Origin of the sequence: Actinophytocola sp. (genome assembly GCF_036002505.1) — a bacterium.
Taxonomy (GTDB): domain Bacteria; phylum Actinomycetota; class Actinomycetes; order Mycobacteriales; family Pseudonocardiaceae; genus DASYTH01.
Genome location: NZ_DASYTH010000362.1, coordinates 1 through 56,570, shown reverse-complemented (window position 1 = coordinate 56,570; position 56,570 = coordinate 1). Strand labels below are relative to the sequence as shown.

The window sequence follows — 56,570 nt, the reverse complement described above, 5'->3', positions numbered from 1 at the left end:
GGCCGGCGGCTCGTCGTCGAGCAGCTCGGCACCCGCGGCCCAGGGCTCGGTCGTCAGCAGCGCCGAACTGGCCGACACCGGCTTCTCGGCGACCGCCCCGCTCACCGGCGCCGGAGCCCTGATCCTGCTCGGCGGCGGCCTCCTGCTGGCCCTGCGCCGCACCCGCCGGCGCGGTTGAGGACTTGCGCCGGTAGGCCCCATGGACTGGGGTGGCGGGCATGTCCCCGGTCGTCCGCCACCCCGCTTTACCTTTCGCCCTGTCCTGGTCCGGTTCACCCGCCGAGGCCCACCCCGACGGTGCGGCGCTGACCATCACGGCCCCCGCCCGCACCGACCTGTTCGTCGACCCCGGCGGCGCCGAGCCCCTGCTCAATGCGCCGTGCCTGCTGGGCATCGCGCCGCACGGCGACTTCCAGCTCTCCGCCCGGGTCACCGTCGAGTTCGGACAGACCTACGACGCCGGTGTCCTGCTCGCCTGGTACGACGAGCGGCACTGGGCCAAGCTCTGCTTCGAACGGTCGCCCCAGGATAAGCCGATGGCGGTCTCCGTGGTCACCCGTGGCATGTCCGACGACGCCAATGCGTTCACTGTGGACGGTCGGACACTCTGGCTCCGGATCTCGCGCCTCGGCTCCGCCCTCGCCTTCCACGCCTCCACCGACGGCACCCGCTGGGAGCTCGTCCGCTACTTCGCGCTGGACGCCACCGCGGAGCTCAGCCTGGGCTTCCTGGCGCAGTCACCGCTGGGCGAGGGCTGCACGGCCACCTTCGCGGAGATCGGCTACTTGCCGAAAAGCCTGTCCGACCTCCGCGACGGCAGCTGAGGCTACGGGCCGATCTGGTCGAGCCAGCCCGGAACGCGCTGCCCGGCCAGCGTGGCCGTGCCCGTTTCCCTGCGGCAGAACAGATCCCGGGCCGGCAGCCGCCCGTCCGCGAAGAACGCCGTCACCGCCGTGTCGGCGCAGACGTTGGCGGTCAACCGGTACACGCCGTGCCCGCCCTGGTCCACCGTGACCATCCGGGCGCGGTGCCCGAGCGCGGCCCGCATCTCCAGCGCACCGGGCAGCGGCGTCGCCGGGTCGCGGGTGTTCTCCACGATCATGATGTTGGTCGGGCCGCGGTCGCTGATCCGCACCGCCGGCTCGACCGGCTCCACCGGCCAGAACGCACAGGTCCAGATGTTGGCCGCGGCCGCCCCGAGCATCGGGAACCGGACCCGGTCGACGGCCACGTTGCGCTGGTAGGTCCGCACCGACTCGGGCCAGTCGTTGTCGTTGCACGCCACATACAACTGCGCGGCCAGGGCGTTCTCGATGTCCTGCCCGGCCAGCACGGAGGCGGCGGGCGGCTGCGCGGCATCGAGCGCCTGCCAGATCCCGGCCAGCTCGGGGAACCGCACGTCGAAGTAGAGCCGGTCGAACGTGACCAGCCGGAACAGCGATCCGTCGACGCCCGACACCGGCGTCTGGTCCAGCCGCGCGGCGAGCTCGAAGAACTTCGCGGTGATCTGCTCCGGTGTGCCGCCGAGCCCGTAGGTGTCGTTGCGCGCCGCGAGCCAGGCGGCGAAGTCCGGGAACCTGATCTGCATCCCGAGCCCGAACAACCGGGACGCGTTCACATCGAGGCCGTGCGTGCCGGTCGCACTGTCCAGCACGATCCGGTCGGTCCGCTCCGGGAACAGCGTCGAGTACACCGCCCCCAGGTACGTGCCATAGGACACGCCCCAGTACGAGATCCGCCGCTCACCCAGCGCCGCCCGGATCCGGTCCATGTCCCGCGCGGTGTTCGCGGTGTTGACGAACGGCAGGATGTCCGCGGTCGCCGAGCTCCCGCACCGCGCCGCCACGTCCCGCGCCACGCCAGCCTGCCGCGCCACATCCGCCGCGTCCCGCGCATACGGCGGAACGTTCGTCACCTGCAGCTCCGGCGGCAGCCCACACGTCACCGGCGTGCTCAACTCCACGCCCCGCGGGTCGAACCCGATCAGGTCGTACTCCTCCAGCACGCTCGCCGGGAAGATCTGCGCCACCTGGCTGGCTATCGCGAGCCCGGCCCCACCCGGCCCACCCGGGTTGATCAGCAGCACCCCGCGCCGCCGCGCCGGATTCGCGGTCAACACCCGGGAAACCGCAACCTGAATCGTTTTCCCATGCGGATTCCGGTAGTCCAGCGGCACCTCGATGTTCGCACACTGCAAACCCGGCGCCGGCACCCCCAGATCCGGACATTGGCCCCACACAAGCGAATCCGCCCGCTCCGCACCAGCCGGCCCGGCTGCGAGCACACCACCAGCAATAACAGAAATGGCAAGAATTGCTACCCCTCGCATATCCCCAACCTACGATCATCGCCGCACCCGAACATCCGCCAGAAGTCGGATCAGCGGCAGTTTTCGACGGTGCGGATGTGCCGGATGGCGGCTTTGCGGTCGGTGACGCCGAGCTTGGCGATCAGGGCGGAGATGAGGTTGCTGACGGTCTTCGGCGCCAGCTGCAGCCGGGCGGCGATGGCGGCGTTGCCGTGGCCGGCGGCGAGGAGGTCGAGAAGCTGGCGTTCCCGCGTGGTCAGCGTCGCCGGGGGCGCGTCTGCGGCGGTGCGCGGGTTGGCGAGCAGGTCGAGGACCCGGGCGGCGATGTTCTGGCCGAAGATGGCCTCACCGGCGGCGACCCCGCGGACCGCGCGGACGATGTCGGTGTCCGAGGCGCACTTGAGGATGTAGCCGCGGACGCCGGCCCGCATCGCGGTGAGCACGGACTCGTCGTCCTCGCAGGCGGTGAACACCAGCACGGCCATGTTCGGCGCCGACCGGAGCACCTCGCGGATCGCCTGGATCCCGCTGACCTCGGAGAGCCGCAGGTCCAGCACCAGCACGTCCGGGTTGTGCCGCAGGGCGAACTCGACGGCCTCGCGCCCGTTCGCGGCCTCGGCGACCACGGTGATGCCCGGGACCCCGGAGAGCAGGCCGCGAAGGTGGCCGACGACCCCGGGGTGGTCGTCGGCCACCACCACGGTCAGCTCAGCCAGACCCGGCCGGGGAGCCGGTGGCCGGTTGCTGAGCTTGACTCGGTGATCGAGCACGGAATGAATCTTCGCCTCGCCCGCTCACCGGACACATCCGTGGCAGCTACGTAAGTCCTACGGAGCCGCTACGTACCCCCAGGGGTCACGCCCTCACCAGCCCGAACGCCGGCCCGTGCGTCTTGTCGAGCACCCACCCCTCGGGCAGCGCGACCTCGTGCTCGAGCGAGACCTTCATGCCGTACGTGTTCGCGACCGCCCCGCCGGACACCCGCAGGTCGACCTTGTTCTGGAAGCGGACGTTGCTGAAGTCGACCGGGTGCACGAACGCAGCGTCCTGGAACGACACCGGGCCGCCGAAGTCGGACCTGGCGAACTTCGTCTCGCCGTGGAACTGAACGCGCTCGAAGCTGACCTCACCCCGGGCCTGGCACCGGCTGAACCAGGCCTGCTGGTGGAAGTCGGCGCCGGGTAGCCGCAGCCGCCCCCAGCAGCGTGTGGCGGTGAACCAGGCCGGGCCGTGCACCTGGGTGCCGCGAAGGGTGTTCGCCTCGTAGAGGTTCGTCTGCCGCGCGCGCAGCTCCCCGATCACCTTGCCGGCGATGTCGAAGTACTCCAGCGTCGCCGCGTGCAGGTCGAGGTTGTAATGCGGAGCGTCCGGGGTCGACGCCGACGGAAGCAGATCGGTGATCAGCTGCTGGGCGGTCCGGCGCACCTGCTGCTCGCGGTCGGCCTCGTTCTCGTCGCCGGCCCATTCGTCACCCCGGACCTCGGCATACCGGGGGTGGTCGAACGGCCTGCGTAAGTAGGAGCACAGCACGTCGAGCACGGTCTGCGTGAAGGCGGGGTGGCTGGCGAGCCCGGCCAGCGCGTGCATGGCGCCGACCCGGACCTGGTCGGCCTCGTTGCCGAGCAGCTCGACCGCACGGGCGAACCGCTCGTCCAGGGCCCGTGCCCGGTCGATCTCGGTCCGGTCCACCTGCACCGCGTACAGGTTGCGCTCGATCTCCCGGCGCTCCTCCTCGGTGCGCCGGCGCCGGTCGTTGAGCCACAACGCGTACAGCGCCACGAACGCACCGGCTGCCAGGCCACCGGTCTTCAGCGCCTCGTCCCGGCTGATCCCGCCGGCCAGCAGCCACCACGTCACCAGCGCGAGGGCGCCGGCCGCGAGCAGGACGACGAGCCAGAACCCGGACAGGACTCGGCGGAGGCGCACGGCGGACATCATCGCGGATGGCCGCCGTGCGCTCCCACTGTGTCTTATTTTGGCTCGATGGCGTAGCGCCAGTGAAAAATCAGTCGTGGTTGGTGGCGATCGCCTGCAGCTGGGTGTAGGCGCCGTTGAAGGTGTTCTGGTCGATCGGTGAGGAGCTGTACTGCCACACCGTGTAGAAGCCCCAGCAGCACGGCAGGGTGCCGACCGTGGAGGCGTACCGGGCCACCCACAGCGGGTTGGTGCTGCTGAAGTCACCGCTGACGCACTGGCTCCACCAGCTGGTCGAGGTGTAGATCGCCGGGAACTTGTTCCAGCGCGCCTTGTAGCGGTTGCTGAAATCCAGGATCCACTGCGTCATGGATGCCTTGGACAGCCCGTAACACGTTGCGCCGTAAGGGTTGTACTCCATGTCGAGGGCGCCGGGCAGGGTCCTGCCGTCGGCCGACCAGCCGCCGCCGTGGTTGCTGAACCAGTCGGCCTGCGCGGCGCCGCTGGAGGTGTTGGGGGTGGCGAAGTGGTACGCGCCGCGGATGAAGCCCTGGTTGTACGAACCGTTGTACTGCTGGGCGAAGTACGGGTTCGTGTAGTTGGTGTTCTCCGTGGCCTTGACCCAGACGAACCGCTTGCCGGCGTTCCACTGGGCGGGCCAGTCCACATTGCCCTGCCAGCCGCTGACGTCGATGCCGGCCACCGAAGCCTGGATGACCACGTCGTCGAGGCCGGCCTTGGGCTCGTCCGCGGTACCTTCGTGCAGCCGGATCTGCGAACCCATGGGGTGGTCGTACATCCGCACGTACTGATCGACGTCGCCGCTCACCGCGGTCTGGTCGCCACCGGCGACGTCGGTGCCGCCGGCGTCCGGGCGCGCTTGTGCGGGGGAGACGAATGCGAACGTCAGGGCCGCCATGATCAGCATTGGCAGCCCGATGGCGGCGATGTGCAGGGTTCGCCGCCTTCTCCGTGTCATGGACCTCATCAATCGCCCTTTCCGAATTGCCCTCACGTTATCGGCGACCCACGGGCCGGAGTCGCCCGGAAGGGATTGTGGGCGGTAAACAACTCACTTGTCACGCTTTTCTGTTAATTGATCACGAAGTTTGACCGAACAAGTCAGATGGTCTAGACCACACGAGTGATCCTTGGCGACGGGGAACTGGCCGTGGACGGAGGGTGAGAGCGGCCGTATCCTGCGCTTACCCCGCAAAGCGGGGACAGGCGTGCCGGAGGGTGTGACGGTGGCGAGCCCCACGTGGCGATCGGTCAAGGTCATCGCTGGCCGCGACTCCTTCGCATCCGCCTGGTCGGCGGCCCTCGCCGGTACCGGTTACGTGGCCATGGACCGGGCCCGCCTGGTGACCGCCGTGCAGGGTCTGGTGGACGTGCTCACCGCGGCGCTGCGGGCCGAGGAGTTCGAGCCGGAGCCGGTGGAGCAGGTGGGGGTCGCGCTCGTCGAGTTACACCTGACCGCCCCGGAGGCGCTCGCCTGCTCGACCCGGCTGATCGGCGAGGAGCTGCTGCGCACCGCCGGGGCGACCGCGGATCCACGGGCCCGGGACCGGATTCCGGCGATCCAGGCCGCGCTCGCCGCCGGGTTCACCCGGGCCGCCCGGGAATGGGTCTACCGCGAGCAGGAGGTGCTGCGCCGGGCCGCGCTGGACGCGCGGGACCGCGCCGAGGCCGCCGGCCGCGCCTCGGAGGCCCGGTTCCGCGCGATGTTCGCCGACGCCGCCATCGGCATCGGCATCTCCGGCACCAACGGCGTGCTGCTCGAGGTGAACGCCCGGCTCGCCGCGATGTTCGGCTACCGGCCCGACCAGCTCCGCGGCGCCACCATCACCACGCTGCTGCACGCCGACGACCCGCACGAGATGCGCCAGTTCGACGAAACCGCGGCCGGGCAACGTGATCACTACCAGATCGAGCGGCTGTTCCGGCGGCGCGACGGTAGTCCACTGTGGACGAACGTGACCGTCTCGCTGGTCCGCGACGACGACGGCGCCCCGCAGTACCTGGTCGGCATGGTCGAGGACATCACCGAGCGGCACCAGCTTCAGGAGCAGCTGCGCTACCAGGCCAACCACGACCCGCTGACCGGACTGGGCAACCGGGCGCTGTTCACCGAGCGGCTGCACGCCGCGTTCACCGCCGGCGGCACCGGCCGGATCGCCTTGTGCTACCTGGATCTCGACGGTTTCAAGGCGATCAACGACAGCCTCGGGCACGTGATCGGCGACCAGCTCCTGGTGGCCGTGGCGAGCCGGCTGGACGGGCTGGTCTCGGCGGACGACCGGCTGGTGGCCCGGATGGGCGGCGACGAGTTCCTGGTGCTGGTGGAGAACAGCACGACCGTCGACGAGGCGGTGGCCCTCGCCGAGGACATCCTGCGCTGCCTGTCCGAACCCGTGCGCATCGGCGGGCACCGGCTCGCGGTCTCGGCCAGCATCGGGATCGTGGAGCGCGCGGTGGCCGACTCGACGCCCGCGGAGGTCATGCGCGACGCCGACGTCACGCTGCACTGGGCCAAGCTGGCCGGCAAGAGCCGCTGGGCCTGCTACGACAAGGAGCGCAACGCCAAGGAGATCGCCCGGTTCACGCTGTCCGCGACCATGCCGGCGGCGCTGGCGCACGGCGAGTTCTACGTGGACTACCAACCCCTGCTGAGCCTGCACGACGGCAACCTGTTCGGGGTGGAGGCGCTGGTTCGCTGGGCGCACCCGGAGTTCGGCCGGCTCGGGCCGGACCGGTTCATCGGCCTGGCCGAGGAGACCGGGCTGATCGTGCCGCTGGGCCGCTGGGTGCTGGCCGAGGCCTGCGACCAGGCCCGCGAGTGGCTCGACCGCTACGGCCCGGCCGCGCCCCTGGTGAGCGTGAACCTGGCGGCCCGGCAGGTCGCCGAGCCGACCCTGGTCGCCGACGTGGGCGCGATCCTGGAGGGCGCCGGGGTCCCGCCCAGCCACCTGCAACTGGAGCTGACCGAGAGCGCGATCATGGGCACCGCCGGCGAGCCGCTGGCCGCCCTGCACGAGCTGGCCGCCCTCGGTGTCCGCATCGCCATCGACGACTTCGGCACCGGCTACTCCAACCTGGCCTACCTGCGCCACCTCCCGGTGCACTCGCTCAAGATCGCCGGCTCCTTCGTGGAAGGCCTCCGCGACGGCGCTCCCTCCTCGGTGGACACCCGCATCGTCACCGCACTCGTCCAGCTCGCCCACACCCTCGAGCTCGAGGTGACCGCCGAGGGCGTGGAGACCCAGTCCCAGGTCGACCTGCTCCGCCAGATCGGCTGCGACTCCGCCCAGGGCTGGCTGTTCGCCAAACCCGGCCGCCCCGAAGAGATCGAGCGCTGGTTGGGTCAACCCTTGACGGGACTCGCCAACGACGAGTAAAGCCTGTGTGTAATTTTCTCCCTGCCCGAGGGCTCGCCGGTGAGGAGGGTAGGCCGGAGGTCTGCCCGACGAACCGGTTGGCCAACCGCCGGCCGAACGACCAGCGGAACGCCGACATTCCTTTCGAGCCCTCAGTTTCTAGCTAGCACTGGAGGCCCACACATGGCACGCACCCGTAGGTTCGCCGTCCCGTTGCTCCGGATCCTGACCGCGCTCGCCCTGGCCGCGGGCGGCCTGCTGGTCTCGTCGGCGACCAACCAGGCCGCCGCGGACGGCTGCTTCACCTGGGGCCGCACCCTCAGTCAGGGCGCGAACGGCGAGGACGTCCGGCAACTGCAGATCCGGGTGGCCGGCTGGCCGGGCACCGGCGCGCACCTGGGCATCGACGGCGACTTCGGCCCGGCGACCCGGTCCGCGGTGATCCGCTTCCAGCAGGCCTACGGGCTCGGTGCCGACGGCGTCGCCGGCCCGCAGACGTTCACCAAGCTCTACGAACTGCAGGACGACGACTGCACGCCCATCCACTTCAACTACTCCGAGCTGGACGACGGCTGCGGCGGCAGCGGGTTCGACGGCGGCCCGCTGTCCGAGTCGGCCACCCGGGCCAACGCGCTGCGCACCATGTGGCAGCTCGAAGCGCTCCGGCACGCCCTCGGCGACGCCCCGCTGACCATCAGCAGCGGGTTCCGCAACATCCAGTGCAACGCCTCGGTCGGCGGCGCCAGCAACAGCCAGCACCTCTACGGCACCGCGGCCGACCTGGTCGGCTCACCCTCCCTGTGCCGGATGGCCCAGGAGGCCCGCAACCACGGCTTCGGCGGCATCTTCGGCCCCGGCTACCCCGACCACAACGACCACACCCACGTCGACATCCGCACGTCCAACTCCTGGTCAGCCCCCAACTGCGGCATCGGCCTCGCCGCCGACGCGGCCAACGCGACCGACGAGGTGGACGTCTAACCGGGGCGTGTCCGATGGATCATCGCGGGTTGACAAGAGCCTCGCCCCACCCAACCGCACCTCAGGGGACCGTGACGGCACCCAGCCACAATCAACCCGACAACCGCAGCGTTCGCTGGAACGCGACGACAGCAGTTAATTCCGGAGAGGCGGGACTGCTAATTCCGGAGAGGCGGGACTGCGATCAGCGCGGTCACCGGGCCGCTCGGGTTGATCACCAGCGGGTGCCCGTGCAGCAGCGGGACAAGATCCCGCCCGGTGATCTCCCGCCAGCCCGGCCAGGCCGGCGGCACGTGCGCGGGCGCGGTGCACACCGGCACCACGATCGTGCCGTGCCGCCGGTTCGGAAAACCGGTCACCGAGGTGTCGGCCGGCCCGGCGGCGTAGAGCAGCAACCGGGCGGCCAGCACCATGGGCAGCAGCTCGGCCTGGTCCCGCTCGCCGTCGCGGACCAGCTCGAGCAGCCGCTCGAGGTCCGGCACCACCGGCGACGGCCGGAAGCCGGCGTTGGGCTGGAAGGCGTCCTCGATCTCGCCCCGCTCGTTGACCGGGTACATCCCGATCACGCCCGAGGGCGGGACCTCGCCGTCCGGGTCCAGCGCGGGATCGATCACGTAGAGCCACGAGTTCGGGTTCTCCCGAGCCGCGGCCCGCATCTCGGCCGTGATCTCGGGTGGGAGGTCCTCCACCGCTGCCATGCGCGAGATCGTAGGTTCCCCACCATCGGCCCTGCCTGTTCGGTACCGTCATCACGCACCCGATGCGACGTCTCACCGGAGACTCACGGACAGGTGGAAGCTGTGGGAACCGTTCCACAGGGCCTTGCCGTCAGAGCTACAGTCGTCGCGAATGCACAGCACTGAGGGAGACGCACCGTGTTCCTGGCAGACGGTGGTGGGGGAAGCACCTCCTCCTCGCAGAATCTCACCGGCAACGAGACCCTGTTCATCGAATGGTCGGCCATCCCGGCGGCGCTGACCGCCTTCCGGAGCGCCCGGGACCGGGTCCAGCACAAGGTCGACGAGCTCAACGGGCTCGACTTCCCGGCGTGGGCACACGATCCGGTCAGCGGCGAGACGGCGACCCAGTTCGCCGAGCGGTCCGCCAGCGGCGCCGACTCGGCGGCCCAGGTCCTCTTCCAGTACCACCACATGCTGAACCAGGTGACCGAGGCGCTGGAGCAGACGCAGCGCGGCTACGGGCTCATGGACGGCGACAACACCGCGCGGATGAGCGGCCACGAGTAGGCCTACGGACACCGGAGGGACGAGCGACATGACTGTTCGGTGGCGAGGCCTCTCGCACCCCGACATGTACAAGATGATCAACGGCGGTCCCGGGGCCGGGGCGTCCAACGCGCAGACCGCGTACTGGAGCGGTCTCACCGAGGAGCTCGGGCACATCGACAAGGACCTCAACGACGCGCTGGGCAAGCTGCAGACGAGCTGGCAGGGCCTCGCGTCGGCCGACGCGACCACCGCGATCAACCCGCTGCAGCAGTGGGCCGGCGACACCCAGACGGCCACCTCCGTCATGCGGATCTCGAGCGAGGACCAGGCCAGCTTCGTCTCCACCGCCCGGGCCGAGATGCCCAAGCCGGTGGAGGTGACCACGCCGGCGCCGGCCGGGTGGCAGCAGATCGGGGCCGGTGCGATGGCCGCGCTTGGCAACCCCGGTCCGGCGCTCGCCGTGGCCCAGCAGTCGGCCGACCACGAAGCGCAGGAGGCGGCGCAGTCGGCGGCCGAACAGAAGGCCGTCGACACGATGGAGACCTACGAGTCCAACAGCACCTGGAACCGCAACACGCTGGGCACCTTCGTGCCTCCGCCGGACTTCCAGATCTCGACCAGCCCGCCGTCGGGCAGCTCCAGCTCGGGTGGTCAGATCGGCAGCTGGATGTCCAGCGGCACTTACTCCGGCCCCAGCGGCGGCACCCAGACCAGCAGCATCACCACCCCGCCCAGCACCGGGACCGGCAGCACCGGTACCGGCGGCCGCACGCTGCCGCCGACCACCTCCGGCAGCTCCGCTCCCGTCGTGTCCGGTGGCACGACCACCCCCTCGACGTTCACGCCGACCCCGCCGCCCACCGGTGGGGCGTTCCCGGACCCCACGACGCTTCCGCCCGGTGGCGGTGGCGGCAACAACCCGACGTACGGGGGTCCGCCGCGTCCCGGGGGCAACTACCCGCTCCCGACCACGTCGCTGCCCACCGGGTCGCAGCCCGGTGAACTGGGCGGCCGGAACACCCAACCGGGTCTGCGCGGCACGCCCGGCCTGGGCGGCGCGGGCGGCCCGGAGAGCGGCAGCGGCGCCCGGCCCGGCACCGGTGGCCTCGGTGCCGGCAGCCCGGGCGCGGAGGGCTCGCGTCCCGGCGCGCAGGTGGGCCGCAGCCTCGGCGCTCCCGCAGGTGAGGGCGGGTTCGGCGGCCGCGGCGGCGCGGCCGGCCCTGGCGGTGCCGGCGCTCGCGGCGGCGGTGGGCTCGGCTCCTCCCCGATGGGCGGCGGGGCCGGTACTCCCGGCGAGGAGGACGAGGAGCGCTTCTCGCCCGACTACCTGCTGGAGACCACCGGTGTGTTCGACGACGACCGGATGGTGTCGCCCGCGGTGATCGGCGAGGAACCGAAGACCGAAGAGTCGTGACCATTTTGGGACTAGGGACGGAGCCGGAGATCGACCACGAACCGATCTCGCTCTCGGCCCTCGAGTTCGACGTGCTGTGGGAGCACCTGCAACTCGGCTCGATGCCGCTGGTGGTGAAGGTGCCCTCGCCCGGTAAGACCTTCGAGGAGCGGGCCGCGCTGGAAGAGAAGGCGTGGGCCGACCTCGAGGGTCGCGGACTCGGACGGCCGGTGGCGGTACACCCCGAGATCGAGTACCTGCTCGGGTTGCTGGCCCGGCCCGACCGCGAGGTCGACGGCCGGGCGTACGTGGACGGCAGCGTGCGGCTGCTCGCGGCGGCCACGGGTAACGCGGCGGTGCTGGCCGTGCTCGCCGGCGAGGCGCTGACCCTGCGGCGGGTCTCGGCGGAGAGCCTGGCCTCGTCCGCCGTCGGGCTGCTGACGGACCGCCCGGCGGGGCCCGGGCAGTCGGTCAGCCTGCGCAGCGAGGACTTCGAGGCGGCGGCGAACGAGGCCGGCGGGACCCAGCAGGGCTTCCACGGCGCGCTGCTCAGCCACGGGGTCCGCGAGGACGACGCCAACGCGCTGGCCACGATGATCAGCGACGTGCTCGGCACCGGCAACTTCGGCGCGGCCGCCCGCGACCGCCTCGGCCGCCGCCAGCGCGCCGAGCGGGTGGTGTCGTTCTTCGACACCGAGGACGGCCGCTACGTCCAGATCCGCCGCCGCTCCCAGGACGGCCACCTCTGGACCACGATCTCGCCCGCCGACTCCCGCCGGATCATCCAGCACGTCGACCAGATGCTCGGCGAGGTCAGCAGATCGGCCGGGGACTAGGACCGAGGGTGCCCGGCCGCCGGCCCGTCGACCCGCACGAGTTGCGGACCCGGCTGGCGGCCGTCGCCCGCTGGCTCTCCGGCGACGGCCCCGACCCGGACCGCGTCACGCTGGCTGCCGCCGTGCGGCTGAGCGTGCGGTTGCTGGCCGACCTGGCCCCCGGCAACACCGTCGAGGTGCGGGTCCCGCCGTTCGCCGCCGTCCAGTGCATCGAGGGCCCCCGGCACACCCGTGGCACCCCGCCCAACATCGTCGAGACCGACGCCCGCACCTGGCTCGAGCTCGCCACCGGCCACCTCACCTGGGCCGACGCCCTCACCGCTGGTCGGGTCACCGCCTCCGGCACCCGGGCCGACCTGAGCAACCTTCTGCCGCTCGTTCGGCTGTGAATGTGCCGAGACCCACCCATCGGGTTAAGCCGGCGGTTGGCGACCTGCGCCTAGACTGAAAATGCACGTGCAGATCACACCTCCCGCCTGGAGACGCTTCGGTGGCAGACGACCAGTTCAGCGCTGGATCCGAGACCGAGCCCCGCGAGGAGTGTGGGGTGTTCGGGGTCTGGGCACCCGGCGAAGAGGTTTCCAAACTCACCTACTACGGCCTGTACGCACTGCAGCACCGCGGCCAGGAGGCGGCCGGGATCTCCGTCTCGGACGGCCAGCAGATCGTCGTGTTCAAGGATCTCGGCCTGGTCAGCCAGGTGTTCGACGAGCAGGTGCTCTCGTCGCTGCGTGGTTACGTGGCGGTCGGGCACTGCAGATACTCCACGACCGGCTCCACCACCTGGGAGAACGCCCAGCCGACCTTCCGCACCACCGCCATCGGCAGCGGATTGTCCTTGGGACACAACGGAAATCTGGTGAACACGGCGGAGCTCCAGGAGCGTGCGCGGGCCACCGGCATCGTCACGAAGAACGGTGCGACCACGGACTCCGACCTGCTCTGCGGGCTGCTCGCCGCGGCCGCCGCGGACCGGGGTCTCGAGCAGGCCGCGCTGGAGCTGCTGCCGACCGTGCGCGGCGCGTTCTGCCTGGTGTTCGCTGACGAGTCCACGCTGTACGCGGCGCGTGACCCGCACGGCGTCCGCCCGCTGGTGCTCGGCCGGCTCTCCCGCGGCTGGGTGGTGGCCAGCGAGACGGCGGCGCTGGACATCGTCGGCGCCTCGTTCGTCCGTGAGGTGGAGCCCGGCGAACTGCTGGCCATCGACGACGACGGGCTGCGCTCGTCCCGGTTCGCCAACCCGGAGCCGAAGGGCTGCGTGTTCGAGTTCGTCTACCTGGCCCGGCCGGACACCACGATCAGCGGGCGGTCCGTGCACGCCACCCGGGTGGACATCGGCCGCCGCCTCGCCGAGGAGTCGCCGGCCGAGGCCGACCTGGTGATCCCGGTGCCGGAGTCCGGCACGCCGGCCGCGATCGGCTACGCCCAGGCCTCCGGCATTCCGTACGGCTCGGGCCTGGTGAAGAACGCCTACGTGGGGCGCACGTTCATCCAGCCGTCGCAGACCATCCGCCAGCTCGGCATCCGGCTCAAACTCAACCCGCTGCGCGACGTGATCCGTGGCAAGCGCCTGGTCGTGGTGGACGACTCGATCGTGCGCGGCAACACCCAGCGCGCCCTGGTGCGGATGCTGCGCGAGTCCGGCGCGGTCGAGGTGCACGTCCGGATCGCCTCGCCGCCGGTGCGCTGGCCGTGCTTCTACGGCATCGACTTCGCCTCCCGCGCCGAGCTGATCGCCAACGGCCTGGACATCGACGGGGTGCGTCGCTCGATCGGCGCGGACTCACTGGGCTACGTGTCGCTGGAGGGCCTGGTCGCGGCCAGCGAGCAGCCCCGGTCCCGGCTCTGCACGGCCTGCTTCGACGGCCACTACCCGATCGCCCTGCCCGAGTCGGCCAAAATCGGCAAGTATCTCCTGGAGGGATTGGAGAAGGGCGTCAACGGTTCCGCCGCGCCCGTTCTGCCCGCCGGGTACGGTGCCGAGGAGGCACTCCAGCGACCCTGAACCGACATGAGCGAGCCTGCGAGCGAATCGTTGAACACCGTATGACCGAGATCTCCGAACCCCCGCCCGCTACCTACGCCGCCGCGGGGGTGAGCATCGAGGCCGGTGAGCAGGCCGTCGAGCAGCTCAAGCCGTGGGCGGAGAAGGCGACCCGACCGGAGGTGGTCAGCGGCATCGGCGGGTTCGCCGGGCTCTTCCGGCTCCGGCTGGACCGCTGGAAGGACCCGCTGCTGGCGTCCTCCACCGACGGCGTCGGCACCAAGATCGCAGTGGCGCAGGCCCTGGGCATCCACGACACGGTCGGCATCGACCTGGTCGCCATGGTGGTCGACGACCTCGTGGTGTGCGGCGCCGAGCCGCTGTTCCTGCAGGACTACATCGCGGTCGGCCGGGTGCTGCCGGACCTGATCGCCGCGCTGGTCAAGGGCATCGCCACCGGCTGCCTGCAGGCCGGCTGCGCGCTGCTCGGCGGGGAGACCGCCGAGCACCCCGGGCTGATGGCCGACGGCGCCTACGACCTGTCCGCCACCGGGGTGGGCGTGGTCGAGGCCGACCAGGTGCTCGGGCCGGAGCGGGTCCGGCCCAGCGACGTGGTGATCGCGATGGGCTCCTCCGGGCTGCACTCCAACGGTTACTCGCTGGCCCGGCACGTGCTGCTGGACATCGCCCGGATGCCGCTGGGCGGCATCGTCGAGGAGTTCGGCCGCTCGCTCGGCGAGGAGCTGCTCGAGCCGACCCGGATCTATGCCAAGGACTGCCTGGCGCTGGCCGCCGAGACCGAGGTGCGCACGTTCGCGCACGTCACCGGTGGCGGCCTGGTGGCGAACCTGCTCCGGGTGCTGCCCCGCGGGGTGCGGGCGGTACTCGACCGCGGCACCTGGACGCCGGCCCCGGTGTTCTCGGTGATCGCCCAGCGCGGCCGGGTCGAGCGCGCCGAGATGGAGCAGACCTTCAACCTGGGCGTCGGCATGGTGGCCGTGGTGGCTGCCGAGGACGTGGACCGCGCGCTGGCCGTGCTCACCGCCCGGCACGTGCCCGCTTGGGTGCTCGGTGAGATCACCCCGACCGGCGACGACCCGGACGCGCCGCGGGCCGAGCTCCGCGGCGATCACCCGCGATTCTGAAGTTCCTCTGTGCATCCCGTGAGCGGGTGAGGCAACCGAGCTGCCGGCCGTCCCGTACCACCGGGTGACCGAGAGGACCATGGACTGGCGCTGCGCCATCGAGCCAAGTAAGAGAACACGGTGCTGAACCGCGACGCGGAGTTCGGGGAGTTCCTGGACAGCCGGGCCGTTGTCATGCGCCGGACCGCCTACCTGCTCTGCGGTGGCGACTGGCACCGCGCGGAGGATCTTGTGCAGACCACGCTGACGAAGGTCTACATGGCGTGGCCGCGGCTGCGCCGGGACGGCAGCGTCGACGCCTACTCGCGCAAGGTCATGGTGCGTTCCGCGATCGACGAGTCCCGGCGGGCGTTCCGCCGCCGGGAGAGCGTCGTCGAGGAGCTGCCCGAGGTTGCCGGCCCGCCGAACGGCGTGGACGAGGCTGTGGACGTGCGCCGTGCGCTGGCGCAGTTGCCCGCCGGGCAGCGCGCGGTCGTGGTGCTGCGCTACTGGGAGGACCTGTCGGTCACCGAGACCGCGGCGCTGCTCGGCAGGAGCGAGGGGACGGTGAAGAGCCAGGCGGCCAAGGGCTTGGCGGCACTGCGCCGGTTGCTGGCCGAAGATCCGGTGGCGGAGCAGAAATGAGCGGGGACGGCGAGATCAGGGAGCTGCTCGGCCGGGCGTTCGGGCCGGAGCCGCCGCTCGCCCTGGACCGGGAGGCGGTGCTGCGGCGCGGGCGGCGGGCGGTGCGGCTGCGCCGGGTCGCCACGTCTGGCGGGGTGGCGGCGAGCGTGCTGGTCGTGCTGATCGGCGCGGCCATGATCACCGGCCTGCCCGGGCACGATCCAGAGGAGGTGGCCGCACCACCATCGTTGACCCCTGCTTCGGTGCCGGCGCCGACTACGTCCGAGGTCGCGCCGCCTGGCCCGGAACTGCCCCTCACCACCGCCACGTCCGTGCCGGAACCCGTCATCGAGGCACGTGCCGCGGCGCTGACCAAGGTCCTGTCAACCAGGATCATCCCGGCCGAGTTCACCCCGGTGGCCGTGGTGGACGACGGGCGGGCGCCGCTGGAGTTCCGGTACGCCAACGGCGGTTACCACCTGACCGCGGACCTGTGGGACGCCGAGGGGATCGGCAGCCTCGACCTGACGATCAACTACTCCGGCCCGGACCGAAAGGTGCCCACCTGCGCCGATGCCTCGCCGGCCGAGACCGCCTGCAGCGTGCTTCAGGAGTCGAACATCCGGATGCGGATCAGCGCCGAGCGGCACAGCTCCGGCTACCTGTCGAACGCGGTGTACGCCCTGCGGCCGGACGGCACGATCGTGTACGTCACCTCCACGAACCTCACCGTCCGCGGCTTCGTGGACAAACCGACCAGCCGCCCGGCCCCGCCGCTGGACGCCAAGCTGCTCCAGATCATCGCCACCCTGCCCGGCCTCACGTACTACTGAGGCCCGGGCATGCTGGTGGGGTGGCCGACGACCTGACCGTGACCCACTCGCTGGTGATTCCCGCCGGCGAGCTGCGGGAGCGTTTCTCCCGGTCCTCCGGCCCCGGCGGTCAGGGCGTGAACACCGCCGACAGCCGCGTCGAGCTGTCCTTCGACGTGGCCACCTCGCCGTCCATCCCCGAATGGCTCCGGCCGCGGCTCCTGGAGCGGTTGGCCACGCGCCTGGTCGACGGCGTGCTCACCGTCGCCGCCAGCGAGCACCGCGCCCAGCTCGCCAACCGCGCGGCCGCCCGCGACCGCCTCGCCGCGCTGCTCCGGGCCGCCGCGGCGCCACCCCCGCCGGCCCGCCGGCCGACCAAGCCGACCCGGGCCGCCCGGGAGCGCCGGCTCGCCGACAAGCGCCGCCGGGCCCGGGTGAAGCGCCACCGGCGGGACGGTCAGGACGACTGAGCGGCGGGCTCGAACAGCTCGACCACGTTGCCCGCGGGGTCCTCGATCAGGATCTGCTTGCCGCCGGGCCCGCTGATGATCTCGTTGCGGAACGGCACGCCCTCGGCGCCCAACCGGGCGACCTCGGCGGCGATGTCGGGCACGATCAGATGAATGCGGTTCCAGCCGCCGGGCTCGGGCTTGCGGCCGTCCGGCATGGCCCGGCCGGCCGAGCTGCGCGGCCCGGCCAGCAGCAGCCGCAGCTTGCCGCGGGTCACGTCGGCGAACGCGGGCACCGCGCTGGTGCGCAGCGTGAAGCCGAGGTGACCGGTGTAGAAGTCGACGGCTTTCTGCACGTCGTCGACCATGTAGCGAACGTTGACCATGTCTTCCGGGCTGGTCATCACACCTCCTGGGCGGAGAGCCAGAACCCGGTGCGGGTCTCCAGCTCGGCCGCCATCTGTTCGAATTCCGGATAGGTGGCGCCGCCGGCGGCGGGGTCGGGAATGCTCCAGTGGAGATAGCCGGGATCACCCGGGAACTGCGGGCACACCTCCCGCACCCGGTCGCACAACGTGATCACGTAGTCGAACCGCCGCTCGGCGAACACGCTGAGATGCTTGGGCCGCAGGCCGTCCGGCTCGATGCCGCGGGCGGCCAGCACCCGCGCCGCATGCGGGTGCAGCGGCTTGGGGTGGCTGCCCGCGCTGAACGCGTGCACCCGGCCGCCGGAGCGCGCCGTGGTGAGCGCCTCGGCCGCCTGGGACCGGGCGCTGTTGCCCGTGCACAAGAACAGCACCGTGCACGGAGCCGGGTCACGCGGTCCGGTCGCGGGTTCGAGCCGCAACCCGGGATGCAGCGTTGTCCCGGCCGCCACCAGAGACTGGGCGCACCGCGCCAGATCCAGGTGGTAGTAGACGTCCCGCCCGTCGAAGCTGCTGCGCCGGGCCCCGACCAGACCGCTGGTCCGGAGCCGACCCAGGTGGTAGGAGACCAGGTTCTGCGGCTGACCGCTCAGCGTCACCAGCTCCCGCACCCGGCGGTCGCTGCGGGCCAGCTCCCACAGCAGCCGCCAGCGCAGCGGGTCCGCCGCCATCCGCACGAACGGTGGTGGCTCGGGTGGCGTCATGCCCTCGACAATACATCAATTGAATTTGATGGGTTGGGTTGGACGGTCGTGCCTGCCAACGGAAGCTCAGGGGACCGTGACGGTACCCAGCCATGGCTCACCCGCCACCCGCACCATCAGCTGGAACGCAACCGCGTCAAAAATTCCGGAGAGGCGGACCAGTGGTGGCGCGGACGACCAGCGAGGGGCGGAGCAGGTGGCGGACCGGGTCGGTGCGCTCGCCGCGGACACGCTGGATCAGGGCCTCGGCGGCGAGCCGGCCCATCTCCGTGCGGGGCTGGTCGACGGTGGTGAGCGAGACGTGGCGCAGGGCCGCCAGCGAGGTGTTGTCGTAGCCGACCACCGAGACGTCGGCGGGGACGCGCAGGCCGGCCTCCTCGAGGGCGGAGATCGCACCGATGGCGTTGAAGTCGTTGGCGGCGACGATGGCGGTGGGCAGGTGGTGGCCGCGCGCGTCGAGCAGCTCGCGGACCGCCTTGGCGCCGGCCGTGTCGGTGTACTCGCTGCCCACCACGGACGGGGCGAGGCCGTGCCGGCGCATGGCGGCCAGGTAGCCGGTCCGGCGGGGTGCGGCCTGCGAGCCGCCGCCGCCGTCGATGTGCACGATGTCCTTGTGGCCCAAGGAAACCAGGTGGTCCACGGCGAGGCCGGAGCCGGTCTGGCCGTTGTCGTTCACGGTGTCTACCGAGGACAGTCGAGAGGAGCGGGAGACCAGCACCAGGGGGGCCTGCATCGCCGCGCCGGCGATCGCGGTGGCCGGCACGACCGGGCCGAGCAGGGCGATCCCGGCCGGGCGGAAGGAGAGCAGGCTCGCCAGCGCCTGACGCTCGCGCGCCGGCCGCCGGCCGCCGGTGTTGATGACGAGCTCGAAGCCGAGATCGCGCGCGCAGGCGTCCAGCCCGTCGACGATCTCCGCCCAGAACGCGTTGTGCAGGTCGGAGACCATCACCCCGAGGAAGTGCGAGGTGCGGCTGGCCAGCGACCGGGCCATGGCGTGCGGGGCGTAGCCGAGCTCGTCGGCGGCCCGCAACACGGCGGCGCGGCGGTGCTCGCTCACCTTCGGCGAGCCCCGCATGACCAGCGAAACCAGCGCGCGGGACACGCCGGCGCGGGCGGCGACATCCTCCATCGTCGGCCGATCCATCAGACCTCCGGCCTTGACAGTCCCGTTGTGACCTGACCAGGATTGGAGCGCTCCAACAAAGTAGAGCGCTCTAACGCTTGGTAAGTCAAGAAGGAAGAGGACCCATGCGGATCGGGGTCGCCGGGGTGGGGCGGATCGGCACGATGCACGCCACCAACCTGGCCGCGCTCGCCGCCGTGGACGAGGTGCTGCTGTTCGATCCGGTGCCCGGGCGCGCGGCGCAGGTGGCCACCCTGACCGGCGGCGGAATGGTGCCCGTCGGCACGCTCGACGAGCTGCTCGCGGCCAGCGACGGCGTGCTGGTGGCCACCCCCACCGACACCCACCCGGAGGTGCTGCGCCGCTGCCTCGCGGCCCGGGTGCCGGCGCTCTGCGAGAAGCCGGTCGCCGGCGACCTCGATGAGCTGCACGCCCTGGCCGGCGCGGTGGAGGCCGCCGGAGTCCCGGTCCTGGTGGGCTTCCAGCGCCGTTTCGACCCGGCGGTGGCCGAGCTGTACCGCCGGATCCGGGCCGGCGCGCTCGGCACGATCTACCAGGTGCGCGCCGTCGGCAGCGACGCCGTGCCACCGGACTTCGGCTACCTGCCGGCCTCCGGCGGGATCTTCCGGGACCTGCTCATCCACGACCTGGACGCGGTCCCGTGGCTGGTCGGCGAGCCGGTCGTGGAGGTGTACGCGTCCGGCTCCGTGCTGGTGGACCAGGCTTTCGCGGCCGCGGACGACGTGGACAACGTGGTCGCCGTGCTGCGCTTCGCCGGCGGCGCGCACGCCGTGCTCACCGGCGGGCGGCACGACCCGCTCGGCTACGACCACCGGATCGAGGTGCTCGGCAGCCGCGACGCGCTGGCCGTCGGGCTCGACCCGCGCACCCCGCTGAACTCGCTCGAACCGGACGGGCCGCGGGTGGCGGCGGACGCCTATCCCGGCTTCCCCGAACGGTTCCACCGCGCCTACGTCAGCGAGATGGCGGTGTTCGTGGACGTCGTCGCCGGCCGGGCGGAGAACCCCTCGCCGGTGCGGGACAGCGTCGTGTCGCTGCGGCTGGCGGACGCCTGCGAGGCCTCCCGGCGCAGCGGCGCCCCGGTACGGCTCGACGAGACGGTGGAGGCGCGGGCATGACCGAGCTCAAGATCGCCGCGGCGCCGATCTCCTGGGGCGTCTGCGAAGTTCCCGGCTGGGGGCGGATGCTGGACTCGGAGACCGTGCTCGGCGAGATGTCCGCGCTGGGCCTGGTGGCCACCGAGCTCGGCCCGCCCGGGTACCTGCCGGAGGAGCCGGCGGAGCTGCGCGGCCTGCTGAACCGGCACGGAATGCGCCTGGTGGGCGGGTTTCTCGCGGTCGTGCTGCACGACCCCAACCAGGTCTGGTCCACAATGGACGATGCGGCCGAGGTGGTCGAGCTGCTCGCTACGGCCGGCGCCGAGGTGCTGGTGCTCGCCGCCGCGACCGGCCTGACCGGGTACGACGCGCGCCCGCCGCTCACCGGCGAGAAGTGGCGGACCCTGATCGACACCGCCGGGAAGATCCGGGACGTCGCGGCCGGGCGCGGGCTGCGTACCGTGCTGCACCCGCACATCGGCACGTACGTCGAGTCCACAGTGGAGGTTGAGCGGTTCCTCGCCGACTCGGACCTGCCGCTCTGCCTGGACACCGGGCACCTGCTGATCGGCGGCATCGACCCGGTGGAGCTGGCCCGCCGGCACCCGGACCGCGTCGGGCACGTGCACCTCAAGGACGTCCGGGCGGCCATCGCCGAGGTGGTCCGCGCCGGTCAGATCAGCTACACGCACGCGGTCGGCGCGGGCCTCTACGTGCCGTTGGGGGACGGCGACGTCGACGTGCCCGCGCTGGTCCGGGTGCTCACCGGCGCCGGCTACACCGGCTGGTACGTCCTCGAACAGGACACCGTGCTGTCAGGCGATTCCACGTCCGGGGACGACCGTCCCCGGCGCGACGCCGCGCGAAGCCTCGCGCACCTCACCTCCACCCTCAGCTAACGCCCACATCCTTGCTAGGAGAGACAACGATGTCCGACCGTTTCGGGCCTTCCCGCCGCCGGCTCCTGCTCGGCGCCGCGTCGGCCGGTGCCATCCTGCTCGCCGCCGCGTGCAGCGGACCCGCCGCGGACAACTCGGCGCAGAACACCGGCGGTGCGGCGGCCCCGCAGCAGTCCTCCGGCGAACTCAAGGTCGCGGTGGTCACCCACGGCGGCTCCGGCGACGCGTTCTGGAGCGTGGTCAAGAACGGCGCCGAGGCGGCCGGCAAGCAGCTCGGCGTCTCGGTCACCTACAGCTCGGACGGCGACCCCGGCGCGCAGGCCCGGCTGATCGACAACGCGGTCGCGCAGAAGGTCGGCGGCCTCGTCGTGTCCATGGCCAACCCGGACGCGCTGAAGACCGCCATCGAGAACGCGGTCAAGGCCGGCATCCCGGTGATCACGATCAACTCGGGGAGCGCGAAGAGCAAGGAGTTCGGCGCGCTGGCGCACGTCGGGCAGGAGGAGTCGATCGCCGGCGAGCAGGCCGGCGCGAAGCTCAAGGCGGCCGGGAAGACCAAGCTGCTGTGCGTGATCCACGAGGCTGGGAACATCGGCCTCACCCAGCGATGCGACGGCGCCAAGCAGGGCTTCGGTGCCGTGCAGACCCTCCAGGTCGACCTGAACAACGCCGCCGACGCGCAGTCCCGGATCCGCGGCGCGCTGCAGGCCGACTCCGCCATCGACGCCGTGCTGACGCTGAACCCGCAGGTCGCCGTGTTCGCCGCGGACGCGGCCAAGGCCGCAGGCGGCAAGGCCCAGGTCGCCACGTTCGACCTCAACGCCGACGTGGCCGAGCGGATCAAGAGCGGCGATGTGCTGTTCGCCGTCGACCAGCAGCAGTACGAGCAGGGCTATCTGCCGGTCGTGATGCTCAAGCTGTACAACGACAACGCCAACACCGTCGGGGGTGGGAGCCCGGTGCTGACCGGCCCGGGCTTCGTCGACAGGTCCAATGTGGACAAGGTGGCCGACTACGCCAAGCGCGGTACCCGCTGAGGAGGACGGCCATGACCGCCACGCAGGCACCGGCTCCACCTGTTGACGAACGGATCGCCCAGTCCCGGTTCCTGGACCGGCTGGTGGTCCGGCCCGAGGTGGGCGCGCTGCTCGGCGCGCTGCTGGTGTTCGCGTTCTTCTCCGTGGTGACCGAGCAGTTCCTCAGCCTGGGCGGCGCGTCGACCTGGCTGGACGACGCGTCGCTGCTCGGCATCATGGCCGTTGCGGTGGCGTTGCTCATGATCGGTGGGGAGTTCGACCTCTCCGCCGGGGTGATGACGGCGTCCACCGCCCTGGTCACCGCGCTGCTGGCGACCAGGGCCGGCTGGAACGTGTGGCTGGCGCTGCTGGCGTCGCTGGTGTTCGCGCTCGCCGTCGGCGCGTTCAACGGCTGGCTGGTGATGCGGACCGGCCTGCCCAGCTTCATCGTCACGCTCGGCACCTTCCTTGCCCTGCAGGGGATCAACTTGGGGGTGACCCGGGCGATCACCGGCAGCGTCCAGGTGAGCGGCATGCGCCGGACGGACGGCTACGAGTCGGCGGGCGGCGTGTTCGCGTCCACTGTGGACGTCGGCGGGCAGGCGTTCCCGGCGTCCATCCTGTGGTGGGTGGCGGTGACCGCGCTGGCGGCCTGGGTGCTGGTGCGCACCAGGTTCGGCAACTGGATCTTCGCGGTCGGCGGCTCCGCGCTGAGCGCCCGCGCGGTGGGCGTGCCGCTGGCCCGCACCAAGATCCTGCTGTTCATGACGACCGCGTTCGCCGCGTGGCTGGTCGGCTCCATGAACATCCTGCGGTTCGCCAGCGTCCAGGCCAACCAGGGCATCGGCGGCGAGTTCCAGTACATCATCGCGGCGGTGATCGGCGGCTGCCTGCTCACCGGCGGGTTCGGCTCCGCGGTCGGCGCGGCGATCGGCGCGCTGATCTTCGGCATGGCCCGGCAGGGCATCCAGTACGCCCAGTGGAACAGCGACTGGTTCATGCTCTTTCTCGGCATCATGCTGCTGTCCGCGGTGCTGGTGAACAACGCGTTCCGGCGCCGGGCGGAGAGGGTGCGGCGATGAGTGCCTTGATCGATGTCGTCGACGTGGGGAAGTCCTACGGCAGCGTGATCGCGCTGCGCGACGTGTCCACCGTGGTCAATGCCGGCGAGGTCACCTGTGTACTGGGGGACAACGGCGCCGGGAAGTCCACGCTGATCAAGATCCTGGCCGGGGTGCACCAGCACGACACCGGTTCGTTCCGGGTGGCGGGCGACGAGGTCCGGTTCTCCTCGCCCCGCGAGGCGCTCGACCACGGAATCGCCACGGTGTACCAGGATCTGGCCGTGGTGCCGCTGATGAGCGTGTGGCGCAACTTCTTCCTGGGCTCCGAGCCGACCGTCGGCTGGGGCCCGTTCCGGATGCTCGACCGCCGCGCCGGCCGCGCCACGGCCAAGCGGGCGCTGGCGGAGATGGGCATCGACCTGCGCGACGTGGAACAGCCGGTGGGCACGCTGTCCGGCGGTGAGCGGCAGTGCGTGGCCATCGCCCGGGCCGTCCACTTCGGAGCGAAGGTGCTCATCCTGGACGAGCCCACCGCGGCGCTCGGCGTCAAGCAGGCCGGCGTGGTGCTCCGCTACGTCGCCCAGGCCCGGGACCGCGGCCTCGGCGTCGTGCTGATCACGCACAACCCGCGCCACGCCTATCCGGTCGGCGACCGCTTCCTGCTCCTCAAGCGCGGCCGCTCGCTGGGCAGCTTCGCCAAGGCGGACATCACCCTCGAGGAGCTCACCCGCCAGATGGCCGGTGGTGCCGAGCTCGAGGCGCTGCAGCACGAGTTGCGCGCCCCATGAGCCTGGAGGTGCTGACCGTCGGGCGGGTGGGGGTGGACCTGTACCCCGAGCAGAGCGGGGTGCCGCTGGGCGAGGTGCGGACGTTCGCGAGGTCCCTTGGTGGCACGGCGACCAACGTGGCGGTGGCCGCGGCCCGGCTCGGGCGGCGCTCGGCGGTGCTCACCAAGGTCGGGCCCGACCCGTTCGGCGGCTACGTGCGCAACGCGCTGCGCGGGTTCGGCGTGGCTCCCGATTTCGTCGGCACCGCGGAAGATCTGCTCACCCCGGTGGTGTTCTGCGCGCTGGATCCGCCGGCCGACCCGCCGCTGCTGTTCTACCGGTTGCCGGTGGCGCCGGACCTCACGCTGACCGAGGCGGACGTGCCGTGGGACGTGGTCGCAGAGGTGCCGGTGCTGTGGGTGACCGGCACCGGGGTGTCCACCGAGCCCGCCCGCGCCACCCAGCGCGCGATGCTGGCGCGCCGCGACCGGCGCCGGCACACCGTGCTGGACCTCGACTACCGGCCGATGTTCTGGTCCTCTGTAGACAGTGCGCGGGCGGAGATCGGCTGGATGCTGGACCACGTCACGGTGGCGGTCGGCAACCGGGCGGAGGTCGAGGTGGCTGTGGGCACCGCCGACCCGGACGAGGCGGCGAACCGCCTGCTGGCGCGCGGAATCGAGCTGGCCGTGGTGAAGAAGGGTGCCGACGGCGTGTTGGTGGCGACCGCCGAGGGCGCGTGGACCGTGCCGCCGCAACCGGTGGAGGTGGTCTGCGGGCTTGGCGCCGGCGACGCGTTCGGCGGCGCGCTCGTGCACGGCCTGCTGTCCGGCTGGGATCCCGTGCGTGTCGCCCGCTACGCCAACGCCGCCGGCGCCCTCGTGGCCGGCCGGCTTGCCTGCGCCGACGCCATGCCGGAGCCCGCGGAGATCGAGGAGCTGCTGTGAGCGAGGGGACGATCATTCACCCGTTTCCAACTGTTCGTTCGAACGAACAGTTGCTGCAAAAGAACAGGCACCTGAACTGACGAGGCGGGCTGACGTGATGATCACCGACGCGCAGTGGGCCGAACTGTTGCACACCAGGGCGACCGACCCGGGCGCCATCGGCGAGGCCTATGTGAACCGGCGGCGGCGCGAGCGGCTGCTGTCCGAGCGCGGCACGCTGTTCCTGGTCGCCGCCGACCATCCGGCCCGTGGGGCGCTCGGCGTCGGCGCGGACCCCTTGGCCATGGCCGACCGGCGCTCGCTGCTGGAGCGACTGCTTATCGCGCTGGCCAATCCCGACGTCGACGGGCTGCTGGCGACCCCGGACGTGGTCGAGGAGTTGCTCCTGCTGGACGGGCTGCACGGCAAGATCGTGATCGGCTCGATGAACCGCGGCGGCCTGGCCGGCGCGGACTGGGAGATCGACGACCGGTTCACCGCATACGATGTGCCGTCCATCGCCAGCAGCGGGCTGGACGGCGGGAAGATGCTCCTGCGTATCGTATACGAGGACCCGTATACGATACGCACGCTGGAGGCCTGCGCCCGGGCCGTTTCGGACCTCGCCGGGCACGGGTTGATGGCCATGGTCGAGCCGCTGCCCTACCGGCGCGACGAGTCCGGCGCCCTGGTACTGGACAGGGACCCCGTCGCGCTCACCCACGCGGTCGCGGTGGCCGCCGGGCTCGGTGTGACCTCCGCGCACACCTGGCTCAAGCTCCCCGCCCCGGAGGACCCGTCTGCCCTGGACGCGACCACACTCCCGGTCGTGGTGCTCGGCGGCGTGCCCTCGGTGGACGTGGCGGACGACCTGACGTCCTGGGCGACGGCGCTGCGTCACCCGGCGGTGCGCGGCCTGGTGGTGGGCCGGACGCTGCTCTACCCGCCCGGCGGCGACGTGGCCGGCGCGGTCGAGGCCGCTGCGAAGATCCTGCGCGGGGAGGGCCGGTGAGCCTGCACCGTCCACACGGGACACTCGAGGACGGCGCCGACCCGGTGCGGCTCACCCCGGAGGACGCCGGCTGGACCTACACCGGTCTTCGCGTGCTCCGGCTGGCCGCCGGTGCCCGGCGGACTTTGGCGACCGGTGAGTTCGAGGCATTCGTGTTGCCACTGAGCGGATCCGTCACGGTAGACGTGGACGGCGAGCGCTACCCGCTGGCCGGCCGGGAGTCCGTCTTCGCCAGGGTCACCGACTTTGCCTACGTGCCGAGGGACGCCGTGGTCGAATTGTCCACTGTGGACAGCTGTGAGCTCGCCCTGCCGATGGCCCGGTGCACGCGGCGGCTCGCGCCGAAGTACGGGCCGGCCGAGCGGGTCCCGGTGGAGGTCCGCGGCGCCGGCAACGCCACCCGCCAGGTCACCAACTTCGGCGTCCCCGGCGTCTGGGACCACGCCGACAAGCTCAACGCCTGCGAGCTGATCACCCCGGACGGGAACTGGTCCTCCTACCCGCCGCACAAGCATGACGACACCGAGCCGTGCCCCGTGGTCAACGAGGAGATCTACTACTTCCGCATCGAGGGCGCGGCGGGCTTCGGCTTCCACCGCACCTACACCGCGGACGGCGCCATCGACGAGGACGTGACCGTGCGCGACGGTGACGTGTTCCTGATCCCGCGTGGCTATCACGGCCCATGCGTGGCCGCGCCCGGCTACCCGATGTACTACCTGAACGTGCTCGCCGGGCCGGGCCCCGAGCGCTCCATGGCGTTCTGCGACGACCCCGCGCACGCCTGGGTGCGCGACACCTGGGCGGCGCAGCAACCCGACCCGCGCTGCCCGGTCACCAACGCGGAGGGCCGAGTGCGATGAATGCCTCATTCAGTGCACCCGGCGCGGTGAATGGGTCATTCATCGCACGTCCGCCCGGCGGTTGGGAGGTCCGCCCATGAAGCTCACCACCGCCCAGGCCCTCGTCCGCTGGCTGATCGCCCAGCGCGGCGAGCTGCTGGACGGCACCGAGGTGCCGCTGTTCCCGGCTGTGTTCGCGATCTTCGGGCACGGCAACGTGCTCGGCCTCGGCACCGCGCTGCACGAGACCCGGGACCGGTTGCCGGTCTGGCGCGGGCACACCGAGCAGGGCATGGCGCTGGCCGCCGTCGGCCTCGCCAAGGCCACGCAGCGGCGGCAGGTCGGCGTGGCCACCTCCTCGATCGGGCCGGGCGCGCTGAACATGGTGACCGCGGCCGGGGTCGCGCACGCCAACCGGTTGCCGCTGCTGCTGCTCCCCGGCGACACGTTCGCCGGCCGCGCGCCGGATCCGGTGCTGCAGCAGGTGGAGCACTTCGACGACCCGACCCGCACGGTCAACGACGCGTTCCGGGCGGTCAGCCGCTACTTCGACCGGATCACCCGGCCCGAGCAGCTGATCGCCACGCTGCCCCAGGTGGCCCGGGTGCTCACCGACCCGGCCGACTGCGGGCCGGTCGCCCTCGCGCTGCCGCAAGACGTCCAGGCCGAGGCGTTCGACTTCCCGGACGCGCTGTTCGAGCCGGTCCGGCACCGCCTGCCCCGGCTGCGCCCCGACCTCCGGGCACTCGAGGATGCCGCCGGCGCGATCCGGGCTTCCCGCCGGCCACTGCTGGTGCTGGGCGGCGGCGTGCGCTACTCCGGTGCCGCCCGTGCGGCGCTCGAGCTGTCCCAGCGGCACGGCGTCCCGGTCACCGAGACCACGGCCGGCCGGACGCTCGTTCCACATGATCATCCGCAGCATGCCGGCCCGCTCGGCGTCACCGGTTCGTTCTCGGCGAACGCGCTCGCCGCCGAGGCCGACCTGGTGCTCGCGGTCGGCACGCGGCTGCAGGACTTCACCACCGCGTCCTGGTCGGTGTTCTCCCCGGACGTGCTGCTGGTGACGATCAACGCGGCCCGGTTCGACGCGGTCAAGCACGGCGCGCTGGCCGTCGTCGGGGACGCCCGGGAAGGGCTCGGCGGGCTGGCCGAGCTGCTCGGGGGGTGGCGCGCCGACCCGGACTGGACGGCCCGGGCCGCCGCCGAGCGGGCCCGCTGGGACGCCTACGTCGACGGGCTCCGCGCGCCGGGTCCGGGCATGCCGACGTATGCCCAGGTCGTCGGCGTGGTGAACGAGGTGAGCGGCCCGGACGACTACGTCATGACCGCGTCCGGCGGCCTGCCCGGTGAGCTGATCGGCGGCTGGCGGACGATCGGCAGCGGCGGGTCGGGCACCATGGATGTCGAGTACGGGTTCTCCTGCATGGGCTACGAGCTGGCCGGGGCCTGGGGCGCGGCGATGGCCCGTCCGGGCGGCGTGGTGAGCACGCTCCTCGGCGACGGCTCCTACCTCATGCTCAACTCGGAGCTGTTCTCCGCCGCGTTCGCCGGGCACGGCTTCGTGGCCGTGGTCTGCGACAACGACGGCTACGCGGTGATCGACCGGCTGCAGCGCGGCCAGGGCGGCGCGGCGTTCAACAACATGTACGCGGACTGCCGCACGACCCACGCCGAACCGCCCCGGGTGGACTTCGCCGCACACGCCGCCGCGCTCGGCTGCACCGTCGTCCAGGCGGACAACCTCGACGACCTGCGGACCGCCTACGCCAAGGCCCGCACGGACGCCCACGCCGGCCGCCCGGCCGTCGTGGTGGTCCGTACCCAACCGTCAGCGTGGACCGAAGCCGGCGCCTGGTGGGAGGTCGGCGTGCCCGAAATCTCCGACCGCCCCGCCATCACCGACGCCCGCACAGCCCTCGACGAGCTCAAAAAGCGCCAAGTCCGATACCTGTCCAGGTAGCCCCGCCACCCCAGGGCGCCCGGGGCTTGCCCCCACAAGACACCAGCTGATACCAAGGTGCGCGCTCTCCGCAGACAGGGCTCGCCCCGTCTCAGGTACCTGTTCACGTTGCCCGCCCTCAGGGCTCCGGGGCTTGCCCCCCACCAGGACGTCACGTGACAGCGAGGTTCGCGCTCTGTGCGGCCAGGGCTCGCCCCGTTTCAGGTACGTGTTCAGGTTGCCCGTCACCCGGGGGGTCCGGGGGCGTGCCCCCGGCCGGGGGTGTGGGGGCTTGGCCCCCACAGGACACCAGGTGATACCAGGTCCGCGCTCTCCGCGGACAGACCTCGCCCAGATCACCTGTATCGATCGCTGTATTCGTCCTCGTCGTCGTGGCGATCGTCCGCGTCGTCGGACTGGCTAGACAGCTCGCGCTGCAGCGCCTCGAAGTCCGTGTGGCGAGTGCTGTATTTGAGCTCTCGGGCCACTTTTGTCTGCTTAGCCTTCGCCCGGCCGCGCCCCATGGCTCGACCCCCTCGCACAGTGACGGGGCGGCCGGGGGAATCGGCGGCCCCGTTTATCTCGACAACTGGTTCCTGCCAACTACCGTACCGTGCCGAAGGGGTCTGATGCGATGTGGCCGCGCCACGGAGATCCCTCGATCGCCCCCGAGCCGCCCATCCAGATGGTCGTGACACGATTCTCCCGTGCCACGTCCGTTCGTCGCCTACCTGAGGGTGTACGAACCGTTGTCGTCTTTTGACACAACGTTGGCAAATGTCCTGCGTGAGGCGCTGGAGACCGGGCACCTGGACTACGCGGCGGCCGGCGAGCGGGAGCGGATGCTGTGGCTGAGGTCACAGCTGGCCAGCCCGCCGATGCTGCTGCCGGCCGAGTTGCCGGGGGGACAACCCGCGCCCAGCACGCTGCGCGACGTGCTGGTGCTCGATCCCGCCGAGGTGCCCACCGACGACGGCGCCACGGTCGGCCCGGGCCCGCTGATCTGCCCGCTCGACCTGCGCGCCCGCTCGGCCGCCGCGCTGGTCGGGTTCCTCGCCTCGGCCTCACCCACGCTGCGCAGCGCCGCGCTCAGCGAGTCCCTGGACACGGTCCGGGAGAAGGCCACCGCGGTGCTCTCCGGCCTGCCCAGCGGCGCGGTGCACGTGGTGTCCACCACCTGGACCGTGCCCCTGCCCTGGTTCGCCCTGGTCGACCCGGACCACCGGCACGTGGTGATGGCCACCCAGAACGACCCGCGGCGCCAGGTCTGCTGGCGCATCGCCATGCGCGACGCCCGCCGCCGGATCGCCCGCGCGCACGCGCTGGCCGAGCGGACGTTCGGCGACGCCGGCCCCACCAAGGTCCTCCAGGACACCGGCCGCTGGCTCGGCCACTTCCACGAGAACTCCGCGGTCGAGCTCGACTACGGCGGCCTGGTCCAGCTGCTCGACGACGAGGAGCTGATGGAGGACTCCTCCGCCGAGGACGTGAACGCGATCATCGAGGCCCTCGAGGCACAGAACGTCGAGGAGGTCGCCACCCGCTTCGAACGCCTCCGCGACTTCTGGGGTGAGTTGGCGATGCGAGAACGGTTCAACTGATGCCCTGAAGGCGGCCTTCGGGGCACTCAACGTCTCGAAGGCGGCCTTCAGGGCATGTCGTCCCGGCGGGCCCGCTCGGCGGCGAGAAGGTCGTCGACCGAGGCACTACCCGCCTTGTAGCGGTTGCCGATCTCGGCGTTGAGGTGGTCCATGACGGCCTGGACTTCGCGGCGGCGCTGGGAGACGGAGGCTTCTTCGGCGACGTAGGTGCGCAGGGCGAGGTCGAGGCGGTCGTCGGGGAGGGCGCCGACGTCGGAGAGGTCGGCGTCGGAGACCAGGGCCTCGATGTGGCGGCGGTGCGCCTCGGCGCGGGACGGCTCGAGGGTCTGGTGCCGGCCGGAGCCGGTGGCCGGGGCGACCGCGTTGTCCGCGAGGATCGTGGCGAGCTGGTCGACCACGCTGCCGGAGCCGCCCTCGGCGCGGCGTTTCAGCTCGGCCCGCACGATGTCGATGCGGCCGTGCAGCAGCCGGCGCAGGTAGGACAGGTCGGTCTCCTCCTGCGCGGCGTCGTCCCGCCGGGCCCGCACCTCGGCCAGGTCCAACCGGTCGAGGTCGGCGAGGTAGTCCGGCGAGAGCACGCGGTCGATGCGCCTGCGACCACCCGGACGGACTTCGATCACGCGGACATCTTCCGGGAACCGGATGGTCTACGCCAGTCCGGCTACCGAAAAGTGGCCACCGAACTGGTCAGTTGTTCATTGCTACGCCGAGCAGCTTCCGCACCTCGGCGGCGGGCAGCGGCGGGCGCTGGGCGATCCGGGCCAGGCCGGCGGCCCGGGCTACCAGCTGGGCGTTGTCCCTGACCCGCTCGCCGCGGGCGTAGGAGACCGTGTCCTCCATCCCGACCCGCAGGTGCCCGCCCGCGGCGAGCGAGGCGAACATGACCGGAAGGCTGGTCCGCCCGATCCCGGTGGCCGAGAACGTGGCTCCGTCCGGGATCGCCCGCAGCGCCGCGACGAGTGTCTCGGCGTCGCCCGGCATCCCGCCCGGCACGCCCATCACGAGGTCGACGTGCACGTGCCCGCCGGCCGGCAGGCCATGCTCGTCGAGCAGCCGGCGCAGGCTCGCCAGCTGCCCGACGTCGAAGATCTCGTACTCGGGCACGATGCCGCGGTCCCGCATGCGTCTGTGCAGCTCGACCACGAACTCCCAGCGGTTCAGGAACACGTCGTCGCCGAAGTTGACCGTGCCCATCGTGCAGGACGCCGAGTCCGGCAGGGCGTCCAGCACGGCCAGCCGGTCCGCCTCCGGGTCGGTGACCGCGCCGCCGGTGGACAGCTGCACCACGAGGCCGGTCTGCTCGCGCAGCGCGGCCACGGTCTCCCTGAGCCGCACCAGATCCAGTGTCGGACGGGTGTCCGCGCCGCGGATGTGCACGTGGATCATCGCCGCGCCCACCCGCTCGCAGTCCCGGGCGGTGCTGACCAGCTCCTCCAGCGTGACCGGCAGGTTCGGCACGTCGGCTTTGGCGTGCTCGGCTCCGGTGGGCGCGACCGTGATCAACGTGCCGTGCGCGCCGGGTCGTGGTGTCGACGGTGACATAGGCCGATCCTCGCACTACCCGTGGAGCCTGCGCGCGGCCTCTCGACCGAGGCCCGGGGTGTCCTCGGGGGCGGAGTCAGGATCGATGGCCGCCTGCGCCGTGCGGTCCTCGGCGCCGGCCAGCAGCTCGGCGTCGAGCGGCACCGAGCGCTTGACCAGCGCCAGTGCGACCGGGCCGAGCTCGTGGTGCTGGGCGACGGTGCCGACCCGGCCGACGGTCCGCTCACCGAGCCGCACCGGGTCCCCGGTCTCCGGCAGCGCCTCCGCCGAGCCGTCCAGGTGCAGCAGCAGCAGCGAGCGCGGCGGCCGGCCGATGTTGTGCACCTTGGCCACCGTCTCCTGGCCGCGGTAGCAGCCCTTCGCCACGTGCGCGGCCACGTGCACCCAGCCGGCCTCGTGCGGGATCGTGCGCTCGTCGGTGTCCACGCCGAGCCGGGCCCGCACCGACTCCACCCGCAGCGCCTCGAACCCCCAGCTGCCCATCGGCCGCGCGCCGCCCCCGGTCAGCCGCGCCCACCACGCCGGCAGCTCCGCCCGCGGGACAAGGAGATCGGCCGCGTCGGCACCGGGCCACGGCATCCGGCGCACCAGCGCCTCGCCGCCGGTCACCGCGTACGGCCCGGCCGGGACCGCGAGCCCCACCCGCTCCAGCAACGCCGGCACCTCCGGCCCGATCACGGAGAGCAGCGCCCGGTCCGCGGTCGCGTCCACAACGTCCACTTTGGACCAGAATCGCATGGCGTCCAGATATGCCCGCAGCGACTGGGGTTCCCCGCGGGCGCCGGTCGCCGCCGCGCCGCGCTCGGTGTCCAGCCAGACCGTGCCGGCGGCGTGCGCGAGCACCATGTGCGCGTCCACCCGGCCCTGGCTGTCCAGCACCAGGGCCTCCGTGCCGGCGCCCTCGGCCAGCTCCGTGACGTGCTGGGAGATCACCAGGTGCAGCCAGGACAGCCGCTCCTCGCCGGTCACCGCGATCACCTCGCGGTGCGAGCGGTCCACCACGGCCACCGTGCGCGCGGCCGCCCGCTGCTCGGCGAACGGGTCGCCGAAGTGCCACGGCACGGCCCCGTCCGGCGAGCCCTCCGCGGCCGCGACGGCGCCGGGCAGCTCGAGAATCGGTGAGGTCAATGGGGCTCCCTTGCCGAGCACTCCCGGCACCGGCCGGACAGCGCGAGGTGGCTGGCATCCAGTTCGAACCCGTAGGTGGCGCGCAGTGTTCCGGCTAACTCGTCCATGATCCTCAGCGGCACCTCCTCGACCCGGCCGCACTCATGGCAGACCAGGTGCACGTGCTGGTGCTCGTGGACGGAGTAGCTGGGCGCGCCGTGCCCGAGGTGGGTGTGCCGCACGACGCCGAGGCTCTCCAGCAGCTCCAGCGTCCGGTAGATCGTGGTGATGTTCACCGTGGGCGTGCTGCGCTGCACGTGGTGGCAGATCTGCTCGGGCGTGGCGTGCCCGAGATCCAGCAGTGCGTCGAGGACGAACTGGCGCTGCGGCGTCATGCGCATCCCGCGCTGATGGAGCGTCTCGCGCAGTGCCGCCCGTCCGGTCGCGGTCTCCACGCCCCGATCGTATTCCTGGGCGGGCAGTAGGCTCGTGGCATGCGCGTGCTGGCGATGCTTGACGGGACCCTGGTCGACCCCGAGCAGCCGTGGATCCGGGTCGATGATCTCGGCCTGCTCCGCGGCGACGGCGTGTTCGAGACCGTGCTGGTGGTGGACGGCCAGCCGCGCGAGCTCGGCCCGCACCTGGACCGGCTGGCCCGCTCGGCGGAACTGATGGACCTGCCGGTGCCGGACCGGTCCGCCTGGGAGCACTGCGTCGAGGCCGTCCTCGGCGCCTGGCGGGGCGACGCCGAGATGGCGCTGCGGTTGATCTACACCCGCGGCGTCGAAGGCGGCGACGGCACGCCCACCGGCTACGCCTTCGGTTTCCCCATCGCCGACAAGGTGCTCCGCAACCGCGCCACCGGCGTCGCCGCCGTCACCCTCGACCGCGGCTTCCACCCCGACGTCGTCGCCCGCGCCCCCTGGCTCCTCCTCGGCGCCAAGACGCTGTCCTACGCGGTCAACATGGCCGCCCTCCGTCACGCCGAGGCCCGCGGCGCCCAAGAGGCGATCTTCCTGGCCGCCGACGGCTCCGTCCTCGAAGGCCCCACCTCGACCGTCGTAGTGGCCGACGGCAACACCCTGCGCACCCCGCCGCCCAGCCTCGGCATCCTCCCCGGCACCACCCAGGCCGCCCTCTTCCGGGCCGCCGAGAAAGCCGGCTGGAGCACCAAAACCGAGCCCCTCCGCCTCGCCGACCTGCTCTCCGCCGACGGCCTCTACCTGGCCTCCAGCGTCCGCAAGGTCACCCGCGTGCATACCCTCGACGGCACCCCCCTCCCCGACGTCCCTGCCCTCCACACCGAGCTCAGCGCCCTCTACGAGTCCGAGTACTGACACCGCGTTCTGCCGGTTAGAAAACCGCGTCTTGTCGGCTAGGTTCTCCGCGTTTTGTCGGTTAGGGCGGGTCTGTGTCGGGACTCGTGCGGCGGAACGCGGTGCCGAGAGTCGACGAGTTGCTGAGCTCGTTCCGCGTCGTCCTGCTCGGTGGCGCGCGGCAGACCGGTAAGACGACGCTGGTGCGGGACCTGCTTGAGCTACCCGATCCGGCTTGGTTCAGTTTCTACGACGAGGCCGTGCTCACCCGCGCCGTGGAGGATCCGGTCGGGTTCGTCGACGCTCTACCGCGTCCGGCTGCGATCGACGAGTTTCAGCGGGCTGGGCGCGGGTTTCTGCTGGCGGTCAAACAGGCGGCCGACCGGGACCGGACGCGGGGTCAGCTGCTGCTGACCGGCTCGGCCAACTACCTGGCGGACAAGCGACTGCCGGAAACCTTGGCCGGTCGGGCCGGCCGGTTGCAGCTGTGGCCGCTGTCGAAGGGTGACCGGCACGGCATCCAGGAGACGTTCGTGGACCGTCTCTTCGAGCCGTCGGCCTGGCCGGGCAAGGTGCGGCCCATGCCCCGGTCGGAACTGATCAGCGTGCTTCTCCAGGGCGGTTTTCCCGAGGTGGTGACCGAAGATCTCAGCGAGCGGCAGCGCCGGAACTGGTTCGAAGCCTACGTGCAGGACGTGGTCTCCCGTGAGGCGCTGCGGCCGCTTGCCGAGATTCGAATGGAGTCTGAGCTCCGGCGGCTGCTGCGGCTACTGGCCGCGCGGACCGGGCAGGAACTGGTGGTCAGTGGCGTCGCGGGAGATGCCGAGGTCGGTAGTGAAACGGCGTCGAACTATCTGGCGCTACTGGAGGCACTGCATCTGGTGACGCTGCTACCAGCATGGTCGACCAGCATCACGACGAGGGCAAAGCGCCGGCCCAAGGTGGTGCTCGTGGACACCGGGCTGGCGGCGGATCTGTGCGGGGTCGGCCAGGGGGACTTCGGGCCGGCTGCGGACGGTGTCGCGGCCGGCGCACTGTTCGACACGTTCGTGACGAACGAGGTGCTCAAGCAGGCGACCTGGAGCGAGCGCAGCGTTGATCTGTCGTACTTCCGGGACCGCGACGGGGCCGAGGTCGACCTGATCGTCGAGGATCGCCGGTTGGGTGACGTGGCTGGGATCGAGATCAAGCTGACGGCCACGCCGAGCATCCGGCATGCCAGGCATCTGGCCATGGTGCGGGACCGGCTGGGTGAACGGTTCCGGACCGGGCTGGTGATCCACACCGGGACACAGACCCTGCCGATGGGCGAGCGGATCTGGGCGGTGCCGGTGTCGGCGTTGTGGGCGGGTTAGCCGACGACGCGGCGGAGGTAGGCGGAGGTGTGGGGTTGCATGGGGTGGCCCATCATGGCGCGTTCTTCGACGTAGGCGAGGTCGCCGTTGTTGACCAGGCCGTAGAGGCGTTTGGCGGCGTTGACCTCTTTGGCGGTGGCGGTGCGCACGATGGTGTCGGTGGCGAGCTCCCAGGAGGTGGGGGTGCGCGGGGTGCCGTAGTGGATCTCGATGACGCCGGAGGAGTGAGCGAGGAGCAGCTCGATGGTGTCGTCGGGTTGGGGGCGCCACCAGCCGGTTTCGCGGGCGGCGGGGCGGATCACGTTGCCGTCGGCGTCGATGAGCCAGGCGCGGGCCTCGTGGGTGAGGAACGGGCGGCCGTCGTGAGCGATGGTGATCTGCTGGGCGAACCGGAACGGGCCCTCGATGGAGGGGTAGACGACCTCGCCTTCGCCGCGCCAGACGCCGACCAGGGGCAGCAGCGGCAGGCACGCCTCGTTGAGGTCCGGGCCCTCGCGCAGGTTGGCCGTGTCGTTGGGAATCGGCAGATCGTCCCACCACGGGAGGTTGCGGCGCCGGGTCGTCTCGGCGCGCTCGGCGGCCGCGCGGATGGCGGCGTCCCCGCTGCTCTCCGACGAGGTCATGACTGTCCACTGTAGAGGCGGCGGGCGGCGACGACGGCCGCCGCCGCGGTGGTCAACACGAAGATCACCAGCAGCGCGGTGAAGAACCAGTCCACCCGGGAGACTTTAGCCGCCGGGGGCCGGCGTGCCCGCAAGCACCACCGGCCCGGAGCGGGGTCAGCAGCCCCAGCCGCCCTCGATGGAGACCACCGAGTACAGCGCCTGCCAGGTCCTCGGCCCGACGATGCCGCTGGCCTTGATCCCGGCCCGCCGCTGGAAGTCCTTGACCTGCGCCTGCCACTGCGGTCCGTAGGTTTCGGGAACCTCCGGCTGATGCACGACGAAGTCGCCGTAGGGGTGGATCCGCTCCAGCGCGTTGGCCAGGAGCCACATCGTTTGCTGGTCGCGGGCGCCCGGCTGCAGACCGGGGTTGGTCAGTGGTCCGGCGTGGGTCTGTACCGCGGGCTTGCCGCCGACCAGCGCCTGCCAGGTCCGCGAGCCGACGATGCCGCTGCCCTTGATGCCGTGCTTGACCTGGTAGTCGTGCACCGCCACGAGCGTGTGCACCCCGTAGAACCCGGTGCCCTCCAGTGGGTAGCCGAGCCGGCGCAGCGCGAGCTGGAGGCCCACCACCGTCGGCCCGTGCTGCCCGGGCCAGACCTGGGGCAGGCTCGCGGCAAACGACTCCGAACGGGCCGGCTGTGCGATGCACGCCGACGCGACCCCAGCGCCGGCCACCCCGGCCACCCCCGTGGCGACGGCCGCGAGCATGCCGACCACGGCCATGCGCACGCCAAATTTCCTTGCTTTCATTGGATTTCCCCTCAAGTCTTGGGCTCTCTGGGCCCTGCACCAGAAAAGACGCGGGGACATCCGCAAGGTTGATAACGGGTTCGCAACGCAAAAAGCCCGCGCGGTGGAGGACCACCACGCGGGCTTCATGTGAGGCGGAGGGTCAGGCGACCGAGACCGCCACCGGGTGCAGACCAGGGCCGGCCGCGGACACCTTGGTCTCGCCGGTGCCGGTGCGGTGCAGCGCGCGCACCGTCCACTCGCCCGGCGCGGCGAAGAACCGGAAGTGACCGTCCGAAGAGGACACCACCTCGGCGGTGAACTCACCGCCGGCGTCGAGCAGCCGGACGAACGCGCCGCCGACGGGTGACCCTCCCGCGGTCACCTTCCCGTTCAGCACGGTCTCCTTCTCGACGTCGACATTGACCGGCAGCTCGGCTGTCTGCTCCGGCGCACCGCATCCGTCCATTGTGTACTCCTTCTCAGTGAGTGCCCGGGCCGATCTCCACCGGCACGCCGACCAGCGAGCCGTACTCGGTCCACGATCCGTCGTAGTTCTTCACGTCGCCGTGGCCGAGCAGCTCGTGCAGGGCGAACCAGGTGTGCGAGGAGCGCTCGCCGATGCGGCAGTAGGCGATGGTCGACTTCGACTCGTCGATGCCGGCCTCCTGGTACAGCTCGCGCAGCTCCGCTTCGGACCGGAACGTGCCGTCCTCGTTGGCCGCCTTGCTCCACGGCACGTTGATCGCCGACGGGATGTGCCCGGCCCGCTGCGCCTGCTCCTGCGGCAGGTGCGCGGGGGCGAGGAGCTTGCCGGAGAACTCGTCCGGCGAGCGCACGTCGACCAGGTTCTTGGCGTTGATCGAGGCCACCACCTCGTCCCGGAACGCCCGGATGGTGGTGTCCTGCTCCTTGGCCAGGTAACTGGTCTCGTCCCGCTTGGCCGGGTCGGAGACCAGCGGGCGCCCGTCCAGCTCCCACTTCTTGCGGCCGCCGTCGAGCAGCTTGACCGGGCCGTGGCCGTACAGCTTGAAGTACCAGTACGCGTACGCGGCGAACCAGTTGTTGTTGCCGCCGTACAGGATCACCGTGTCGCTGTTGGCGATTCCCTTGGCGGACAGCAGTTTCTCGAAGCCGGCCCGGTCGACGAAGTCCCGGCGCACCGGGTCCTGCAGCTCCGTCTTCCAGTCCAGCTTCACCGCACCCGGGATGTGGCCGGTGTCGTAGGCGGCGGTGTCCTCGTCGACCTCGACGAACACCACTCCGGGGGTTTCGAGGTTCTCCTCGGCCCACTGGGCCGTAACCAGGACGTCTTCGCGGCTCATGGACGAGCACTCACTTTCTGTTGTGGACGGAACCGTTGGATGAGCAGGTAGGTCTCGCAGCCGAGGCAGAACGCGAACGCGGCGTTCAGGAACGCGGCGGCGAGGGCGAACGCGGTGGCCGTGATGCCCAGCCAGGCCACGCCGGTGGCGTAGCCGAGCACGCCGACCACCACGAACGCGAAGCCGAGGCCCTGCGAGAACCGCACCGGCGCCGCGTCCTCACGCTCGCTCGTCGGCGCCAGCCGCGGCGCGACCAGGGAGCGGTACAGCAGCGAATAGGGGGCGTACCGAAGCCCGACGAAGCCGCCGATGGCGAACACCACGCCCTGCGCGGCCAGCAGCGGCCACCATCCGGTGACCAGCACGACGGCCAGCACCACGGTGGTCACCCCGGCGGCGAACCGGGGACCTCGGGGATCAACGGGTGGATCTGCGGACATGGGTACCTCCTGACCTGGGGACACGGGACGGTCCTGATTCGGCGGAGCGCACACGCGAAAGGCGACGTGGGGCGCGGCGAGAACGGCCGCGTACCGCCGGGGTCAGTCAGTTGCCCGACACAGGCTGCTGTCCACGCGGCAGTAGTCCACCGCGCGACGCCTGGTCAGCAACGCACACACACCGGCGAGCCTACCTCCGGGTCTGATGTGGTGGGACCGCCGTCCGCATGATGGGAACGGCTAACCGAGGCCGAGCGGCCGGTCCCGGGTGAAGCCCGGCAGCACCAGGAACGTGGCCGACGCGGTGGTGATGGCGAAGCGCAGCAGCGCGTCCCCCTCGGCGAGCCGGTGCTGGGTGGCGACGAACGTGCGCAGGTCACGCTGAAAGCTCACGAACAGCAGGCCCTGGTCGCCGGGCCCGTCGTCGAAGTTGTACGAGCGGCGCAGCATCAGCCCGGAGCCCGAGGTCAGCGGGTGTGCCCGGCGGACGTGCGCGTCGGCCGGCACCAGGTACTGGCCGTCCGCGGTCTTGGCGCCGAGATCCACCGCCGCGTCCGGGCCGCCGCCGGAGAGCGGCTCGCCGGTGTCCCGCCGCCGGCCGAACACCCGCTCCTGCTCGGCCACCGGCAGGGCGAGGAAGCCGGCCACGTCGAGCCGCATCCGGCGCACCACGGCGATGGTGGCGCCGCGCGGGTCGCCCAGCCACACCTGCCGGGCGAGCTCAGCCGGGCCCCGCGGCACCACGATGCCGTCCACGAAGCCGAGTAGGTTCCGGCCCGCGCCGTCGTCACGCACCGGACCGTGGAACGCCCGCTGCCGCCAGCGCAACGTGAGATCGCGATCCCCGATCAGGCCGGTGACCGCCAGCGCGACCACCACCGGGTCGTCGCCGCACACCTGAAGCAGCAGGTCGCCGCCGCGATGCCGGTCGTCCACCCGGTCTCCGGGAAACTCCGGCAGGTCGGTGCCGCCGGGCAGGGCCGGGTCGGCGGCCCGGACGATCCGGGGACCGACTCCGACGGTGACCGTCAGCCCGGCCGGTGGCTGGCCGGCGAGCCGGTCGGACCCGGCGGTGAGAGCGGTGATCCGCTCGCTCAGCCGGCCGAGCACACCATCCACAGTGGACATGTCCCAGACGGACAGATCGCAGTGCGCCTGGGCGGCCGCCGGCCGGTCCACACCTGCCTGGGTTTCCCCGTGCGTCGCAACGGATCCGCCGGCGTCCGGAGCGGCGGCCGGGGCCGGGCCGCAGGCCGCGGCGGCCCCCAGCACACCGGCGCCGGCGAGCAGCCGACGGCGGGACACGGCGGTGGGCACCCGGGCATTCTGCTCCGTCGAAGCCGAATTTCCCTGCTCTGTAACACCTTCGAGTGACGGCTCGCGTCGCGCCGGCCCGGTTCGCGCGCGTCCGGCTACGCTCCCGCCGTTGTGCGAGCCGCCTGGATATGTGCCCTCTGCCTGCTGGCCACCGGTTGCGGAGCGGGCGCGGAACCGCCGCATGCCACCGTCATCCAGGTGCCCGGGGACGCCGGGTCGATCCAGCAGGCCGTGTCCGCCGCCCGGCCCGGGGATCTCGTGCTCGTCGCGCCCGGCACCTACCGGGAGTCGGTGCGCATCGGCACCCGCGATGTCGTGCTGCGGGGCGCCGACCGCAACCGGGTGATCATCGACGGCGAGGTGCGCCGGGCCAACGGCGTCGTGGTGACCGCCCCCGGGGTGGCGGTGGAGAACCTGACCGTGCGCAACCACACCCTCAACGGCGTGCTGGCCACCGGGATGTCCGACGGCGCGGGCGGCCTGGCCCACGGCAGCAGCGGCTACACCCGGCTCGACCCGGCCGCTTTCCCGCCACTGCAGGGTTTCCGCGTGTCCTACGTGACCGCGAGCAACAACGCCCTGTACGGGATCTACGCCTTCGACGCCCGGCACGGCGTGATCGAGCACAGCTACGCCTCCGGCAGCGCGGACTCCGGGATCTACGTCGGCCAGTGCAAGCCGTGCGACGTGCTGGTAACCGGCAACGTGGCCGAGCGCAACGCCGTCGGCTTCGAGGGCGCGAACGCCTCCGGCGCCCTGTTCGTGCTGGGCAACCGGTTCTCCGGCAACCGGGTCGGCCTCACCTCCGGCTCGGACTACCAGGAGGCGCTCGTTCCCCAGGAGGACGCCACGATCGCCGGAAACCTGATCGCGCACAACGCCGAGCCGGCCACCCCCGCGCAGGCCGACGGTGCTTTCGGGCTCGGCATCGGCATCGCCGGCGGCCGCCGGAACCTGGTCGCCCGCAACCTGATCATCGGCAACCCCGGCGCCGGCATCACCCTGGCCTCGAGCGAGGATCTCCCGCCGTCCGGCAACCGCCTGCTGGCCAACATGCTGCGGGACAACGGGATCGACCTGGTCTACGCCGCGTCGGCGCGCGCCCCCGGCGCCGGCAACTGCCTGTCCGGCAACGAGCTGCGCACCACCCTGCCCGCCACCCTCGTCGAGCTGATGCCCTGCCCGGCCGGCTCGGCGCCCGCCGCTGGTGTCGCGGCCCCCCGGGTGGTCGCGCCGCCCGGCATGGCGTTCCGTGCCGTGCCCGCGGGCCCCGCCCAGCCGAACCGGCCGGACGGCCCGCCCGTCGCCGCCCGCGGCCTGCCCGGACGGGTCGACGCGGACGCGGTCCCGCTGCCCGCCGAGACGCTGCTCATCGAGCGTTCCGGGATCACCTGGTGAGCGGAGCTTGCGGAGCGAACCATCAGACACAGGGCGACCACCAGCGGCGAGACCGAGCCTGCGAGGGGTCGTCGTGAGCGCCCGGCTCGGCATGGCGGCCACCGTCGCCGCCGCGCTGCTCACCGGCTGCGGTACGGACGTCCCCGAACCACACCCGCTGACCATGGCCGAGGCCGAGCGGCTGGCGCTGGTCCGCTACACCAACTACGAGACCGGGGTCGCGTTCGTGACGGCGCGGATCGCCACCGGTGCCGGGGTGCTCGTGCTGGACGGCCGGGTGGACTTCGTCCGCCACCTCGGGCACGTGGCACTGTCCACCGAGGGCCGAAGCGATCCCGCATCGGCCGGCCTGCTGCAGTGGGGCCCCACGCGGGTCGCCTTCCGGCAGGGTCTCGGCCAGCGTGCCGCCGACCCGCTGCCGCCCGACGCCTGGCAGCTACGCCCCCTGCGCACCGGCGGCTCCGAGCTCGACGTGACCCTGTTGCTGCTGCTCAACGTGGCCAACGACCGGCCGGACAACGCCCAGCTCCTGCACCAGAGCACCGCTCGCTGGCTGCGCTCGGACGCCGTCGGCGGCACCCCCGTCGACCTGTTCGAGGGCCCGACCCAACCCGGGAAGGCCGCCCGCCTCACCTACTGGGTCGACCGCGACGGCAAGCTCCGCCGCCTGGACGCCCGGCTCGGCGACACCGGTGCCGAAGCCACCATCGACTTCACCCCGGGCGCCCCACCCATCCCGCCCCATCCCGCCTTCACCTGAGCTCCGCGGACGCAGACCGGGGCACGGTCCGGGCCAGGGTGCGCGTGGGGCGGGGCAGACGGCAGGGGCACCGCCGCGTGTCGCGCGGCGGCGCCCCTGCCGGTGTGCCTCGACCCTGATCGTCTAGCCGGTCCGGCGGCGCCGTGCGGCCAGCGCGAGCACCGTGCCGATGGCCAGCGCGATCAGCGACACCAGGATCAGCCAGCCGAGGTCGGCGCCGGTCACCGACAAGCCGCCCGGCGTGGCCGCCGCCGCGGCGGCCGGCGGGGCGACCAGGCCGGCGTCCAGCGTGAGGATCTCCCGCTGCTTCGGCCCGACCGTGACCGCCCGGGTGCAGCCGGTCTTCTGGTCGGCGTCCGAGTCGAGCGTGTCGTCGCCCGCCTTCGGCCTGGTCAGCACGTAGCCGTTGAGCGCGGCCGGCAACTGCCCGCGGAAGCACACCTGATAAGTGCCGTCCGCGAGGTTGTCGAACAGGTACTTCCCGGACGGGTCGGTGGTGGTCTGCCCGACCTCCTTGCCGTCCTTGTCCAGCAGCACCACCGGCACGCCGGATGCCGCCGGCTCGCCGGTGTCCTGGAGGCCGTTGCCGTTGCGGTCCACCCACGCGTAGTCGCCGATCCGGTTGCGCGGCTCGACGATCCCGGCGTCCAGCGTCGGGTCCTCCGGGTGGTCGGCGTTCAGCGTGGTCGGCGGTGTGCACCAGGTCGCCGGGTCGGCGTCGGAGTCCGCCGCGTCGTCCCCGGCGTTCGGCCGGGTCAGCTGGAAGTCGGCGTACTGGCCCGGGAGCGAGCCCCGGTCGAAGCAGACCACGTACTGCCCGTCGGGCAGCGAGCCGAACCCGTACCTGCCGTCGGTGTCGGTCGTGGTCTTCGCGATCTCCTTGCCGTCCGGCGACCTCAGGGTCACGGTGACCCCGCCGGCGCCCGGCTCGCCCGGGTCCTGCCCGCCGGTGCGGTTCACGTCCACCCACACCCGGTCTCCGAGGCTGTTCGGCGGCCGGATGCCGGCGTCCAGCGTCAGGTTCTCCCGCTTGCCCACCCCGAGGCCCACCGGCTCGGTGCACCCGGTCGCCGGGTCGGCATCCGAGTCCGCTGCGTCCTCCCCGGCATTGGACCGGGTCGGCAGGTACCCGGCGTAGTCCGCGGGCACGGTCGTGAGGTCGAAGCAGACCCGGTAGGTGTCGTCCGGCAGGTTGTCGAACAGGTACTTGCCGCCGGGATCGGTGGTCGTGCGGGCGGTTTCGGTGTCGCCCGACCTGAGGATCACGGTGACGCCCTGGACGCCGGGTTCGCCGGTGTCCTGCAGCCCGTTGCGGTTGGTGTCGACCCAGACGAGGTCACCCAGCTTGTTCGGCGGTGCGACGAGCCCGGCGTCGAGCGTGAGGTCCTCGCGCTTGCCGACCCCGAGGGTGGTCGTCGGAGTGCAGCCGGTGGTCGGGTCGGCGTCGGAGTCGCTGCCGTCCGCGCCGGCGTCGGCCCGGGTGGGCGTGTAGTCGGCCACCTCGTCCGGCAGCGCGCCCAGGTCGAAGCAGACCCGGTAGGTGCCGTCCGGCAGGTTGTCGAACAGGTACTTGCCGCCGGCGTCGGTGGTCGTGCGGGCGGTTTCGGTGTCGCCCGACCTGAGGATCACGGTGACGCCCTGGACGCCGGGCTCGCCGGTGTCCTGAAGGCCGTTCCTGTTGGTGTCGACCCAGACGTAGTCGCCGAGGCGGTTGGCCGGGGCCACGATGCCGGCGTCCACGGTCAGGTTCTCCCGCTTGCCCGGCCCGAGGGGCACCGGCTCGGCGCATCCGGTGGCGGGGTCGGCGTTCGAGTCGGTGCCGTCGTCACCGGCGTTGGGCTTGGTCACCTGGTAGTCCGCGTAGTCCGCGGGCAGCGCCGAGGTGCCGAAGCAGACCGTGAACGTGCCGTCCGGCAGGTTGTCGACGAGGTACTTGCCGTCTCCTCCGGTGGTCGCGGTGCCGACCTGGTTTCCCTTGTCATCCTTGACGGTCACCGTGACCCCGGGCACCCCGGGCTCGCCGGTGTCCTGCAGGCCGTTGCGGTTGGTGTCGACCCAGACCAGGTCACCCAGCTTGTTGAGCGGGGAGACGATGCCGGCGTCCAGGGTCAGGTTCTCCCGGTTGCCCGGCCCGAGCGGCACCGGCGGGGCGCAGCCGGTCGTCGGGTCCGCGTCGGAGTCCTTGGCATCGTCCCCGGCGTCGGCCTGGGTCGGCCGGTAGTCGGTGTATGGCTCGGGCATCCTCGAGAGGCCGAAGCACACCTGGTAGCTGCCATCGGTCAGGCCCTCCACGAGGTACTTGCCGTTGGCGTCGGTGGTGGCGGCGCCGACCTGGGTGCCGTCCGGCAGCGTGACGGTGACCGGCACGCCCGGCACGCCGGGCTCGCCGGTGTCCTGCAGGCCGTTGCGGTTCGTGTCGAGCCAGACGAGGTCGCCGAGCCGGTTCACCGGCGGAACCAGGCCGGCGTCGAGGGTCAGGTTCTCCGGCTGGTCCACGGTGAGCGTTGCCGGCTCGGTGCACCCGGTGGCCGGGTCGGCGTCGGAGTCCGTGGCGTCGTCGGTGCCCTCGTCGGCCTTGGTCAGCTGGTACTCGGCGTACGTGCCGGGCAGCGCGGCGAGGTCGAAGCACACCGTGTACGCGCCGTCCGGCAGCGTGTCGAAGACGTACTTCCCGTTCGCGTCCGTCGTGGTGGTGCCGACGGTCGTGCCGTCCCGGCGCACCGTCACGGTCACGCCCGGCACGCCCGGCTCACCCGCGTCCTGCAGCCCGTTGCGGTTGGTGTCGACCCAGACGAGGTCGCCCAGCCGGTCGGGCGGCCGGATGCCGGCGTCCAGCGTCAGATCCTCGCGGTGGTCCTGGCCGAGCGTGGTGGGCGGCGTGCAGCCCGCCGCGTCCACATCGGAGTCCTTGCCGTCGTCGCCGGCATCAGGTTTGGTGGCAAGGAATCCGGTGTACGGCGCGGGCAGCGCGGCGAGGTCGAAGCAGACCCGGTACGCGCCGTCGGCGAGCCCGTCGAACAGGTACTTGCCGCCCGCGTCGGTCGGCTTGCGGGCGACCTCGGTGCCGTCGGCGCGCTTCAGGATCGCGGTCACCCCGGGCACCCCGGCCTCGCCGGCGTCCTGGATCCCGTTGCGGTTGGTGTCGACCCAGACGAAGTCGCCGAGCTTGTTGGTCGGCCCGGCGGTGACCCCGGCGTCGACGGTGTGGTCGGCGGAGCCGGCCGGGCCGAGGGTGACCGCGGCCGTACCCGCACTGTCCACATTGGAGTCGACGGTCCGGCTGCCGCCCGCTTCCTTCGTGGTCCATCGCAACGCCGCGACCGGTGGCGCGCCCGGCAGGTTCGCGGTGCTCACCCCCGAATAGTCGAACACCAGGTTGTAACAGGTGTCCGGCTTCAGCCCGTCCGCCGTGCCGAAGTAGTACTCGCCGCGGGCGCCGGTGGTCTTCGCCGGCAGCGCCGTGCCACCCGCGCACGGCGTCGCGGTCACCCGCACCCCGGGCAGCGGCGGCTCGTCGCCGTCCTGGACGCCGTCGGCGTCGGTGTCGAACCAGACCCGGTTGCCGAGCTGCACCGGTGCGGAGTCGCAGATCGCCTCCAGGTCGGCGAGGCCGTTGGCCTTGCCGAAGAGTCCCTGGCTGTCGGCGGTGGTCTCCTTCAGCTCGATCAGGCCCGATTCCGCGCCGGTGCCGCTCAACCGGCTCACGCCCTGCCGGAACGGCCGGTTGTCGTAGGGGTCGATCCGGGTCGTCCAGACGTCGGGCCGGCCGGGCAGGGTCACCAGGCCGCCGGTCGAGGTCTGGTCGTGGAAGTTCCCGTCGGTGTATTCGTCGTTGTAGAACTCGCCGCCGCCCGGTCCCTGGCTGTTACCGGGCTCGTTGCCGGTGACCGTGCCACAGGCGCCGTTGGACTCCAGGCTGAAACCCGAGCCGCTCACGCACGCGCGCAGCACGTCACCAGCGGCGATCCCGCGCACCAGGTTGCTCTTGCCGTAGGCCTCGCTCTCGTTGCCCTGCATGTCGGCGAACCGGTCGCGCATGCCGATGATCAGGTCGCCGCGATCGGCGATCTCGATGTTGGACAGGATCGGCTGCGGTGCGCTGACGAAGTCCGAGAAGCCGTTGGGGTTCGCCGACGGCACCCGCTCGTTCCACGCCTCCCACATGCCGCTGAGCACGGCGCCGGCCGTCGCGGTGCCCGGCTTGCAGGAGGTCGACGGCGTCCGGAAGGCGCAGCCGCGCGGGTAGGCCAGCCCGAAGTCGAACAGCGGGGTGAAACCCGAGCCGGTGAAGGTGAGGACGTGTGCCCGCAGCTGGCTCGGGTCACCCCAGGGCTTGCTGGGGCTGACCGTGTTCTCGGCCCCGCACACGCCACCGACGAGCACCCGGGAGCCGCGCACCCCGATGCCGAACGGGTGCCACTGCCCGGCGCAGTTCGAGTCCGGCCGGGGAACCGGGAAGGCAGTGGGAGTCCCGGCGGTCACGGCCTCGCCGGTGCCCTGGATCGGCACGCTGTAGAGCGACGAGTCGTTGAGGTTCATCGCGTAGAGCGTTCGGCCGTCCGCCGAGACGTCCACGTCACCGAGACCCTCCCGGCCGACCTTGCCGTAGACGGCGTCGTCGGAGAGGTACGGCGCGCTGCCGCCGGCGTCGTGCGCGGTGAGCGTGCCCGGCAGGGTGACGAAGGTCGAGACGGTCGCCGGGCTGGCCAGGTTCAGCCGGTAGATCGCGTTCTTGGCGCCGGCCGGCCCGTACTCGGTATGCCGTTTGACGAACGTGCCCAGGTAGACGTTGCGGGCTCGGTCCGTGCCGATGCCGAACACCGCGCCCTGCTGCCCGGACGTGGTGAGCTGGGTGGCGGTCCCACCTGGGGCGGTGGTGCCGATCTGGCTGTTGAACGTCGTGACGCCCCGGTCGCGCGTGTTGTCGCCCTTGGCCAGCGAGCAGGTGACCAGGCCGGGGTTGGCCTGGCAGTACTCGCCGGGATCCCACACGCCCATGGTCACGGTCGCGTCGGCGCCACCCGTCACGGTGACGAACTCGGTGAGGCTGGACAGGCCGTTGCCGGCCGGGGCGGGCTTCAGGTACGACATCTCCGCCGGGATCGCGGCTTCGACCCGGTACTGTCCGCCGCTCACCGCGCCCAGGTCGACCACGACGGTGCCGTCCGACCCGGTCGTGCCGGTCGCCGTACCCCCGGCCGGGTCCGTCACGGTCACCGGAATCCCTTGCACGCCAACCTCGGTGGCCGGCTCGTAGGAGCCGTTGCCGTTGACGTCGCGGATCAGCCGCACGGTCAGGGCTCCGTCACCCGGTCCGGCGGTCGCGACGTTCGGCGGGGACAGCACGGCGGTGGCGGACGCCATCAGCATGCCGGCGACCGCGAGTCCGATTGCTCTTCTCACTACGGCTCCAGTCCGATAAGTCCTCTATGGACGATCGGCCGAACCGTATGCGGTTGATCATGAACGTACTGACGCTGTCAACAGTGGGCGGTCACCCTTGGTGTGGGAGATCCCGATCCGGGAGCCGGTCGGCGCCCGGTCGGGCCGGATCCGGTCGTGGGCTCGCTGCCGGCCGTGTCCGCGATGACCGGATCGGGTCATCGCACGGTATCGGCAGGGCGGAGTTGAATTGTTATCCCCGCCGGAGGTTTACGGCAGGTGCGGACGGAGCGCGTCGAGCAGGGCCTTCCGGTTCGGCACGCCACCCACCCGGAGCAGCTCCCGGCCGCCCGCGTCCACCGCGAGCGTGGTCGGTGTGCGCAGCACGGACAGCGCCCTGGCCAGGTCCGGCCGGTCGGTCAGGTCGACCTCGGCATGGTGCAGCCCGGCCGTCGTCGAAGCGAGGTCCGCGAGCAACGTGCTGGCCTGCCGGCACGGCGCGCAGAACGCGGTGGACAGCTGGACCAGGGTGACCGGAACCCCCGGGTGGACGACATCGCGCAGGTCCGCCGGCAGCACCCCCAGGGCGTCGGTCGTGCGGACCCGCCCGTTCCGCGCGCGCAGCACCAATCCGGCCACACCCGCCAGCACGAGCGTGCCGAGCAGCACCAGCACACCGGTCAAGCCGTTCCTCCCAACTGCACGTTCTCCGCCGTCCCGCTGACAATGAGCTTGTCCGCCTTCACCTCGACCGCGGTCGGGGTGACCTTGAACGGCAGGACCCCGGGGTCGAGGCTAATCGCCCCGAACGGTGCGAGCACCCGGTCCCGCAATGCGGACGGCAGGCCGCCGGAGGTCAGGCCGTTGGTGACCTTGGGCCACCAGGGCTGAAAGTTGATCTTCTGGTTGGCCAGCGTGATGAGCCCGTACACGCACAGGTTGGTGGAGGTGCCCCCGATGTCCGCGGTGCCGCAGATCTTCGCCCCGGCGGTGGTGGGGTCCTTCAATGTACCGGGCGGATCCTCGACGTCGTCCGCGGAGTTCGGGGTGGTGGCCGCTTTCTTGCTGACCGGGTTGATGGACACCGACGTGAGCGTCTTCACCACCTCGTTCTCGTTCTGCGAGATGGCCCGGGTGACGTCGGACGCCTTCACCGTCACCTGGCCGTCCGCCTTACGGACCTGAATTCCCTTGGTATCACCGGAAAGCAGGTCGCCGAGTGGCGCCTTGGCCCCCCTCAGGTCGACGTGCACCTCGACGTCGCGCAGCGCGTTCTTCACCGGCACCCCGGTGGCCTTCACCTCGACGTCGTCGTATTCCCCGGACACCGCCTGCAGCAGGAAGGAGAACCCGTGGATGGTCACCGACGGGTCGTCGTCGAGGCCGAACTGGGTGCGGGCCCGTTTGGACACCTCGTGCTCGGCGATCGCGGCCGCACCGAAGTCGGCCGCGACGAGCAGGCCGATGAGGACCAGCAGCCCGATCACCACCCGGCGGATCACCTTGGACCTGCGGCGTTTCGGCGCCGTGCGCGGCCTGCCGGGGTTGGTCATCGTGGTCATGCCCGCCTGTCCTGGGTCGGTGCGGTGCCCGCCGCCGCGGGCCGGACACGGTCCGGTCTATCACTCCTGGACTCCCCGGCGTCCACCAGGGAGTCGGCCCGGTTTCCGTTACGGCAATGTTTCGGTCGGTATCAGCAGTCTCGCTTACCTCAATTCCCTGCTGCCGCCGTGTGACGCTGGTGTCACGGCCACGACAATTGGCTGGTTCGACCGTTATTCTCCCGGAAAGCCGCGGAGCGTATCCAGAGAGGCGGACAGGGCATGAGCCTCGATCTGTTACTGCTCACCGCAGACCCAGCGCCGGGTTCGGTGTTGCCATCCTTGATGTTGCTGCCGCACAACGTGCGGACCCAGGCACCGGAGGTCACGGCGTTGCTCGAGGCCGGCTCCCGGGACGCCGTGCTCGTCGACGCCCGGATCGACCTGGCCGCGGCCAAGAGCCTGTGCCGGCTGCTGGCCAGCGGCGGGGACAGCGTGCCGGTGGTCGCCATCGTCAACGAGGGCGGTCTGGTCGCCGTCACCTCGGAGTGGCGGGTCGACGAGATCATGCTGCCCACCGCGGGCCCGGCCGAGGTGGACGCCCGGCTGCGGCTGCTCACCTCGCGCGGCACGCCCGGGGGCCCCGGTGCGGACGGCGCGCTGCGGCTGGGCGAGCTGGTGATCGACGAGGCCACCTACATGGCCCGGCTGCGCGGCCGCCCGCTCGACCTCACTTACAAGGAGTTCGAGCTGCTCAAGTACCTCGCTCAGCACGCCGGCCGGGTGTTCACCCGGGCCCAGCTGCTGCAGGAGGTCTGGGGCTACGACTTCTTCGGCGGCACCCGCACGGTGGATGTGCACGTCCGGCGGCTGCGGGCCAAGCTCGGCACCGAGCACGAGCAGATGATCGGCACCGTGCGCAACGTCGGCTACAAGTTCGTGCAGCCGCCGAAGGCCGGCGGCGCCCGGCACGAGCCGTTCACCGCCGAGGACCTGGCCGAACCGGTGGACGCGCTGAGCTGACGTTTCGCCCGCGAGTCGGTACGGTCGCACATGTGGTCGAGGTCACCTGGTACGACCGGCTGTCCGACGACGTCGTCGAGTCTGTGCGCCGGCTCCTGCTGGCCGCGCGGGCCAGAGACGGCCGGCCGGAGGTCGCCGGAACCGGGCCACTGCCGCGTGAGCTGCGCTCGGGCAGCCACGTGCTGGCCACCGCCGACGGCCGGCTGGTCGGCTACGCCCACCTCGACTTCCGCGGGGACGCCCAGGGCCGCCCGGTCGCGGAGCTGTTCGTGCACCCGGACGGCCGGCGGCACGGCGTCGGCGCGTTGCTCGCCGAGCAGCTCATCGAGCGCAGCGTGTCCCGGCCGCTGCGGGTCTGGTCGCACGGGGACCATCCCGGCGCGGCCCACATCGCCGAGAAGTTCGGTTTCGTGCGGGTCCGCGAGCTGCTCAAGATGGGCCTGGACTACGAGGCGCTGGCCGCCGGAACCGCGCTGCCGGTGCCGAGTTGGCCGCCCGGCGTGCGGGTACGCACGTTCGTGCCGGGCCAGGACGAGCCGGAGGTGGTGCGGGTCAACCACCGGGCCTTCGACTGGCATCCCGAGCAGGGCGCGCTGACCGTGGACGACCTGGCCGCCGCCGAGGACGAGGCCTGGTTCGACCCGGACGGCTTCATCCTGGCCATCGACACCGAGGACCGGCTGCTCGGCTTCCACTGGACCAAGGTGCACCAGCAGAGCCCACCGGTCGGCGAGGTGTACGTGGTCGGCGTGGACCCGGACGCCCAGGGCGCCGGGCTGGGCACCGCGCTTACCCTGGCCGGCCTGCACCACCTGCACCGCAGCGGCCTGTCCAGGGTCGTCCTGTACGTGGAGTCGGACAACCTGCCGGCCATGGCCGTGTACACCCATCTCGGTTTCACCACGATCGAGACGGACGTCCAGTACGAGCTACCGCCCGCGGGTGCCTGATCACGCTCGGCAGACGCGCAGGTCACAGCCAGGACACGGTTGGTCTAAAGGTCGTGGTCACGCTCACGTTCTGTAGCTTGTTCACCTCTCGTTTACCCCTACAGGGCCAACCGTCCACCGGCACTGCCTAGCGTGCGCGGCGTGCGGCAAGTTCGCCGCGAATCGGACACAAGACTCCGTCAATGGAGGAATCACGTGAAGATCAAGCGGCACGCGTCCGTGCTCGGCCTTGTCGTGGCCGGAGCCCTCGCGCTCGCAGCGTGCGGCGACGAGACGGCGCCGCCGGCCAGCGGTGGTGGCAACCAGTCTGCCTCGAACACGGGCGCCACGGTCCAGTGCGGGGGCAAGAAGGCGCTCAAGGCGAGCGGTTCGTCGGCCCAGGCCAACGCCATGACCCGGTTCGTGGCGGCCTATGAGGCGAAGTGCTCGGACTTCACGCTCAACTACAACTCGAATGGCTCGGGCGCCGGGGTATCGGAGTTCCTCGGCAAGCAGACCGACTTCGGCGGCTCGGACTCGCCGCTCGACGCTGCGAAGGGTGAGGTCGACAAGGCCAAGACCCGGTGCGACGGCAACGCCGCCTGGAACCTGCCGGCGGTGTTCGGTCCCATCGCGATCACCTACAACGTGCCCGGCGTCGATGGGCTGGCGCTGGACGCGGCGACCATCGCCAAGATCTTCAGTGGTGGCATCACGACCTGGAACGACCCGGCCATCGCCGCACTCAACAGCGGTAAGACGCTGACCGGCGACAAGATCGTGGTGCTGTTCCGGTCGGACGAGTCGGGCACCACGGACAACTTCCAGAAGTACCTGGACGCTGCGTCCAAGGGCGCCTGGGCCAAGGGCACCGGCAAGAAGTTCAACGGCGGTGTCGGCGAGGGTGCCAAGGGCAACGAGGGCACCTCCGCCGCGATCAAGAGCACCAAGGGCGCCATCACCTACAACGAGTGGTCCTTCGCCAAGAAGCAGAGCCTGCAGATCGCCAAGGTCGTCAACAGCGGCGGCGGCGACGCGGTCGAGCTGAGCGCGTCGAGCGCCGGCAAGGCCATCGAGGGCGCCAAGGTCAAGGGCACTGGCAACGACCTGGTGCTGGACCTGAACTCGATCTACGCGACGACCACCCAGGGGGCGTACCCGCTGGTCCTGGCGGCGTACGAGATCGTTTGCTCGAAGTACACCGACGCGGACACGGGCAAGGCGGTCAAGGCGTTCCTGTCGGTCGCCGTGTCGGACGGCCAGACCGGTCTCGAGGACAACGGCTACATCCCTCTGCCCAAGGCCTTCCAGGACAAGCTGGTCACCGCCATCAACGCGGTCGCCTGACGGAGTCGGCCCCCTACCCGGGATGAGCGACCTGAAGAAGCCGGGCACGCGCCCCGATCGTCCACAAGGGCTGGACGATCGGGGCGAGACCCGCATGATGGGTGCCATGACCGACGTCATCAGCCAACCGCACCTGGAGCGCCGCACGGCTCGGCGCAGGGGCGACCAGGTGTTCCGCGGCATCGCCACCGGCTCGGGCCTGGTGATCGTCATCGCGATCGCCATGATCGGCATGTTCCTGCTGATCAAGGCGATCCCGTCGCTGGCCGCGAACAAGGCCAACTTCTTCTTCAGCGCCGAGTTCCTCACCTCCGACACGGCCAACCTGGCGTTCGGGATCCGGGACCTGCTGATCGTCACGGTGCTGTCCTCGGTGCTCGCACTGCTCATCGCGATGCCGATCTCGCTGGGTATCGCCCTCTTTCTGACCCATTACGCGCCACGGGTTCTGATGCGGCCGTTCGGCTACATCATCGACCTGCTGGCGGCGGTCCCGTCGATCGTCTTCGGCCTGTGGGGGATCAAGGTGCTCGGGCCCGCGCTCGAGCCGGTGGCCCAGTGGCTCAACGACACGCTCGGCTGGTTTCCGCTGTTCGCCACCGGGAACGTCTCCATCGGCGGCGGCGGCACGATCTTCACCGCGGGCATCGTGCTGGCCGTCATGATCCTGCCGATCATCACGGCGGTAACCCGGGAAGTGTTCCGGCAGACGCCGGCGATGCAGATCGAGGGTGCGCTCGCGCTCGGCGCCACCCGGTGGGAGATGATCAGAACGACCGTGCTTCCGTTCGGGCGCAGCGGCTACATCGCCGCCTCGATGCTCGGGCTCGGGCGCGCGCTCGGCGAGACCGTTGCGGTTCTGGTCATCCTGCGGGCGGCGACCAGCCCGGGCCACGTCAGCCTGTTCGACGGTGGCTACACGTTCGCCTCGAAGATCGCCTCGGCGGCCGCCGAGTTCAGTGAGCCGCTGTCCACCGGCGCGTACATCGCCGCCGGCCTCGTGCTGTTCGTCCTCACCTTCGTGGTGAACGCCATCGCCAGGTGGATTGCCGGGAAGGGGCAGAACACATGAGCACCACGGAGTCCTTGCTGGACCGGTCGGCGCGGCCGCCCGCCTTCCAGCAGGTCGGCGTCACCAGGAAGACGAAGAACGTGATCGCCACGGTGCTGGTCACGCTCTCTTTCCTGGTCGCCCTCACGCCGCTGGTCTGGTTGCTGATCACGGTGGTGGGCCAGGGGTTCGACGCGATCGTGTCGAGCGGCTGGTGGACCAAGTCGCTCCGGGGCGTCCTTCCCGAGGAGTTCCGGGGCGGTGTCTACCACGCGCTGTACGGCACCTTCGTCCAAGGCCTGGTGTGCGCGGTGATCGCGGTGCCGCTCGGCATCATGGCCGCGGTGTACCTGGTCGAGTACGGCCGCGGCCCGTTGGCCAGGGTCACCACGTTCATGGTGGACATCCTGTCCGGTGTGCCGTCGATCGTGGCGGCGCTGTTCGTGTTCGCCCTGTGGATCAGCGTGCTCGGCTTCGAGCAGAGTGCGTTCGCGGTGTCCCTGGCGCTGGTGTTGCTCATGCTCCCGGTGGTGGTGCGGTCGACGGAGGAGATGCTCCGGCTGGTCCCCGACGAGCTCCGCGAGGCCTCCTACGCACTGGGCGTGCCGAAGTGGAAGACGATCGCGCGGATCGTGCTGCCCACGGCACTGTCCGGCATCGTCACCGGTGTGATGCTGGCCCTGGCCAGGGTGATGGGCGAGACCGCCCCGGTGCTGGTTCTGGTCGGCTACAGCCAGTCGATCAACTTCGACATGTTCGACGGGAACATGGCCTCGCTGCCGTTGCTGATCTACAACCAGCTGGGCAACCCGGAAGCCGCTGGCCTGCAGCGGGTCTGGGGGGCGGCGCTGACCCTGATCATCGTCATCATGTTCTTCAACCTCCTGGCGGCCGTGATCTCGCGGTTCTCCGCCATCAAGACCAAATGAGCGGGCGGTAGGCCATGGCGAAGCGCATCGACATCAAGGACCTCAACCTCTACTACGGCAAGTTCCACGCCGTGGAGGGCGTGAGCGTCGCCGTCCCGCCGCGCAACGTCACCGCGTTCATCGGGCCGTCCGGCTGCGGCAAGTCCACCGTGCTGCGCTCGCTGAACCGGATGCACGAGGTGATCCCCGGCGCCCGGGTGGACGGCAAGGTGCTGCTGGACGGCGAGGACGTGTACGCCACCTCGGTGGACCCGGTGTCCGTGCGCCGCACGATCGGCATGGTCTTCCAGCGCCCCAACCCGTTCCCCACCATGTCGATCCGGGACAACGTGGTGGCCGGGCTGAGGCTGGCCGGTATGCGCGGGAAGTCCACTTTGGACGAGGTGGCCGAGCGGGCGCTGCGCGGGGCGAACCTCTGGGCCGAGGTCAAGGACCGGCTGAACAAGCCGGGCGGTGGCCTGTCCGGCGGGCAGCAGCAGCGGCTCTGCATCGCCCGGGCCATCGCGGTCCAGCCCGACGTGCTGCTCATGGACGAGCCGTGCTCTGCGCTGGATCCCATCTCCACGCTCGCCATCGAGGACCTGATCGGCGAGCTGAAGAAGGACTACACGATCGTCATCGTCACCCACAACATGCAGCAGGCCGCCCGGGTCAGCGACCAGACCGCGTTCTTCAACCTGGCCGGCGTCGGCCAGCCCGGCCGGCTGATCGAGGTCGACGACACCGAGAAGATCTTCTCCAACCCGTCCCAGAAGGCCACCGAGGACTACATCTCCGGCCGGTTCGGGTAAAACTCCGGCGAGGTTGACGCGGACGCCAGAATGGTTCGTCCGTCGGTGTTCAATTTCCTGGCTCGCTGGCGTAGCGCCAGTCAAGGGGCCACGGCAGTCGGAGGATCCGGTGCGACCGGGGCGGGTGTGGGTGCTGGCGATGTCCTCGCTCGTGCTGGTGGCCGGGTGCGCACCGGTGGTGCGGCTGCTGCCCGGGTCGGCGTCCGCGGCGCCGGGCGGTTCGGGCGCGGCCGCCGAGCCGGACTCCGGGGTGCGCACGGTGCGGATGAACAGTGGCCCGGCGCTGACCTACTTGCTGCCGGAGACGGCGGCGCAGATCCTGTGTCAGATCCTGGAGAAGGACCGCTGGGAGCAGGTGCTCGAGGACCGCGTGGGGCGGCGGCTGTCCGGGGCCGAGTGCCAGGTCGCCGGGGAGCGGATCGGGTTGTCGCTGCGGCTCTCCGGCGGCGACGAGGCGTTCACCGCCCGCACCGTGATCGGTGGGCGGCCGGCCCTGGCGCTGCGCGGCGACGACGACGAGGTGGGCTACCGGGTCGCGCTGACCGACGAGGCGCTCCGCCCGGGACGCGGGCGGATTTCCTTGCCGCTGCTGGATTTCACCGTGACGTACGGGACCGGCCTGGATCCACCGGCGCGGCGGGAGCTGGCGGTGCGGGTGCTGGCCGAGATCGTCCCGCGGCTGGCGCAGGTGGGTGACCAGCTGCCGGGTCTCGACGAGCAGGGCCGGATGGGGTACGTGAGCACGGGACTGACCCGCGGCGGGCAGATCATCGACCTGCCCCGTCCCGTGCAGGCCCTCCAGCTGTGCACGCTTGCCTTGGCGCAGCTCGGAGTTGCGCCGACCCAGGTGGACGTGGCCGGCACCGGCCGGTGCGAGTTCGGCACCGGCGACGGCCCGGTGGTGCTCGCCCTGCAACCGGCCGGTGCGGCCACCACGACGACGTCCGTGGACCGGATCGCCGGGCGGCCGGCCCGCTGGGCAACCGGCTCCGGCGCGATCCTGGTGCGGCTGCGCGACGACGCGCCGGTGGAGCTCTCGGTGTCCGCCCGGGAGTCCACCCGCCTGGCCGAACGGCTCGTGCCGGTGCTCCTTGGTTGATCGTTTGCGGGTGGGAACCCGAGCGGGCCAACTTTCGTCACAACGGGACAACGCGCG

The 56,570-nt window shown here is 71.5% G+C and carries 56 protein-coding genes (1 of these 56 running past the window's edge); 34 read left to right on the top strand and 22 right to left on the bottom strand.

Annotated features, from left to right (window positions below; genetic code table 11):
* Window positions 1-178, top strand: partial view of a hypothetical protein gene (locus VGR06_RS31530; RefSeq protein WP_327562812.1) — the 3' end only. Its footprint begins 461 nt before the window's first position; only the last 178 of its 639 coding nucleotides appear in the window; its start codon lies beyond the left edge, outside the window; it ends in the stop codon at window positions 176-178.
* 40 nt (window positions 179-218) lie between these two features.
* Window positions 219-824, top strand: coding sequence for a DUF1349 domain-containing protein (locus VGR06_RS31525; RefSeq protein ID WP_327562811.1), 606 nt, complete (start codon window positions 219-221; stop codon window positions 822-824).
* A 2-nt stretch (window positions 825-826) separates the two neighbouring features.
* Here the strand turns inward: VGR06_RS31525 and VGR06_RS31520 are convergent, their stop codons facing one another.
* The 4 genes from VGR06_RS31520 to VGR06_RS31505 all read right to left on the bottom strand — a co-directional run bounded on the left by VGR06_RS31520 (window position 827) and on the right by VGR06_RS31505 (window position 5,201).
* Window positions 827-2,119, bottom strand: coding sequence for an alpha/beta hydrolase (locus tag VGR06_RS31520; protein WP_327562810.1), 1,293 nt, complete (start codon window positions 2,117-2,119; stop codon window positions 827-829).
* Between the two features lie 260 nt (window positions 2,120-2,379).
* On the bottom strand, window positions 2,380-3,078 hold the full coding sequence (locus VGR06_RS31515; RefSeq protein WP_327562809.1) for a response regulator transcription factor: 699 nt from the start codon (window positions 3,076-3,078) through the stop codon (window positions 2,380-2,382).
* Window positions 3,079-3,163: 85 nt separating this feature from the next.
* Window positions 3,164-4,234, bottom strand: a complete 1,071-nt coding sequence (locus VGR06_RS31510) for a pentapeptide repeat-containing protein (protein WP_327562808.1) — start codon at window positions 4,232-4,234, stop codon at window positions 3,164-3,166.
* 79 nt (window positions 4,235-4,313) lie between these two features.
* Entirely contained in the window at window positions 4,314-5,201 is an 888-nt protein-coding gene (locus VGR06_RS31505; protein ID WP_414637376.1) for a lysozyme, read from the bottom strand.
* Between the two features lie 268 nt (window positions 5,202-5,469).
* On the opposite strand from VGR06_RS31505, the gene VGR06_RS31500 reads away from it, so the two are divergent.
* Both VGR06_RS31500 and VGR06_RS31495 read left to right on the top strand, forming a co-directional pair.
* Window positions 5,470-7,620: a putative bifunctional diguanylate cyclase/phosphodiesterase gene (locus tag VGR06_RS31500; protein ID WP_327562807.1), complete on the top strand. Its 2,151-nt coding sequence runs from the start codon at window positions 5,470-5,472 to the stop codon at window positions 7,618-7,620.
* A 162-nt stretch (window positions 7,621-7,782) separates the two neighbouring features.
* Entirely contained in the window at window positions 7,783-8,580 is a 798-nt protein-coding gene (locus tag VGR06_RS31495; RefSeq protein WP_327562806.1) for a M15 family metallopeptidase, read from the top strand.
* A gap of 158 nt (window positions 8,581-8,738) precedes the next feature.
* Here VGR06_RS31495 and VGR06_RS31490 read toward each other — a convergent pair whose 3' ends face one another.
* Entirely contained in the window at window positions 8,739-9,278 is a 540-nt protein-coding gene (locus tag VGR06_RS31490; protein ID WP_327562805.1) for a type VII secretion system-associated protein, read from the bottom strand.
* A gap of 177 nt (window positions 9,279-9,455) precedes the next feature.
* Between VGR06_RS31490 and VGR06_RS31485 the strand changes: the two genes are divergently transcribed.
* The 9 genes from VGR06_RS31485 to arfB all read left to right on the top strand — a co-directional run bounded on the left by VGR06_RS31485 (window position 9,456) and on the right by arfB (window position 17,052).
* Window positions 9,456-9,827, top strand: coding sequence for a hypothetical protein (locus tag VGR06_RS31485; protein ID WP_327562804.1), 372 nt, complete (start codon window positions 9,456-9,458; stop codon window positions 9,825-9,827).
* A gap of 28 nt (window positions 9,828-9,855) precedes the next feature.
* Window positions 9,856-11,223, top strand: a complete 1,368-nt coding sequence (locus VGR06_RS31480; protein ID WP_327562803.1) for a PPE domain-containing protein — start codon at window positions 9,856-9,858, stop codon at window positions 11,221-11,223.
* Window positions 11,220-12,038, top strand: a complete 819-nt coding sequence (locus VGR06_RS31475; protein WP_327562802.1) for an ESX secretion-associated protein EspG — start codon at window positions 11,220-11,222, stop codon at window positions 12,036-12,038. Before VGR06_RS31480 ends, VGR06_RS31475 begins: the two co-directional genes overlap by 4 nt.
* Window positions 12,039-12,046: 8 nt before the next feature.
* Window positions 12,047-12,427: a sterol carrier family protein gene (locus tag VGR06_RS31470; RefSeq protein WP_327562801.1), complete on the top strand. Its 381-nt coding sequence runs from the start codon at window positions 12,047-12,049 to the stop codon at window positions 12,425-12,427.
* 101 nt (window positions 12,428-12,528) lie between these two features.
* Window positions 12,529-14,043: an amidophosphoribosyltransferase gene (gene purF / locus VGR06_RS31465; protein ID WP_327562800.1), complete on the top strand. Its 1,515-nt coding sequence runs from the start codon at window positions 12,529-12,531 to the stop codon at window positions 14,041-14,043.
* Between the two features lie 50 nt (window positions 14,044-14,093).
* Window positions 14,094-15,167, top strand: coding sequence for a phosphoribosylformylglycinamidine cyclo-ligase (gene purM / locus VGR06_RS31460; RefSeq protein WP_327562835.1), 1,074 nt, complete (start codon window positions 14,094-14,096; stop codon window positions 15,165-15,167).
* 120 nt (window positions 15,168-15,287) lie between these two features.
* Window positions 15,288-15,791: a SigE family RNA polymerase sigma factor gene (locus VGR06_RS31455; protein ID WP_327562799.1), complete on the top strand. Its 504-nt coding sequence runs from the start codon at window positions 15,288-15,290 to the stop codon at window positions 15,789-15,791.
* Window positions 15,788-16,603, top strand: a complete 816-nt coding sequence (locus tag VGR06_RS31450; RefSeq protein ID WP_327562798.1) for a hypothetical protein — start codon at window positions 15,788-15,790, stop codon at window positions 16,601-16,603. Before VGR06_RS31455 ends, VGR06_RS31450 begins: the two co-directional genes overlap by 4 nt.
* Before the next feature lie 20 nt (window positions 16,604-16,623).
* Complete coding sequence (arfB, locus tag VGR06_RS31445) at window positions 16,624-17,052, top strand: alternative ribosome rescue aminoacyl-tRNA hydrolase ArfB (protein ID WP_327562797.1); 429 nt, start codon at window positions 16,624-16,626, stop codon at window positions 17,050-17,052.
* Here the strand turns inward: arfB and VGR06_RS31440 are convergent.
* The 3 genes from VGR06_RS31440 to VGR06_RS31430 form a co-directional block, all read right to left on the bottom strand.
* A complete protein-coding gene (locus VGR06_RS31440) occupies window positions 17,040-17,435 on the bottom strand; it encodes a VOC family protein (RefSeq protein ID WP_327562796.1) in 396 nt (131 codons plus the stop codon). The genes arfB and VGR06_RS31440 overlap by 13 nt on opposite strands.
* Window positions 17,435-18,160 (bottom strand): ArsR family transcriptional regulator, encoded by a 726-nt coding sequence (locus VGR06_RS31435; protein ID WP_327562795.1) that lies wholly within the window; start codon window positions 18,158-18,160, stop codon window positions 17,435-17,437. Before VGR06_RS31435 ends, VGR06_RS31440 begins: the two co-directional genes overlap by 1 nt.
* Window positions 18,161-18,296: 136 nt before the next feature.
* Window positions 18,297-19,304, bottom strand: a complete 1,008-nt coding sequence (locus VGR06_RS31430) for a LacI family DNA-binding transcriptional regulator (RefSeq protein WP_327562794.1) — start codon at window positions 19,302-19,304, stop codon at window positions 18,297-18,299.
* 104 nt (window positions 19,305-19,408) lie between these two features.
* Here VGR06_RS31430 and VGR06_RS31425 point away from each other — a divergent pair, with 104 nt between their 5' ends.
* The 9 genes from VGR06_RS31425 (at window position 19,409) to iolD (ending at window position 28,887) form a co-directional block, all read left to right on the top strand.
* Complete coding sequence (locus VGR06_RS31425) at window positions 19,409-20,422, top strand: Gfo/Idh/MocA family protein (protein WP_327562793.1); 1,014 nt, start codon at window positions 19,409-19,411, stop codon at window positions 20,420-20,422.
* Entirely contained in the window at window positions 20,419-21,300 is an 882-nt protein-coding gene (locus VGR06_RS31420; protein WP_327562792.1) for a TIM barrel protein, read from the top strand. The genes VGR06_RS31425 and VGR06_RS31420 overlap by 4 nt, the downstream gene beginning before the upstream one ends.
* 29 nt (window positions 21,301-21,329) lie before the next feature.
* Entirely contained in the window at window positions 21,330-22,337 is a 1,008-nt protein-coding gene (locus VGR06_RS31415) for a sugar ABC transporter substrate-binding protein (RefSeq protein ID WP_327562791.1), read from the top strand.
* An 11-nt stretch (window positions 22,338-22,348) separates the two neighbouring features.
* Window positions 22,349-23,398 (top strand): ABC transporter permease, encoded by a 1,050-nt coding sequence (locus VGR06_RS31410; protein ID WP_327562790.1) that lies wholly within the window; start codon window positions 22,349-22,351, stop codon window positions 23,396-23,398.
* A complete protein-coding gene (locus tag VGR06_RS31405; RefSeq protein ID WP_327562789.1) occupies window positions 23,395-24,168 on the top strand; it encodes an ATP-binding cassette domain-containing protein in 774 nt (257 codons plus the stop codon). The genes VGR06_RS31410 and VGR06_RS31405 overlap by 4 nt, the downstream gene beginning before the upstream one ends.
* Window positions 24,165-25,094, top strand: a complete 930-nt coding sequence (iolC, locus tag VGR06_RS31400; RefSeq protein ID WP_327562788.1) for a 5-dehydro-2-deoxygluconokinase — start codon at window positions 24,165-24,167, stop codon at window positions 25,092-25,094. The genes VGR06_RS31405 and iolC overlap by 4 nt, the downstream gene beginning before the upstream one ends.
* 97 nt (window positions 25,095-25,191) lie before the next feature.
* Entirely contained in the window at window positions 25,192-26,085 is an 894-nt protein-coding gene (locus VGR06_RS31395; protein ID WP_327562834.1) for a Cgl0159 family (beta/alpha)8-fold protein, read from the top strand.
* The gene (gene iolB, locus VGR06_RS31390; RefSeq protein WP_327562787.1) at window positions 26,082-26,948 is read left to right on the top strand and encodes a 5-deoxy-glucuronate isomerase; all 867 of its coding nucleotides are present in this window, start codon (window positions 26,082-26,084) and stop codon (window positions 26,946-26,948) included. The genes VGR06_RS31395 and iolB overlap by 4 nt, the downstream gene beginning before the upstream one ends.
* Before the next feature lie 76 nt (window positions 26,949-27,024).
* Window positions 27,025-28,887: a 3D-(3,5/4)-trihydroxycyclohexane-1,2-dione acylhydrolase (decyclizing) gene (gene iolD, locus VGR06_RS31385; RefSeq protein ID WP_327562786.1), complete on the top strand. Its 1,863-nt coding sequence runs from the start codon at window positions 27,025-27,027 to the stop codon at window positions 28,885-28,887.
* A 335-nt stretch (window positions 28,888-29,222) separates the two neighbouring features.
* Here iolD and VGR06_RS31380 read toward each other — a convergent pair whose 3' ends face one another.
* Entirely contained in the window at window positions 29,223-29,390 is a 168-nt protein-coding gene (locus VGR06_RS31380; protein WP_327562785.1) for a DUF3073 domain-containing protein, read from the bottom strand.
* Window positions 29,391-29,573: 183 nt separating this feature from the next.
* On the opposite strand from VGR06_RS31380, the gene VGR06_RS31375 reads away from it, so the two are divergent.
* Window positions 29,574-30,467 (top strand): hypothetical protein, encoded by an 894-nt coding sequence (locus VGR06_RS31375; protein WP_327562784.1) that lies wholly within the window; start codon window positions 29,574-29,576, stop codon window positions 30,465-30,467.
* 47 nt (window positions 30,468-30,514) lie between these two features.
* Here VGR06_RS31375 and VGR06_RS31370 read toward each other — a convergent pair whose 3' ends face one another.
* The 4 genes from VGR06_RS31370 to VGR06_RS31355 form a co-directional block, all read right to left on the bottom strand.
* Window positions 30,515-31,087, bottom strand: a complete 573-nt coding sequence (locus tag VGR06_RS31370) for an aerial mycelium formation protein (RefSeq protein WP_327562783.1) — start codon at window positions 31,085-31,087, stop codon at window positions 30,515-30,517.
* Between the two features lie 67 nt (window positions 31,088-31,154).
* Complete coding sequence (locus VGR06_RS31365) at window positions 31,155-32,009, bottom strand: 3-keto-5-aminohexanoate cleavage protein (RefSeq protein ID WP_327562782.1); 855 nt, start codon at window positions 32,007-32,009, stop codon at window positions 31,155-31,157.
* Window positions 32,010-32,024: 15 nt separating this feature from the next.
* The gene (locus VGR06_RS31360; RefSeq protein ID WP_327562781.1) at window positions 32,025-33,137 is read right to left on the bottom strand and encodes a folate-binding protein; all 1,113 of its coding nucleotides are present in this window, start codon (window positions 33,135-33,137) and stop codon (window positions 32,025-32,027) included.
* Complete coding sequence (locus VGR06_RS31355) at window positions 33,134-33,571, bottom strand: Fur family transcriptional regulator (protein ID WP_414637375.1); 438 nt, start codon at window positions 33,569-33,571, stop codon at window positions 33,134-33,136. The genes VGR06_RS31360 and VGR06_RS31355 overlap by 4 nt, the downstream gene beginning before the upstream one ends.
* 39 nt (window positions 33,572-33,610) lie before the next feature.
* Between VGR06_RS31355 and VGR06_RS31350 the strand changes: the two genes are divergently transcribed.
* Window positions 33,611-34,453 (top strand): aminodeoxychorismate lyase, encoded by an 843-nt coding sequence (locus VGR06_RS31350; protein ID WP_327562780.1) that lies wholly within the window; start codon window positions 33,611-33,613, stop codon window positions 34,451-34,453.
* A 74-nt stretch (window positions 34,454-34,527) separates the two neighbouring features.
* Window positions 34,528-35,787, top strand: a complete 1,260-nt coding sequence (locus VGR06_RS31345) for an ATP-binding protein (RefSeq protein WP_327562779.1) — start codon at window positions 34,528-34,530, stop codon at window positions 35,785-35,787.
* Here the strand turns inward: VGR06_RS31345 and VGR06_RS31340 are convergent.
* The 6 genes from VGR06_RS31340 to VGR06_RS31315 all read right to left on the bottom strand — a co-directional run bounded on the left by VGR06_RS31340 (window position 35,784) and on the right by VGR06_RS31315 (window position 40,263).
* On the bottom strand, window positions 35,784-36,410 hold the full coding sequence (locus VGR06_RS31340; RefSeq protein ID WP_327562778.1) for an FABP family protein: 627 nt from the start codon (window positions 36,408-36,410) through the stop codon (window positions 35,784-35,786). The genes VGR06_RS31345 and VGR06_RS31340 overlap by 4 nt on opposite strands.
* Before the next feature lie 156 nt (window positions 36,411-36,566).
* Window positions 36,567-37,175 carry a peptidoglycan-binding protein gene (locus VGR06_RS31335; RefSeq protein WP_327562832.1) on the bottom strand — a complete coding sequence of 203 codons (609 nt, stop codon included), beginning with the start codon at window positions 37,173-37,175 and terminating at the stop codon, window positions 36,567-36,569.
* Window positions 37,176-37,344: 169 nt separating this feature from the next.
* Window positions 37,345-37,650, bottom strand: coding sequence for a DUF1416 domain-containing protein (locus VGR06_RS31330; RefSeq protein ID WP_327562777.1), 306 nt, complete (start codon window positions 37,648-37,650; stop codon window positions 37,345-37,347).
* A gap of 13 nt (window positions 37,651-37,663) precedes the next feature.
* On the bottom strand, window positions 37,664-38,506 hold the full coding sequence (locus VGR06_RS31325; RefSeq protein ID WP_327562776.1) for a sulfurtransferase: 843 nt from the start codon (window positions 38,504-38,506) through the stop codon (window positions 37,664-37,666).
* Window positions 38,503-38,946, bottom strand: coding sequence for a DUF4395 domain-containing protein (locus tag VGR06_RS31320; RefSeq protein WP_327562775.1), 444 nt, complete (start codon window positions 38,944-38,946; stop codon window positions 38,503-38,505). Before VGR06_RS31320 ends, VGR06_RS31325 begins: the two co-directional genes overlap by 4 nt.
* A 240-nt stretch (window positions 38,947-39,186) precedes the next feature.
* Window positions 39,187-40,263 (bottom strand): Dyp-type peroxidase, encoded by a 1,077-nt coding sequence (locus VGR06_RS31315; RefSeq protein WP_327562774.1) that lies wholly within the window; start codon window positions 40,261-40,263, stop codon window positions 39,187-39,189.
* 198 nt (window positions 40,264-40,461) lie between these two features.
* On the opposite strand from VGR06_RS31315, the gene VGR06_RS31310 reads away from it, so the two are divergent.
* Window positions 40,462-41,661 carry a right-handed parallel beta-helix repeat-containing protein gene (locus tag VGR06_RS31310; protein WP_327562773.1) on the top strand — a complete coding sequence of 400 codons (1,200 nt, stop codon included), beginning with the start codon at window positions 40,462-40,464 and terminating at the stop codon, window positions 41,659-41,661.
* A 73-nt stretch (window positions 41,662-41,734) separates the two neighbouring features.
* Complete coding sequence (locus tag VGR06_RS31305; protein ID WP_327562772.1) at window positions 41,735-42,421, top strand: hypothetical protein; 687 nt, start codon at window positions 41,735-41,737, stop codon at window positions 42,419-42,421.
* 123 nt (window positions 42,422-42,544) lie between these two features.
* On the opposite strand, the gene VGR06_RS31300 is transcribed toward VGR06_RS31305, so the two are convergent.
* From VGR06_RS31300 to VGR06_RS31290, 3 genes are all read right to left on the bottom strand, one after another.
* A complete protein-coding gene (locus VGR06_RS31300) occupies window positions 42,545-47,824 on the bottom strand; it encodes an SdrD B-like domain-containing protein (RefSeq protein WP_327562771.1) in 5,280 nt (1,759 codons plus the stop codon).
* A gap of 249 nt (window positions 47,825-48,073) precedes the next feature.
* On the bottom strand, window positions 48,074-48,487 hold the full coding sequence (locus tag VGR06_RS31295) for a thioredoxin family protein (RefSeq protein WP_327562770.1): 414 nt from the start codon (window positions 48,485-48,487) through the stop codon (window positions 48,074-48,076).
* Window positions 48,484-49,365 carry a DUF2993 domain-containing protein gene (locus tag VGR06_RS31290; protein WP_327562769.1) on the bottom strand — a complete coding sequence of 294 codons (882 nt, stop codon included), beginning with the start codon at window positions 49,363-49,365 and terminating at the stop codon, window positions 48,484-48,486. The genes VGR06_RS31295 and VGR06_RS31290 overlap by 4 nt, the downstream gene beginning before the upstream one ends.
* A 261-nt stretch (window positions 49,366-49,626) precedes the next feature.
* Between VGR06_RS31290 and VGR06_RS31285 the strand changes: the two genes are divergently transcribed.
* The 7 genes from VGR06_RS31285 (at window position 49,627) to VGR06_RS31255 (ending at window position 56,513) form a co-directional block, all read left to right on the top strand.
* Window positions 49,627-50,367, top strand: coding sequence for a response regulator transcription factor (locus VGR06_RS31285; protein WP_327562768.1), 741 nt, complete (start codon window positions 49,627-49,629; stop codon window positions 50,365-50,367).
* 32 nt (window positions 50,368-50,399) lie between these two features.
* Complete coding sequence (gene mshD / locus VGR06_RS31280) at window positions 50,400-51,317, top strand: mycothiol synthase (protein ID WP_327562767.1); 918 nt, start codon at window positions 50,400-50,402, stop codon at window positions 51,315-51,317.
* Window positions 51,318-51,512: 195 nt separating this feature from the next.
* The gene (gene pstS / locus VGR06_RS31275; protein ID WP_327562766.1) at window positions 51,513-52,643 is read left to right on the top strand and encodes a phosphate ABC transporter substrate-binding protein PstS; all 1,131 of its coding nucleotides are present in this window, start codon (window positions 51,513-51,515) and stop codon (window positions 52,641-52,643) included.
* 106 nt (window positions 52,644-52,749) lie between these two features.
* Complete coding sequence (gene pstC, locus VGR06_RS31270) at window positions 52,750-53,715, top strand: phosphate ABC transporter permease subunit PstC (protein ID WP_327562831.1); 966 nt, start codon at window positions 52,750-52,752, stop codon at window positions 53,713-53,715.
* Window positions 53,712-54,623, top strand: coding sequence for a phosphate ABC transporter permease PstA (pstA, locus tag VGR06_RS31265; RefSeq protein ID WP_327562765.1), 912 nt, complete (start codon window positions 53,712-53,714; stop codon window positions 54,621-54,623). The genes pstC and pstA overlap by 4 nt, the downstream gene beginning before the upstream one ends.
* Window positions 54,624-54,637: 14 nt before the next feature.
* Window positions 54,638-55,414, top strand: a complete 777-nt coding sequence (gene pstB, locus VGR06_RS31260; RefSeq protein WP_327562764.1) for a phosphate ABC transporter ATP-binding protein PstB — start codon at window positions 54,638-54,640, stop codon at window positions 55,412-55,414.
* Window positions 55,415-55,523: 109 nt separating this feature from the next.
* On the top strand, window positions 55,524-56,513 hold the full coding sequence (locus tag VGR06_RS31255; protein WP_327562763.1) for a hypothetical protein: 990 nt from the start codon (window positions 55,524-55,526) through the stop codon (window positions 56,511-56,513).
* Window positions 56,514-56,570: the final 57 nt, after the last annotated feature.

What these genes read in the sequence shown, in the direction of transcription:
- VGR06_RS31325 (WP_327562776.1), bottom strand. Translation starts at nt 38,506, where the DNA reads ATGAGCCGCGAAGACGTCCTGGTTACGGCCCAGTGGGCCGAGGAGAAC.
- VGR06_RS31450 (WP_327562798.1), top strand. Translation starts at nt 15,788, where the DNA reads ATGAGCGGGGACGGCGAGATCAGGGAGCTGCTCGGCCGGGCGTTCGGG.
- VGR06_RS31490 (WP_327562805.1), bottom strand. Translation starts at nt 9,278, where the DNA reads ATGGCAGCGGTGGAGGACCTCCCACCCGAGATCACGGCCGAGATGCGG.
- VGR06_RS31335 (WP_327562832.1), bottom strand. Translation starts at nt 37,175, where the DNA reads ATGGCCGTGGTCGGCATGCTCGCGGCCGTCGCCACGGGGGTGGCCGGG.
- VGR06_RS31415 (WP_327562791.1), top strand. Translation starts at nt 21,330, where the DNA reads ATGTCCGACCGTTTCGGGCCTTCCCGCCGCCGGCTCCTGCTCGGCGCC.
- VGR06_RS31495 (WP_327562806.1), top strand. Translation starts at nt 7,783, where the DNA reads ATGGCACGCACCCGTAGGTTCGCCGTCCCGTTGCTCCGGATCCTGACC.
- VGR06_RS31395 (WP_327562834.1), top strand. Translation starts at nt 25,192, where the DNA reads ATGATCACCGACGCGCAGTGGGCCGAACTGTTGCACACCAGGGCGACC.
- VGR06_RS31285 (WP_327562768.1), top strand. Translation starts at nt 49,627, where the DNA reads ATGAGCCTCGATCTGTTACTGCTCACCGCAGACCCAGCGCCGGGTTCG.
- VGR06_RS31380 (WP_327562785.1), bottom strand. Translation starts at nt 29,390, where the DNA reads ATGGGGCGCGGCCGGGCGAAGGCTAAGCAGACAAAAGTGGCCCGAGAG.
- VGR06_RS31435 (WP_327562795.1), bottom strand. Translation starts at nt 18,160, where the DNA reads ATGACGCCACCCGAGCCACCACCGTTCGTGCGGATGGCGGCGGACCCG.
- VGR06_RS31505 (WP_414637376.1), bottom strand. Translation starts at nt 5,201, where the DNA reads ATGACACGGAGAAGGCGGCGAACCCTGCACATCGCCGCCATCGGGCTG.
- pstB (WP_327562764.1), top strand. Translation starts at nt 54,638, where the DNA reads ATGGCGAAGCGCATCGACATCAAGGACCTCAACCTCTACTACGGCAAG.
- VGR06_RS31430 (WP_327562794.1), bottom strand. Translation starts at nt 19,304, where the DNA reads ATGGATCGGCCGACGATGGAGGATGTCGCCGCCCGCGCCGGCGTGTCC.
- pstC (WP_327562831.1), top strand. Translation starts at nt 52,750, where the DNA reads ATGACCGACGTCATCAGCCAACCGCACCTGGAGCGCCGCACGGCTCGG.
- VGR06_RS31480 (WP_327562803.1), top strand. Translation starts at nt 9,856, where the DNA reads ATGACTGTTCGGTGGCGAGGCCTCTCGCACCCCGACATGTACAAGATG.
- VGR06_RS31440 (WP_327562796.1), bottom strand. Translation starts at nt 17,435, where the DNA reads ATGACCAGCCCGGAAGACATGGTCAACGTTCGCTACATGGTCGACGAC.
- pstA (WP_327562765.1), top strand. Translation starts at nt 53,712, where the DNA reads ATGAGCACCACGGAGTCCTTGCTGGACCGGTCGGCGCGGCCGCCCGCC.
- VGR06_RS31330 (WP_327562777.1), bottom strand. Translation starts at nt 37,650, where the DNA reads ATGGACGGATGCGGTGCGCCGGAGCAGACAGCCGAGCTGCCGGTCAAT.
- VGR06_RS31525 (WP_327562811.1), top strand. Translation starts at nt 219, where the DNA reads ATGTCCCCGGTCGTCCGCCACCCCGCTTTACCTTTCGCCCTGTCCTGG.
- VGR06_RS31410 (WP_327562790.1), top strand. Translation starts at nt 22,349, where the DNA reads ATGACCGCCACGCAGGCACCGGCTCCACCTGTTGACGAACGGATCGCC.
- VGR06_RS31405 (WP_327562789.1), top strand. Translation starts at nt 23,395, where the DNA reads ATGAGTGCCTTGATCGATGTCGTCGACGTGGGGAAGTCCTACGGCAGC.
- VGR06_RS31420 (WP_327562792.1), top strand. Translation starts at nt 20,419, where the DNA reads ATGACCGAGCTCAAGATCGCCGCGGCGCCGATCTCCTGGGGCGTCTGC.
- VGR06_RS31320 (WP_327562775.1), bottom strand. Translation starts at nt 38,946, where the DNA reads ATGTCCGCAGATCCACCCGTTGATCCCCGAGGTCCCCGGTTCGCCGCC.
- VGR06_RS31290 (WP_327562769.1), bottom strand. Translation starts at nt 49,365, where the DNA reads ATGACCACGATGACCAACCCCGGCAGGCCGCGCACGGCGCCGAAACGC.
- VGR06_RS31425 (WP_327562793.1), top strand. Translation starts at nt 19,409, where the DNA reads ATGCGGATCGGGGTCGCCGGGGTGGGGCGGATCGGCACGATGCACGCC.
- VGR06_RS31365 (WP_327562782.1), bottom strand. Translation starts at nt 32,009, where the DNA reads ATGTCACCGTCGACACCACGACCCGGCGCGCACGGCACGTTGATCACG.
- iolD (WP_327562786.1), top strand. Translation starts at nt 27,025, where the DNA reads ATGAAGCTCACCACCGCCCAGGCCCTCGTCCGCTGGCTGATCGCCCAG.
- VGR06_RS31340 (WP_327562778.1), bottom strand. Translation starts at nt 36,410, where the DNA reads ATGACCTCGTCGGAGAGCAGCGGGGACGCCGCCATCCGCGCGGCCGCC.
- iolC (WP_327562788.1), top strand. Translation starts at nt 24,165, where the DNA reads ATGAGCCTGGAGGTGCTGACCGTCGGGCGGGTGGGGGTGGACCTGTAC.
- VGR06_RS31350 (WP_327562780.1), top strand. Translation starts at nt 33,611, where the DNA reads ATGCGCGTGCTGGCGATGCTTGACGGGACCCTGGTCGACCCCGAGCAG.